Here is a 56,133-nt window from a genome sequence, read left to right as displayed (position 1 = left end):
TCACCAACGAATACCGCGCCAAGCTCGAAGCCGAAGGCCACCCGTGCAAGCTGATATTCGTCACGCCGGATTACTACGAGGAACGCCCGAAAGCCTGCATGAATGGCTGGGGCAGCATCTTTCTGACAGTAACGCCGGACGGTACTGCCCTGCCGTGCCACGGAGCCCGACAGATGCCGGTGCAATTTCCCAATGTGCGCGACCACAGCATGCAACACATCTGGTACGACTCGTTTGGCTTCAACCGCTTTCGCGGCTACGACTGGATGCCCGAGCCGTGCCGTTCATGTGACGAGAAGGAAAAGGACTTCGGTGGGTGCCGCTGCCAGGCGTTCATGCTGACCGGGGATGCCAGCAATGCTGACCCGGTGTGCAGCAAATCGGAGCACCACGGCATGATCCTCCAGGCCCGCGAAGAAGCGGAGCACGCCACCCAGACCATCGAGCAACTGGCCTTTCGCAATGAGCGCAACTCACGGCTGATCGCGAAAGGCTGAGGTCTTTTAGCGTTTGGCGATGATGTACACCGCGTGCACGATGCCGGGAATGTAACCGCACAAGGTCAGCAGGATGTTCAGCCAGAACGCGCCAGCGAAACCCACTTGCAGGAACACACCCAGTGGCGGAAGCAGAATAGCGATGATGATGCGAATGATATCCATGGGTTCAGCTCCAGAAAATCGGCTCGTGTGAGCCGTACAAGCTAATCGACCTTGGCCGTTGGTAAGGGTTCAGTGGGATCTGGCACGGGGCCATCCTCAGGCCAGGATTTCCAAACCATGCTTCTGCACGATGCTCAACAGCTTGAGCGCCATGCCGCTGGGCCGCTTTTCACCAGACTCCCATTGCTTCACCGTGGAGGCGCTGGTGTTCAAGTAACGGGCAAATACAGGTTGGCTGACGTGGCTGCGCTCGCGTAGTTGTTTGATTTGCTCGGCCGGGATTTGCGCCGGAATATCCGCAAGGCATGCCTCGTCGAACTCACGAAGGGTGGTTTTGTTAATAGCGCCAATTGCATAAAGCGCTTCGGCGGATTGATGAATGGACTCAAACGCCTCACTTTTATATTTCTTGGTCATGATGTATCTCCACAAACTCCCTGAGATCCAGCATCTGCTGAATCTGTGCTTCGCTGAAACCTTCATAGGTCTTAGCCAGCGACCGAAACCAAACCAGCTCGCTTTGACTGATATTGCTTTGGTTCTGCTTGGCGTATAGCAATTGATATACCCAGTAATGCCTGCCCTTGGCCAAGACAATTGAACGATGTCGGTTCTGATTCAGACGTTTCTTCCAAACACCACCGCCCAAATTGTCGGCTTGGCCGCCAAGCATCTCGCTGAATGCTTCCCTCAATTGCGAATCACATATCCAAGCCTTGCTGGCTGCGTTGGCAAAATTCCGCGTTTTGAACAGCCTGAGCCTCATAGGCATCCCTTCCCAAAAACATACCACTCAGTGGTATAGATTAGAAATAGGGCATAAATAACTTCACGCCCTATCGGCAGTCCTTGCCGACGCCCGCTAAAAGGCCATTTTTCCCAATGATGCTCAAGCACCCTTTTCAATCCAAAAATTACGCGGACAAAAAAACGCCCCCAGCCAAAAGAATCAGGCTGGAGGCGCCGCGTATACCGCGAGACGGTTCAGGAAATATGGGGCTTAAACGGCAATGCCCTTGCGGCATTGCAGCTGTGCAGTGCGCACCCGGGAGAAGGCACGGGCCAGACGCAGGAGCATTTCGTCGACGTTGCTTTTGCTCAATGTGAGCGCCGGGGTGAAGCGCAGGCAATCGGGTTGCGGCGCGCTCAGGATCAGGCCTTCACTGAGCGCGGCCTTTACCACCGCATCTGCCGAATCCTCCGACAGAGTCAGTCCCCACATCAGGCCCTGGCCGCGCAGTTCACCCTGGTCATAGCGATGCGCCAGGCGGGCAAGCCCTTCACCCAGGTAAGTGCCGACCTCGCAGACGTGTTCAAGAAATCCGTGGTTCAGCACCGTATCAAGCACCGCCACACCGGCGGAAGCCATCAGCGCGTTGCCGTGGTGGGTGCCTTCCAGCTCACCCAGCTCAAAACAACACGCTTTGCCCCGTGCCAGCAACGCCGCCAGCGGCACACCGCCCCCCAAGCCCTTGCCCAGGGTGATGATGTCGGCGCGAACGCCATAGCGCTGTTCGGCGAGCAACGTGCCACAACGGCCGGTGCCGGTTTGCACTTCATCGAGAATCAACAGGATTCCCAGCTCACGGCACAGGCGTTCGACACCCTTGAGGTAATGCTCGGTCGCGGGAATGACGCCGGCATCGTTCTGGATCGGTTCCAGCATGATTGCCACGGTTTGCGCATCCACCGCCGCGTGCAGCGCCGGCAGGTCGTTGAACGGCACGTGGCTGAATCCCGGCAACTGGGGCTCAAAACGGTTTTCACTGGCGGCTGCCGAGGCTGACATCGCGGCAAAGCTGCGGCCATGGCAACCGTTGCTCGCGGTGATGATGCGATAGGCGCCGCCACGGTGCAGTTGGCCCCATTTGCGCGCCAGCTTGATGGCCGCTTCGCAGGCTTCGGCGCCGCTGTTGAGCAGGTAGGCCTGGTCGCTGCCGGTGCGATGGCACAGGCGGTCGGCGAGGTTCAGTTGAACGCGGTTGTGCAGGCTGTTACCGGGATTGATCAGCGATTGGGCCTGATCGGCCAGCGCCTTGGTCACTGCCTGTGGGCTATGGCCCAGGCTGTTGGCGCCGCCACCCTGGCTGAAGTCGAGATAGGCGCGGTCTTCGCTGTCCCACAGCCAGGAGCCCTGGCCGCGTACAAACACCTGGGGCGGGCGGGCCACGCTGGGCATCAGGCAATCGCTGGAAAGATCGTCTCGCAGAGCCGGGGTCTTCGCCTCGAGGATCAGATCATCCAGGCTGGGGGCGGGGCGACGCAGGTTGAACAGGTTCATGGATGAACCCCTTTGGCAATCGCACCTTGGTCGGTATTACCGATAAACCCATGGCGGAGGTTTTTTGCCTTGCCTATGCAAACACCGTCAACATAAACACTACTCATCGTGCTTTCCGGCCCTGTAAGCCCTGTGAATAGGCGCTAGACTAGGCGCCTTGGGGGCACTCGGCCATTTCGATTTTCCAGCATTTTCGATAAGCATTACTTATGGATTTCAAGCAACTGCGTTATTTCGTCGCGGTGTACGAAGAAGGCCATGTGGGGCGGGCAGCGGAGCGCCTGTCGATCTCCCAGCCAGCGTTGTCGCAGCAGATTCGCCAGCTCGAGCAAAACCTTGATGTGAGCCTGTTCGAACGCAGCAGCAAGCGCCTGCTGCCGACCCTCGCCGCCCACACTTTGTATAACCACGCCCTGCCCTTGCTCGACGGTATGCAGCACGCGGTGGAAGCACTGCGCAACTTCAAGGGCCAGGCACTGCGCACCTTGGCGATCGGCGTGCTGCAAACCGTGCACACCAGCCTGGTGCCGCAGATGCTCGAACGAGTACGCAAGGCCCAGCCGCACCTGGTCGTACAGATCTACGAGCTGACCGGGATGGAAATCGAACGCCGGCTGCTCAACGGCTCGCTGGATATCGGCATCAGCTACCTGCCGCCACGCCAGCCGGGGCTGCACGGCGTGCTGCTGTATGAAGATGAACTGAAGGTGGTCATCCCGGCTGATCACCCGCTGCGGGAATTCAAGAAAGTCTCCCTGAAGCAAGCCGCCGAGTTACCCATGTTGCTGCTTGGGGAAGAGTTTCAGGTGCGCCAGATATGGCAAGGTCAATTGGCCAACCTGGGCCGACGCCCGCAAGTGCAGGCCGAGTTGAATACGATGGCGGGGATTCTCGACAGCCTGCCCCACACCAAGCTGGCGACGGTGCTTCCCGGACGCTCCCAGGATGAACACAACAGCAAGGCGTTGCTGTGGAAACCCTTGAGCGAACCACGGGTGCCGTTGAAAGTGGGGTTGGTGTGCCGGGATGTGCAGCGCCAGCAGGCGACGCTGGAATTGTTGCGCACGCTGCTGGAAGACGTGATGAACGCGCCCCCCTGACTTTTTCGCAGGCAAAAGAAAACCCCGCCGAAGCGGGGCTTTGCAGACTGTTTCCCTGACATCCATTTCACTCCGCCTTCCTGGCAGAATCCTACGTGTCCGTGTTGTTGCTTTGCGCTTCCTGCGCGACGTCCATGTGAAGTAGATTATCCGTGGATCCAATTTGGCGATAGAGGACGAATAGCAGCACGTCATGTAAGAGAATGCTTACACGCCCTCCAAGCCCTTAGAACAGTGCTTCATCCAGCAAGAACAGCGATTCGCTACCGGCTTTTACCGAGGCGCTGAGGGACGCGATCCGCGGCAGCAAGCGCGCAAAGTAGAAACGCGCGGTGCCCAGCTTGCTCGCGTAGAAGTCTTCCTGAGCCTCTTTACCCAGAGCCGCCTTGGCCATCAGGGCCCACATGTAGGCATAAGCCATGTAGCCGAACGCGTGCAGGTATTCCACGGATGCCGCGCCGATTTCATTCGGGTTGGATTTGGCGCGGTCCAGCAGCCAGGCGGTCAGTTCGTCCAGGTCATCCACGGCCGCGTTCAGCGGTTTGGTGAATTCGGCCAGTTCGGCGCCGGCAGTGGCGGTGAAATGGCGGATCTCATCAGCGAACAGCTTGTAGAACGCTCCACCGCTGCCGACGATCTTGCGTCCCACCAGGTCCAGGGCCTGAATGCCGTTGGTGCCTTCGTAGATCTGAGTGATGCGCACATCACGCACCAGTTGCTCCTGGCCCCATTCGCGAATGTAGCCGTGGCCGCCGAAAATCTGCTGGCCGTGCACGGTGGTTTCCAGGCCCAGGTCGGTCAGGAACGCCTTGGCAACCGGAGTCAGCAGAGCAACCAGATCGTCCGCGCGTTTGCGGGCGGTGGCGTCTTCGCTGAACTTGGCGGTGTCGAGCTGCATCGCCACATAGGTGGAGAACGCACGGCCACCTTCGTTCGAGGCTTTCATGGTCAGCAGCATGCGCCGCACGTCCGGGTGGACGATGATTGGGTCAGCGACCTTGTCCTTGGCTTTCGGACCGGTTGGCGAACGGCTTTGCAGGCGGTCGCGCGCATATTCGATAGCGTTCTGATAAGAGCGCTCACCGGAGGCCAGGCCCTGGATGCCCACACCCAGGCGCTCGTAGTTCATCATGGTGAACATCGCGGCCAGGCCACGGTTCGGCTCGCCCACCAGGTAGCCCACGGCTTCGTCGAAGTTCATCACGCAGGTCGCAGACGCCTGGATGCCCATCTTGTGTTCGATGGAGCCGCAGGTCACCGGATTGCGCGCCCCCAGGCTGCCGTCGGCATTGACCATGAACTTGGGCACCAGGAACAGCGAAATACCCTTGGGACCCGCCGGTGCGTCCGGCAGCTTGGCCAGCACCAGGTGGATGATGTTCTCGGTGAGGTCGTGCTCGCCACCGGTGATGAAGATCTTGGTGCCGCTGACCTTGTAGGAACCGTCTGCCTGAGGCTCGGCCTTGGTCCGAATTATCCCAAGGTCAGTGCCGGCATGAGGTTCGGTCAGGCACATGGAACCGGCCCACACGCCGGAGTACATATTCGGCAGGTAAGTGGCCTTGAGCTCTTCACTGGCGTGGGTGTTGATCGACACGCAGGCGCCGGAGGTCAGCATCGGGTAGAGGCCGAAGGCCAGGCCCGAGGAGTTGATCATCTCTTCTACCTGGGCCGACACTGCCTTGGGCATGCCCATGCCGCCGTACGCCGGGTCGCCGCCAACACCTACCCAACCGCCTTCAGCGTAGGTTTTGTAGGCGTCCTTGAAGCCAGCCGGGGTGAAGACCGCGCCATTCTCCCAGCGGCAGCCTTCTTCGTCGCCGCCGCGGCTGAGCGGGGCGACGGTCTTGGAGGTGACTTTGCCGGCTTCTTCGAGGATTGCCTCAACGGTCTCGGCGTCGACGGTTTCTGCCAGCGCGGGCAGTTGGGCCCAGAGTTTGGCGACCTCGAAAACTTCGTTGAGGACGAAGCGCATATCGCGCAGCGGCGCTTTGTAGTCAGCCATGGCAAACCTCGTGAGAACTTTAACGTTATTCGGGTGGGGTCGGTTTTACAGACCCCGAGTGTAACCGAACAACTTTTGTGACACATAGGGTCTGCTTGTGACCAACAAGTATTTTACGGTCACTAAAGCGCAAACAGCTCCGCCGGCAGACTCATCAGGCACTCACTGCCCGCCTCCACCGCCGCCCGGTGCGCGGCCGTGCGCGGTAGCAGGCGCTTGAAGTAGAACTCGCAGGTCGCCAGCTTGCCTCGGGCGTAATCGGCATCACCGCTACCGCTGTCCAACTGCTCCTGCGCCACCAGCGCCATGCGCAGCCATAAGTAGGCAAGGATGATGTAGCCGCTGTACATCAGGTAATCCAGGGCTGCAGCGCCGACTTCATCCGGGTTTTTCATGGCTGCCATGCCTACCTTGACCGTCAGCTCACCCCACTGCTGATTCAACTGGTTGAGCTGAGCCACATGGGCCTTGAGTTGCGGATGTTCGGCGTTGGCCGCGCAAAACTTGTGGACGATTTTGGTAAAGCCGCGCAGCAGCTTGCCCTGGCTGCCGAGCACCTTGCGCCCGAGCAAATCCAGGGCCTGGATGCCGTTGGTCCCTTCATAGATCGGCGCAATCCGGCAATCGCGAACCAGTTGCTCCATGCCCCATTCACGAATGAAGCCATGGCCACCGAACACCTGCATGCCGTGGTTGGTCACCTCCAGCCCGGTTTCGGTCATGAACGCCTTGCAGATCGGCGTAAGGAAGGCCAACAGGTCTTCGGCTTCCTGGCGTTGCCCCTCGTCGCCACTCAGGTGTGCGGTATCGAGCAATTGTGCCGAGAAGTAGGTCAATGCGCGGTTGCCTTCATTGAAGGCTTTCATGGTCAGCAACATGCGCCGCACATCCGGGTGGACGATGATCGGATCAGCGGCTTTTTCGGGTGCCTTGGCGCCGGTCAGCGAGCGCATCTGCAAGCGGTCGTTGGCGTACTTGATCGCACCCTGGAAGCTCGCTTCCCCCAGGCAAAGGCCCTGCATGCCGGTGCCCAGGCGCGCATGGTTCATCATGGTGAACATGCAGTTGAGGCCCTTGTTCGCCTCACCGATCAGGAAACCCCGGGCGCCATCGAAGTTCAGCACACAGGTGGCCGACGCCTTGATGCCCATCTTGTGCTCGATGGAGCCGCAACTCATCGTGTTGCGCTCGCCCGAGTCGGCATGGAACTTGGGCACGATAAACAGCGAGATTCCCTTGGTGCCGGCCGGCGCATCCGGCAGCTTGGCCAGCACCAGGTGGATGATGTTGTCACTCATGTCATGCTCGCCGGCCGAGATGAAAATCTTGCTGCCGGTGACTGCATAACTGCCGTCGGCCTGCGGTACGGCGCGGGTCTTGATCAGGCCAAGGTCGGTGCCGCAATGGGCTTCAGTCAGGCACATGGTGCCGGTCCACTGGCCCGCGGTGAGTTTGCTCAGGTAGGTGTTTTTCTGCTCTTCAGTGCCGTGGGCACGGATCGCCGACATCGCACCGTGGGTCAGGCCGGGGTACATGCCCCAGGACGTATTGCTGGAGGAGATCATCTCCGCGAGCACCAGGCCCAGGGACATTGGCAAGCCCTGCCCGCCGTAGGCCGGGTCAGCCGCCAAACCGTGCCAGCCGCCTTCCACGTACTGCGCGAAGGCTTCCTTGAAGCCCTTGGGCGTGGTCACCACACCGTTGTCGAAATGGCAGCCTTCTTCATCGCCGGAGCGGTTCAACGGCGCCAGGACGTTTTCGCAGAACTTCGCACCTTCCTCGAGGATCGCGCCGACCATGTCCGGGCTGGCATCGCTTGCACCCAGCGCGGCGTAGTGGCCGTGGAAGTCAAAGACGTGATCGATCAGAAAGCGCATGTCGCGCAGGGGAGCTTTATAGTCAGGCATGGCAATGTCTCCGGCAGCAGATGCCTTCAACCTACTGCCGCACGGCCCACCGGACAATCACTGTAGGGCCGCTGAATACACCACCATCACTCAACCGGCAGCGCTGTCCATGCGGACCGCGCCGCGGCGGGTCTGCCCCGCAGCGACCACGCAGTTACGCCCCGCGCCCTTGGCGTTGTACAGCGCCTGGTCGGCGGATTTGAGCACTTCTTCAGGGCTGCGCTGCTCGGCCTGGCGTTCGGCCACACCGATGCTGACGGTCACCGACACGCTGGAAGCGCCATTGCCCACACGACGCTGGCGCCCCTGCTGGTCGTCGTGGGGACGGTCCGGGTTACGCAGTTTGATGTCGTAGTTGGCGATGATTTCGCGGATCTCTTCCAGGTGCGGCAGGCATTCATCCAGGGTCTTGCCGGCGAATACCACGGCAAATTCCTCACCGCCATAGCGGTAGGCCCGGCCGCCGCCGTTGACCTTGGACAACTTGCTGGCCACCAGGCGCAGTACCTGGTCGCCCACGTCGTGGCCATGGGTATCGTTGAAACGCTTGAAGTGATCGACGTCGCCCATGGCCAGCACATAATTGCGCCCCAGGCGCTGCATGCGCTCATTGAGCGCGCGGCGGCCCGGCAACCCGGTCAGCTCGTCACGGAAGGCCATTTGATAAGCCTCGTGGGCCACCCCGGCAGCGATCATCAGCATCACCTGGCTGCACATGATGTTCAGGGTGAACGGCAGGATGAACGTCTGCGGCAACATCCAGAACAACCCCAGCAACCCTACCAGCTGCGCGGCGTGCAGCGGTCTTGGTTGATACCAGTACTGCGCGGCCAGGGTCACAAAACCAATCAGGAACATCGGATAGGACAGCTGGATCAGGCTCATCCAGCGGCCATGCAAGGCGGGCCAGCGAATTTCGGCCAACCAGCTTAATAAGGCATGGGGGAAACTTTGTTCAAGGGCAAGCGCCACGCTGCCTACCGCAAACAGCACCGCGCAGCGTGCGACGAAGTCGCGAAACAGGTGGGTTTTTTCTTGCCAGACCGCGTAGATGCCGAACAGCAACGGTAACAACAGGCAACACAGGTGGAAGACCACGGCCGCGTCGTCCCGCACGCGACCGTTATCGCGGTAGTAATCGGTCTGGGTATCCAGCAGGAAATAGACCACATACACCGTGATCATCAGGAACAGCTCTCGCTGGCGCCGGTAGACCGCGCAGTACGAGCCGCCCAGCAGCAGCACGAGGGTCGGCAGCACATTGAACAGTGAAGTGAAGAACACATTGAGATCCTTCACATACGCAGCCGAGAGCCCCGCCAGCAGTAAAAGCAGTGAAGGTAAAAAATGACTGAAACGTACAGCAGACGCGCGCGACAAGGGTAAAGCTCCGACCCACAAAAAAAGATGGCACAGTGCCTTCACTGATCACAGTTAAGCACATTCAATGTGATGCGTATCACATTGCCATCACTGTAACGGCCGCTCGGAGCAATCCCTGAGTGCGGTACTGTGGTTTTTTATCGCGCAAAAAAAACCGCCGCTCCCGAAGGAGTGGCGGCTTTTGAAACGAAATGGCCGAGGCTTAGTAGCCCAGGTCGAAGTTCTCTTCTTTCATGTCCATCAGGTTGTTGGCGCCCGACAGCATGGTTGCAACGTGGGTGCGGGTACGCGGCAGGATGCGCTGGAAGTAGAAGCGCGCAGTCTGCAGCTTGGCGGTGTAGAAGCCTTCTTCGCTGGTGCCGGCAGCCAGTTTCTCAGCGGCCAGGCGGGCCATGTCGGCCCAGAAGTAAGCCAGGCAGGCATAACCGGAGTACATCAGGTAGTCCACCGAAGCGGCACCGACTTCTTCGCGGTCTTTCATGGCCGCCATGCCGACCTTCATGGTCAACTCGCCCCACTCTTTGTTCAGTGCCGCCAGCGGTGCAACGAATTCCTGTACGGCTTCGTTGCCTTCGTTGGCCTGGCAGAACTTGTGGACGATCTTGGTGAAGCCCTTCAGCGCTTCGCCCTGGGTCATCAGCACTTTGCGGCCCAGCAGGTCGAGGGCCTGAATGCCGGTGGTGCCTTCGTACAGCATCGAAATGCGGCTGTCGCGAACGTTCTGCTCCATGCCCCACTCGGCGATGAAGCCGTGGCCGCCGTAGATTTGCACGCCGTGGTTGGCGGATTCAAAACCGACTTCGGTCATGAACGCCTTGGCGATCGGGGTCATGAAGGCCAGCAGTGCGTCAGCCTGTTTCTTGGCTTCGTCGTCAGTGCCGTACTTGACCACGTCAACCTGCTTGGCGGTGAAGTACACCATCGCGCGGTTGCCTTCGGCGAAGGCTTTCATGGTCAGCAGCATGCGGCGCACGTCAGGGTGCACGATGATCGGGTCAGCGGCCTTGTCCGGCGCTTTCGGGCCAGTCAGGGAGCGCATTTGCAGGCGGTCGCGAGCGTATTTGAGGCCGCCCTGGAAGCCGATTTCAGCGTGGGACAGGCCTTGCAGCGCGGTGCCCAGGCGAGCGGTGTTCATAAAGGTGAACATGCAGTTCAGGCCTTTGTTCGCCGGGCCGATCAGGAAACCGGTGGCCGCGTCGAAGTTCATCACGCAGGTGGCGTTGCCGTGGATACCCATCTTGTGTTCCAGGGAACCACAGGACACCGCGTTGCGTTCGCCAATCGAACCGTCGGCGTTTGGTACGAACTTGGGAACGATGAACAGCGAAATGCCTTTGGTGCCAGCCGGTGCGTCCGGCAGGCGAGCCAGCACGATGTGGACGATGTTGTCGGCCATGTCGTGTTCGCCGGCCGAGATGAAGATCTTGGTACCGGAAACCTTGTAGGAACCATCAGCCTGAGGCTCGGCCTTGGTGCGCAGCATGCCCAGGTCGGTGCCGCAGTGCGGTTCGGTCAGGCACATGGTGCCGGTCCACTCGCCCGACACCAGTTTGGTCAGGTAAGCCTCTTGCTGCTCGGGAGTGCCGTGCTCGGAAATGGTGTTCATCGCGCCATGGGACAGGCCCGGGTACATGCCCCACGACCAGTTGGCCTCGCCGACCATTTCGCTGACCGCCAGGCCCAGGGATTCCGGCAGGCCCTGGCCACCGTGCGCCACGTCGTGGGCAAGGCTTGGCCAGCCGCCTTCAACGAACTGTTTGTAGGCTTCTTTGAAACCGGTAGGGGTCTTAACGCCTGACTCGCTCCAGGTGCAACCTTCGATATCACCCACGCGGTTCAGCGGTGCCAGTACCTGCTCACAGAACTTGGCGCCTTCTTCGAGAATGGCGTCAACCATGTCCGGGGTAGCGTCCTGGCAAGCCGGCAGGCTCTGATAGTGCGCTTCATAGCCAAGCAGTTCGTCACGAACGAAGCGAATATCACGTAAGGGGGCCTTGTAGTCAGGCATAGCGATAAACCTCTGCTGATGTATCTGGGATGAACAACCGCATGGATGTGTTGTGGCGGTCAAACAGTTGTTTGAAACATACGTTTACGACCAATCCTTGTCAAGCGTCGCGCAAACGCCGTTTGTCATGACGCAGGTCAACGTCAGGCACGGCAAGGCCTGCAGCGAAATGCCGCATGACGATTCAGGAGGAAAAAGATTATTGAGCGGTGAAGATCAATGTGGGCGCTGGCTTGCCTGCGATGCGGGCGCCGCGGTGTATCAGGAGGATCGAGGTGACGCTATCGCAGGCAAGCCAGCTCCCACAGAGAAGCCAGCTCGCACGATAAGAGGGGGGGTTATGCGTAAGTATCGATCAAGGTGCCGAGCATTTCGTCGGAAGCCTTGGCGACTTTGGCGCCCAGTTCAACCTGGAACTTGCCTTGGGCCATCTCGACCATGTTGCTCGCCGAGTTGCTCGCCTGATTGGCGTCTACCGAACGCAAACGATCATTTTGCGCGTCCGAAGGCTGGGAAGTGGCGGCGCTGGCAATCTTGCCGGCGGCCTGGTCGACACGGTTCTGCCCGGTCTGAATCGCGCTCAGTCCCGAGTAAAACGCACTGCTACCAGAGATTTCCATGGCGTGGACCTGCCTATAAGAGAATCGTGAACTGTTATTGAAGCAGACCTACCGGCAAAACGCCCGTCAAAAACACTAATGGCATAATGCCTTCGCGATAGGCAAAACTAGTCAAGCAGGTCCAGTTGCAAGTACGCGGCGACCGCTTCGGCGCTGGGATGCTTGAGCTTGGGCACCCTTCCCAGGCATGGCGCGGGGAGTCGTTCAGCCAGGGTCGCGAGGTTTTCTTCCAGACGAGAGGTCTTGGGGTCGATGATATTGGCCACCCAGCCCGCCAGCGGCAACCCGTCCCGGGCGATGGCTTCTGCGGTCAGCAACGCGTGGCTGATACACCCCAGCCGCACACCCACCACCAGGATCACCGGCAGCTTCAGCGCCTGGGCCAGGTCCGACAAATTGTCCTGGTCCGCCAATGGCACACGCCAGCCGCCCGCACCTTCGATCAAGGTGAAGTCCGCCTGCTTGGCGAGAACGTGCTGCATGGGTTTCAACAACGACTGCACCGTCAGCGCCACGCCGGCTTCACGGGCCGCCAGATGCGGCGCGATGGCCGGCTCGAAGGCCACCGGGTTGACCTCGGCATAACTCAACGGCAACGAACACTCGGCCAGCAACGCCAGGGCGTCCGAATTGCGCAGGCCCTTGGGCGTCAGCTGGCACCCAGAGGCTACCGGCTTGCCCGCCGCCGTACTTTTGCCGGCTTGCCGCGCGGCATGCAGCAGGCCGGCAGCGACGGTGGTCTTGCCGACGTCGGTGTCGGTCCCCGTGATGAAGTAAGCGGCATTCATAGAGGTTTCTCCAGGACGGCGTACACCACTTGATAAGTTGCCGGCAGGCCCTGGGCCTGGCGGAACTGCTCGTAGGCTTGCACCAGTGCAACAATCCGCGCCCGGCCCGTCAACCCTCCTGGGCGCCCCGGGTTCAGATTGTGCGCACCCAACGCTTTCAGTTCGTGGGTCAGGCTGCGCACGTCGGGGTAATGCAACACGTGGGGACACTGCTCCAGGCTGCGCACCCGCAAACCACTGGCTGCGCACAGTTGCTCATAAGCACTGAACGGCCGGAAGCGGTTCACATGAACCATACCATCCGCTGCGCGCCAGCTTTCGCGCAACTCATCCAGCGTACCCACGCAGAGGCTGGCAAACGCCAGCACGCCGCCGGGCTGCAATACGCGCCGCGCTTCGCTGAGCACTGCGGCAAAATCCGAGCACCACTGCACCGCCAAACTGGAGTAAATCAGCCCGCAACTGGCGTCCTGCAACGGCAAGCGCTCGGCATCGCCAGCGATGAAATGTTGTGCACCGCCCAGCGGCCGGGCGTGTTTGAGCATGCCCTCGGCGATATCCAGGGCGAAACCCTGGCTACCCGCAAATGACTGGCCCAGCACACGACTGAAATAACCCGTGCCGCAGCCCAGGTCCAGCCAGCGTTGTGGAGAAAGACCTTCGGGCAAACGCCGCAGCAGCTCGCTGCCCACCGCACGCTGCAACTCGGCAACGCTGTCGTAACTGGCGGCTGCGCGGGAAAAGGAGGCCGCTACCTGGCGCTTGTCTGGCAAGCCGCCGGGCAGCACATGGGACAAATCAGTCATCACCGCACTCATGCAAAAAAGCCTGGATGGCCCCCGCCACACCGTGGGGGTCCTCCAGTAGAAAAGCGTGACCGGCCTGTTCAATCAGGCCGATTTCAACGTCAGGCAACAAGGCGAACAACTCACTGGCCACTTCAGCCGGAACCAGCCCGTCCAGCCCGGCAAACAGATGCAACTGCGGCCCTTGAAAGTCGACCAACGCCTGACGGGTGTCCAATCGGCCCAACAGCTCCAGACCACTGAGCAAGGTCTGCGCGGAGGTTTTAGGGGCACCCGCCAGCAATAGCCGAGCAAGTGATCGGGGATCGCTGGAACCCCGGGCGCAAAGCAGACTGAAGCGTTTTAACGTCGCAACCGGATCAAGGCGGCAACCGTTAAGAAACGCCATAAAATCCTCTTCGTGCATGCCATGGTCCCAGCGGGGCCAGGCCACGAAGCTTGCGTTGCTGGCAAAGGTGAGCAAACCGCAACAATGATCACCGCGCCGCGCGGCCAACTCGGCAGCAAGCATGCCGCCGAGGGACCAACCACCCAGCCAGACGTCTTGGGGCAAGGTCGAATCCAGCTCATCGAGCCACTCTTGAAGGTCGTCCGACTCCACGTCCGGCAACGGTTCGATCTGCACCCGCAAGTGTTCATCCAGCCCCTGCAACGCCGCCGCCAGCGGTTCCAGCGGCGAAACGCCGAGGCCCCAGCCAGGCAGCAGTATCAGTCGATCACGCATGGTCGGGCTCCTGGCCTAACAAGCGGAAACACTCTTCCAATGCGCTTAACAATAGCTGCACCTGGGCTTCACTGTGGGCTGCCGTGAGAGTCACCCGCAGACGGGCACTGCCGGCGGGCACGGTCGGTGGGCGGATCGCGGTCACCATCAGCCCGCGCTCGCGCAGCATCTGCGACAAACGCACGGCGCGGGCACTGTCGCCAATCATGATCGGCTGGATCGGCGTGAAACTGTCCATCAGTTCCAGGCCAATCTGCTCGGCGCCCTGACGGAACTGGCGGATCAGCCCATTGAGATGCTCCCGCCGCCAATGCTCGGTGCGCAGCAGTTCCAGGCTTTTCAGCGTGGCGCAGGCCAATGCCGGCGGTTGGCTGGTGGTGTAGATATACGGGCGGGCGAACTGGATCAGGCTTTCGATCAGCTCTTCGCTGCCCGCGACAAACGCGCCGGCAGTACCGAAGGCTTTGCCCAGAGTGCCCACCAACACCGGAACGTCTTCCTGGCTCAAACCGAAATGCTCGACGATCCCGCCACCGTTGGCGCCCAAAGGCCCGAAGCCATGGGCGTCATCCACCATCAACCATGCGCCCCTGGCCCGGGTTTCACGGGCCAGCGCCGGCAAGTCGGCCAGGTCACCGTCCATGCTGAACACGCCGTCGGTCACCACCAGCGTATTGCCGGTGGCTTTCTCCAGGCGCTTGGCCAGGCTTTCAGCATCGTTGTGCAGGTAACGATTGAAGCGCGCACCCGAGAGCAAACCAGCGTCCAGCAACGAGGCGTGGTTAAGGCGGTCTTCCAGCACCGTATCGCCCTGCCCCACCAGCGCGGTGACGGCGCCAAGGTTAGCCATGTAACCGGTGGTGAACAGCAGCGCCCGCGGGCGCCCGGTGAGGTCGGCCAGGGCCTCTTCCAGTTCATGGTGCGGCGTGCTGTGGCCGATCACCAGATGCGAAGCGCCGCCACCCACGCCCCAGCGAGCCGCGCCCGCGCGCCAGGCTTCAATCACTTGCGGGTGATTGGCCAGGCCCAGGTAATCGTTGTTGCAGAACGCCAGCAACGGCTGGCCATCGACCACCACGTCAGGGCCTTGCGGGCTCTGCAGCAGTGGACGTTGGCGATACAGGTGTTCGGCACGACGAGCCGCAAGACGCGCGGCGAGATCGAAAGACATGAGACCTCGGTAGATCAGGTTGAACGCAGTCAAAAATGTGGGAGCGGGCTTGCTCGCGAAAGCAGTGGATCAGTCAGCTTATGTATTGGCTGACACACCGCCTTCGCGAGCAAGCCCGCTCCCACATTTGGATGGCATTCCAAAGTGGACGTATCAAACAGCCGCGTTATAGAACTGCTCGCTGCTCTTCTGCTCCACCAGCGCCTGCTCGATCGCCGCCTGGTGCACTTCATCGGCGTGCTCTTCGCGGGCTTCCGGCAGGATGCCCAGGCGCGAGAACAGTTGCATGTCCTTGTCCGCCTGCGGGTTGGCAGTGGTCAGCAGCTTGTCGCCGTAGAAAATCGAGTTGGCGCCAGCAAAGAATGCCAGGGCCTGCATCTGCTCGTTCATCGCCTCACGCCCGGCCGACAGCCGCACATGGGACTGCGGCATCAGGATGCGCGCCACCGCCAGCATGCGGATGAAGTCGAACGGGTCGATGTCGTCGGCGTTTTCCAGCGGCGTGCCGGCAACTTTCACCAGCATGTTGATCGGCACCGATTCCGGATGCTCCGGCAGGTTGGCCAACTGGATCAGCAGGTTGGCGCGGTCGTCCAGGGACTCGCCCATGCCGAGGATGCCGCCGGAGCAGATCTTCATCCCCGAATCACGCACGTACGCCAGGGTTTGCAAGCGCTCACCGTAGGTGCGGGTGGTGATGATCGAACCGTAGAACTCCGGCGACGTGTCGAGGTTGTGGTTGTAGTAATCGAGGCCGGCCTGGGCCAGGGCTTCGGTCTGGTCCTGATCGAGACGGCCGAGGGTCATGCAGGTTTCCAGGCCCATGGCCTTCACGCCTTTGACCATCTCCAGCACGTAGGGCATGTCTTTGGCTGACGGATGCTTCCAGGCGGCGCCCATGCAGAAACGGGTCGAACCGATGGCCTTGGCGCGGGCGGCCTCTTCGAGGACCTTCTGCACTTCCATCAGCTTTTCTTTTTCCAGGCCCGTGTTGTAGTGGCCCGACTGCGGACAATATTTGCAATCTTCCGGGCAAGCGCCGGTCTTGATCGACAGCAGCGTGGAAACCTGGACGCGGTTGGCGTCGAAATGCGCGCGGTGCACGGTCTGCGCCTGGAACAACAGGTCGTTGAAAGGCTGCACAAACAGCGCTTTGACTTCGGCTAAAGACCAATCGTGACGCAGGTTGGCAGTGATGCTGGCGCTCATGGGCGATTCCTTGATTATGCTTTGGCAAGCCCTGTGGAGTAATACCCACAGGTACGACACGGATGCTCGGCATATTTAAGGAAGATTCATGCACTGTCAACTTGAGAACAAACACGAGGTTTACATCTGGTTAAAAAGCAACCAAACCTGTTTAATCTGCGATGAAAGCAGCGGAACGGCCGATCCTGTCTGCAGCGCCTGCGAAACCGAGCTGCCCTGGCTGATGGAGCATTGCGAGGTGTGCGCACTGCCATTGCCGGCGACTGGCCTGGAGTGCGGCCAGTGCTTGAAGCAACCTGCGGCGTTCAAGCAGGTTGTCGCGCCGTGGACCTACAGCTTCCCCATCGACAGCCTGATCAGCCGTTTCAAGCATCAGGCCCGCTGGCCGCTGGGGCATCTGCTTGCGCACCTGTTGGGACAATTCCTGCAACACCGCTATGAAGATGCCGCGCTGGCTCGCCCCGACTGCCTGCTGCCCGTGCCCCTGGCCCGCAAACGCCTGCGGGAACGGGGGTTCAACCAGGCGGCAATGCTCGCCCGCTGGCTGAGTGAGGACTTGAACATCCCCTGGGATGAGCACCTGCTGTCACGGCCGCGTGAAACCGTGGCGCAGCAAGACCTGGACGCCAGGACCCGCAAGCGCAACCTGCACCAGGCCTTCGCCCTGGCCGACGGAGCGCAAGTCAAAGGCCGGCACTTGGCGCTGATCGACGACGTACTGACTACCGGCGCTACCGCCAGCAGTCTCGCCCGCCTGTTGATGGATGCCGGCGCCCGACAGGTGGATGTGTATTGCCTGGCACGGACGCCCAAGCCCGGCACATGACTTGACTCGCGGGCGCCCTGCCCGCAACGTCAGCCCATTCCATCGAAGCGTGTAACCATGTCCCTGCCAACCCTCTTGAGCCAACACATCGTCCGTCGCCCGCAGCGCATTGCACTGCTGCAACATATTGCCGAACAAGGCTCCATCACCCGCGCCGCAAAGAGCGCGGGGCTGAGCTACAAGGCGGCCTGGGACGCCATCGACGAACTGAACAACCTGGCGCAAAAGCCCCTGGTGGAACGCAGCGTCGGCGGCAAGGGCGGTGGCGGCGCCAGGTTGACGGCCGAGGGTGAGCGGGTATTACGCCTTTACCAACGCCTGCAGGTACTGCAAGCCCAGGTGCTGGATTCCGCCGAAGACGCCAGCGACTTCAACCTGCTGGGCCGCCTGATGCTGCGCACCAGCGCACGTAACCAGTTGCACGGCCGGGTGATCGCCATCGACAGCCACGGCCGCAATGACCTGATTCGCCTGGAGCTGGCAGCCGGGCTGCGCCTGGATGCGCAGATCACCCACGACAGTACCTTGCGCCTGGAGCTGGAGATCGGCACCGAAGTCGTCGCCCTGATCAAGGCCGGCTGGCTTGAAGTACTGGCCGTCACGCAGGCAGCAACACCTGGACACAATTGCCTGGAAGGAAAAATCGACGCCATTCTCGATGCCGAAGACGGCCCCAGCGAGGTGCGGATCACCTTGCCCAACGGCCAGGTTCTCTGCGCCCTGGCCCGGCCCGACGCGCTTGCGCAGATCCATGCCGCCGAAGGCCTGCAGGTGAAGGTGCAGTTCTCCCCCAGCAACGTGCTGCTGGGCACTCCGGTGTAGCGCTTCAAACTGCAACAATTTCGTCACGACTGCTCCCTAAGGTGGCTGCAAAAACCCGCAGGGAGCCTGAAATGAGCCTATTAGAAGAAAACCAAGCCACCGACCTGGAACAGATGGTCGGCCTCAGCCGCCGGCGTTTTATCGGCGCCGGCGCCCTGTGCGGTGCCGCGATGTTCCTCGGCGGCAACCTGCTGACCCGCAGCGCCCTGGCGGTCAACGCCGCGTCGAACAGCCCGCTTCTGGGCTTCGCCAGCATCGCCTCGGCCACCAGCGACACCATCACCCTGCCGCCCGGCTACAGCGCCTCGGTACTGATCAGCTGGGGCCAGCCGCTGCACAAGAACGCGCCGGCCTTCGACCCCAGCGGCAACGGCACGGCCAAGGCCCAGGAACAGCAGTTCGGCGACAACAACGACGGCATGAGCCTGTTCGCCTTCCCCGGTGACGACAACCGCGCGCTGATGGCGATCAACAACGAATACACCAACTACCGCTACCTCTACGCCCACGGCGGCGCGCCGCAATCGGCCGAAGACGTGCGCAAGGCGTTGGCCAGCGAAGGCGTGTCGGTGATCGAAGTACGGCGCAAAGGCGACACCTGGCAGTTCGTCCAGGACTCGCGCTACAACCGGCGCATCCACGGCAACTCGCCGATCCGGCTCGGCGGCCCTGCGGCGGGCCATGCCTGGCTGAAAACCAGCGCCGACAAAACCGGCAAAAAAGTCCTCGGCACCTTCCAGAACTGCGCCAACGGCAAGACCCCATGGGGCACGTATCTCACCTGCGAAGAGAACTTCACCGACTGCTTCGGCAGCAGCAACCCGCAACAAACCTTCGACGCCGGGCAGAAACGCTATGGCGTGGTGGCCGCCAGCAAAGACATCAACTGGCACCCCCACGACCCGCGCTTCGACATGGCCAAGAATCCCAACGAACTCAACCGCCATGGCTGGGTAGTGGAAATCGACCCGTTCGACCCGCAATCCACACCGGTCAAGCGCACCGCCCTCGGCCGCTTCAAGCATGAAAATGCTGCGCTGGCGGAAACCCGCGACGGCCGCGCCGTGGTGTACATGGGCGACGACGAGCGCGGCGAGTTCATCTACAAGTTCATCAGCCGCGACAAGATCAATCACAAGAATCCCAAGGCCAACAAGGACCTGCTGGACCACGGCACCTTGTATGTGGCGATTTTCGACGCGGGCGACGGCAATGCCGACCATCCCAAGGGCCAGGGCCAATGGGTCGAACTGACCTACGGCAAGAACGGCATCGACGCCAACAGCGGTTTTGCCAGCCAGGCCGAAGTGCTGATCCACGCGCGCCTGGCCGCCAGCGTGGTGAAAGCCACCCGCATGGACCGCCCGGAATGGATCGTGGTCAGCCCCACCGACGGCCAGGTGTATTGCACCCTGACCAACAACGCCAAGCGCGGCGAAGACGGCCAGCCGGTGGGCGGCCCGAACCCGCGGGAGAAAAACGTCTACGGGCAGATCCTGCGCTGGAAGGCCAACGCCAACGACCATGGCGCGCCGGACTTCAGCTGGGATTTGTTCGTGGTGGCCGGCAACCCGACCGTGCATGCCGGCACGCCAAAAGGCGGCTCGTCCAACATCAACCCGCAGAACATGTTCAACAGTCCCGACGGCCTGGGCTTCGACAAGGTCGGGCGGTTGTGGATCCTCACCGATGGCGACTACAGCAACGGCGGCGACTTTGCCGGGATGGGTAATAACCAGATGCTGTGTGCCGACCCGTCGACCGGTGAAATTCGGCGGTTCATGGTGGGGCCGGTGGCCTGTGAAGTGACCGGGATCAGCTTCTCGCCGGACCAGAAAACCCTGTTTGTGGGGATTCAGCATCCGGGGGAAACCGGTGGGTCGACCTGGCCGGAGCATCTGCCAAATGGCAAGCCACGGTCCTCGGTGATGGCGATTCGTCGGGATGATGGCGGGATCGTCGGCGCCTGACAAGGCGCCATCGCGGGCAAGCCCGGCTCCCACAGTTGACCGATTACTCCTGTGGGAGCCGGGCTTGCCCGCGATGGCGGACTAACAGTCACCACCTATCTCGACCCCGGTGCGTTACCATACCCGGCCGGACGCGGCGCCCTGCTGCGCGCAGGAGTTCGCATGGCACACCCGTTTGAAACACTGACCCCTGACCTGGTGCTCGACGCAGTCGAAAGCATCGGTTTCCTCAGCGACGCCCGCATCCTCGCGCTCAACAGCTACGAAAACCGTGTCTACCAGGTCGGCATCGAAGACTCCGAGCCCTTGATCGCCAAGTTCTATCGGCCGCAACGCTGGACCAACGAAGCGATCCTCGAAGAACACAGCTTCACCTTCGAACTGGCCGAGTGCGAAGTGCCGGTGGTGGCGCCGATGATTCACAACGGTGAAAGCCTGTTCGAGCACGCGGGTTTCCGCTTCACCCTGTTCCCGCGCCGTGGCGGACGCGCACCGGAGCCGGGCAACCTCGACCAGTTGTATCGCCTCGGCCAATTGCTCGGCCGCCTGCATGCGGTCGGTTCCACCCGCCCCTTCGAACACCGCGAAGCCCTGGGCGTGAAGAATTTCGGTCACGATTCCCTGAACACCCTGCTGGAAGGCAACTTCATTCCTCGCAGCCTGCTGCCAGCCTACGAGTCCGTGGCCCGCGACCTGCTCAAGCGGGTGGAAGATGTCTACAAGGCCACGCCCCACAAGAACATCCGCATGCACGGCGATTGCCACCCCGGCAACATGATGTGCCGCGACGAGATGTTCCACATCGTCGACCTCGATGACTGCCGCATGGGCCCCGCCGTTCAGGACCTGTGGATGATGCTCGCCGGTGATCGTCAGGAATGCCTGGGGCAACTGTCGGAATTGATGGACGGCTACCAGGAATTCCACGACTTCGACCCGCGCGAACTGGCCCTGATCGAACCGCTGCGCGCCCTGCGCCTGATGCACTACAGCGCCTGGCTTGCACGGCGCTGGGACGACCCGGCGTTCCCCCACAGCTTCCCGTGGTTCGGCAGCGAACGTTACTGGGGCGACCAGGTGCTGGCGTTGCGCGAGCAGTTGTCGGCGCTCAATGAAGAACCGTTGAAGCTGTTCTGATCCCTGCCGTCTGGGCCCTGACCTTGGGCCCTACACTTTCAACACACATCCGCTGACAAATATCCTTACAATCGCGGCTTTGTTAGCTGCCTAAGCAAGGATTCTGCATGCAAGCCGCCAACCCCCGTCGCGGGTACATATTGGGCCTGAGCGCCTACGTCATCTGGGGCCTGTTCCCGATCTACTTCAAGGCCATCGCCAGCGTTCCCGCCGCAGAAATCATCGTCAACCGCGTGCTGTGGTCGGCGCTGTTCGGCAGTCTGCTGCTGATAGTCTGGAAACACCCGGGCTGGCTCCGAGAACTGCGGGACAACCCCAGGCGCCTGGCGATCCTGGCCCTGAGCGGCACCTTGATCGCAGCCAACTGGCTGACCTACGTGTGGTCGGTGAACAGTGGCCGCATGCTGGAGGCCAGCCTGGGTTACTACATCAACCCGCTGGTGAACGTGCTGCTGGGCATGGTGATCCTCGGCGAGCGCCTGCGCCGCCTGCAATGGGTGGCCGTGGGCCTGGCAGCGGTAGGTGTGGCGCAACAGGTATGGCAAGTCGGCAGCCTGCCGTGGGTATCCCTGGTCCTGGCGGCGACCTTTGGTTTCTACGGGTTGATCCGCAAGCAGGCGCCGGTCAAGGCATTGCCCGGGCTGGTGGTGGAAACCTGGATGCTGGTGCCGATTGCCATCGCATGGTTGCTGTTCAACCCCTCGGCCCACAGCGCACAGATGGAATTCTGGAGCACCTCCGAAGCGTGGTGGCTGGTGGCCGCAGGCCCGGTGACGCTGATCCCGCTGGTGTGTTTCAACGCCGCCGCACGGCATTTGCCCTACACCGCCCTGGGCTTCCTGCAATACGTGGCGCCCACCCTGGTGCTGCTGGAAGCCGTGCTGTTGTTCAACGAACACCTGGCACCCGCCACGCTGATCGCCTTCTGCTTTATCTGGGCCGGCCTGGTGGTTTACAGCATCGACGCCTGGATGACTGTGCGGAAAAACTGATCAAATAACGTACAAACCTCTGCAAGCCACGGCCGGTGTGGCTTGCAGGCATTCACCCCAAGGTTATCCACAGCCTGGTCCCCGGCGTTTGTGCACAAGCCCTTGAAACTGTTCGTTTTTTAGCCAGCCGGCGAAGAGCCACGGCCCGCCTGGGCCGGACGCGGGTCTCTACAGGTTATCCACAGGCCCATGCAAGATTTCCATGCATAACCTTGTGGGCAACTATTCCTCGCTGCGTAGTTCCAGTTCCACCATCAAGTCGTCGGCCAGGGTTTCCAGCGCCGCCTGCAAGGTTTCCAGCGGCAGCGTCAACGGCACCGCCAGCAAGGCTTCGGCGTGGAACAGCAGGTCGCTGCTCATGGGCGCCGGGCGCACGTCGGTGATCAAGCGCTCCAGGTTGACGCCCTGCTTGCTGAGCAGCGCGGTGATGTCGCGAACAATCCCCGGCCGGTCGTTACCGACCAGTTCCATCGCGATGGGTTGCGACTCGCTGGGGGCGAGCGAACTGCTTTCGCCCAGCAGCACGCGAATGCCGTGGGTGGACAAGTCTTCCAGCGCGACAATCAAGTCCAGCCGATTTTCCGCCGGCACGCTCACCCGCAAAATCCCGGCAAACTGCCCGGCCATGTGCGCCATGCGGCTTTCCAGCCAGTTGCCGCCATGGGCGGCGATGCATTGGGCGATGCGTTCGACCACACCGGGTTTGTCCGGGGCGATGACAGTCAGTACGAGATGGTCCATGGTGTCGTCCTCTTCTTATGAAAATCAGGTAGGAACCAGGCGTTCCCCTCGTACCTACCAAGGTGGACTCAGGTAGCCACGAAAACAAATCGTGTACCATTTTTATATTTATATGGAACAATCCAATAGTTTTTTGAGAACATCCCGTACCCCACTGTGACCGTACGACCAAAGTGGGTCGCTAAACGACGTATTTAGTCTAATTTTCACAACCGCAACTCATCATGTAGTATGCCCAATCGCGCACTACATAACGTTAGGTCGATGTCTGCCAAGGCAACCACGCACCGCGACGCAGCCCGCCCAGCCGCCTTCTACGGCATGTACTGGTGCAGCGTGTTCACGGTTTACATGGCCAGAGGCTTCATTGGTAAATTGAAAAGCTGAAAAGCGCATAAGCTCCGCAGAGTGAGGCAAGCAATGACTGAACACGTTCAAGTCGGTGGCCTGCAGGTCGCCAAAGTCCTGTTCGACTTCGTGAACAACGAAGCCATTCCTGGTACCGGCATTACCGCCGACCAGTTCTGGGCCGGTGCCGATAAGGTCATCCACGACCTGGCGCCGAAGAACAAAGCCCTACTCGCCAAACGCGACGATTTTCAAGTGCGGATCGACACCTGGCACCAGGCACACGCCGGCCAGGCCCACGACGCGGTGGCCTACAAAGCCTTCCTTCAAGATATCGGATACCTGCTGCCAGAAGCCGCGGATTTCCAGGCCTCGACCCAAAACGTCGACGAAGAAATTGCCCACATGGCCGGCCCGCAGCTGGTAGTGCCGGTGATGAACGCCCGTTTCGCCCTCAACGCTTCGAATGCGCGCTGGGGCTCACTGTATGACGCGCTCTATGGCACCGATGCCATCAGCGAAGCCGACGGCGCCGAGAAAGGCAAAGGCTACAACAAGGTGCGTGGCGACAAGGTCATCGCCTTCGCCCGCGCCTTCCTCGACGAAGCCGCACCACTGGCTGCCGGCAGCCATGTGGATTCCACCGGCTACAAGATCGTCGACGGCAAGCTCGTGGTCAGCCTCAAGGGCGGCAGCAACAGCGGCCTGCGCAGCGATGCCCAGTTGATCGGCTACCAGGGCGACGCAGCCAAGCCGACCGCCATCCTGCTGAAGCACAACGGCCTGCACTTCGAAATCCAGGTCGACGCCAGCACCCCGGTCGGCCAGACCGACGCCGCCGGCGTGAAAGACGTGCTGATGGAAGCCGCCCTGACCACCATCATGGACTGCGAAGACTCCGTCGCCGCCGTCGATGCCGATGACAAGGTGGTGATCTACCGCAACTGGCTCGGCCTGATGAAGGGCGACCTGTCGGAAGAAGTCGCCAAGGGTGGCAAGACCTTTACCCGCACCATGAACGCCGACCGCGTCTACACCGGTGCCGACGGCAAGGAAGTGACCCTGCACGGTCGTTCGCTGCTGTTCGTGCGTAACGTTGGCCACTTGATGACCATCGACGCGATCCTCGACAAGGATGGCAACGAAGTGCCGGAAGGCATTCTCGACGGCCTGCTCACCAGCCTGTCGGCGATCCACAGCCTTAACGGCAACACCAGCCGCAAGAACAGCCGCACCGGTTCGGTGTACATCGTTAAACCGAAAATGCACGGCCCCGAAGAAGCTGCGTTCACCAACGAGCTGTTCGGTCGCATCGAAGACGTGCTGAAGCTGCCGCGCAACACCCTCAAAGTCGGGATCATGGACGAGGAGCGCCGTACCACGGTCAACCTCAAGGCCTGCATCAAGGCCGCCAGCGAGCGCGTGGTGTTTATCAACACCGGCTTCCTCGACCGTACCGGCGACGAGATCCACACCTCCATGGAAGCCGGCGCGATGGTGCGCAAGGCCGCCATGAAGGCTGAGAAGTGGATCGGCGCCTACGAAAACTGGAACGTGGACATCGGCTTGAGCACCGGCCTGCAAGGCCGCGCACAAATCGGTAAAGGCATGTGGGCGATGCCCGACCTGATGGCCGCCATGCTGGAGCAGAAGATTGCTCACCCGCTGGCCGGCGCCAACACGGCGTGGGTTCCTTCGCCGACGGCGGCTGCGCTGCATGCGCTGCACTACCACAAGGTTGACGTGTTCGCCCGCCAGGCCGAACTGGCAAAGCGCGAACGTGCTTCGGTAGACGATATCCTGACCATTCCCCTGGCCCAGAATACCGATTGGTCCGAGGAAGAAATCCGCAACGAGCTGGACAACAACGCCCAAGGCATCCTCGGTTACGTGGTGCGCTGGATCGACCAGGGCGTGGGTTGCTCGAAAGTGCCGGACATCAACGACGTCGGCCTGATGGAAGACCGCGCCACCCTGCGTATCTCCAGCCAGCACATTGCCAACTGGTTGCGCCACGGCATCGTCAATGAAGCCCAGGTGATGGAAAGCCTCAAGCGCATGGCGCCGGTGGTGGACCGTCAGAACGCCGGGGATGCGCTGTACCGTCCGCTGGCTCCGGATTTCGACAGCAACATCGCGTTCCAGGCAGCGGTGGAGTTGGTGATTGAAGGGACCAAGCAACCGAACGGCTATACCGAGCCGGTGTTGCACCGTCGGCGTCGGGAGTTCAAGGCCAAGAATGGTCTGTGAGTAAGCGCTAGAAACGAAAAAGCCCTGACCTATCGATCAGGGCTTTTTTGTTTGGGATGTCAATCGGACTCAACGGTGTAGTTCCCATTAAGCGTGACCGTTCCTCCGTCCGATTCAAACGTTACGTTTGTAAGTTTCCCGATGTGCTTGAAGGTAGTACCGGACTCCGGACGATCGACCAGCACAGTGAGGTCACCCAGCACAGGCTGATGGTATGAATGGCCGTCGGCATCGCGGTAGGTGACATTAAGAAGTGGAGCTTTCCGATGATGCGGCCCGGCTTTCAAGTCGCTTCCGTAGTAGATACGAACACTCTCAACTGCACCGTCCAAAGCGCTCCAGGAGAGATAGCCAAAGACGTCTGTAGGCACAAATACATGACTCAAGGTGCCATCTCGCGAAACTTCAATACGAGCATCACCACTGCTTAAAGTCTTGGCCTTGTGCAGTTCTTTCTCATCGATATTGAATTTTTCAGTACTCATGATGAACTCCTGTTCACAAATTGATTAGGTGCAGGCCTGCGACCCACCCCCTCCTAATCAGTAAACATGCGAAGTTCGATACTTTCCTACTGTCAGAATTGACAGTTCTTCGCGAAATCAGACCAATGGCACCGTCTAGGACGCCATCCCCAACTCCCGCTTCACCATTTTCGCCAGCTTCACGCTATCAATCGGCTTGAGCAAAAAGTCCACCACGCTCAAATGCATCGCATCAATCACATCCGGCGCTTCGGCGTCACCCGACATGATGATGATCGGCAGCGCCGCCCGGGTGGATTCGCGCACCTGGCGAATCAATTGCAGCCCGTTGCTCGGCGTCATGCGCAGGTCGGTGATCAGCAAGCCGATGGAGCTGCTGGAACTCAACAAGTCCCATGCAGCCTCGCCGCTGTCGGCGGTCATGCAACGAATGCCGTCCAGGCCAAGAATTTCTGCCAACAGTTCGCGCGCGTCCTTGTCGTCATCCACGATCAAAACCCGTTGTGGCGGCAAATCCGGCTCCTGCATAACTGCACTCAGGGCCTCGCGCTCGGCATCACTCAAAATATCGTGGTCGGACATACGTTTCTCGGCAGTTCTATTCAATCTCCCAGCACAGAAGTCAGACATCGCCGGAAGGGCGAACAATGTGCACTTCGTCGGAAAGTTTGCCTAGTGGGCGTTCTACGGGGTTTGGACGATATTCATGTAAGGTTTTTCCCTAGTAAGTGAGGGCGAATCGCTACCTAGACTTACGTCCAATGGGCACCCGCAGCGCAGGAGTCGACCATGGGGCACGATAACGACAAAAAAACTGCGGTCATAGGTATGAGTAAAGCTGATGCTTTCACACAAGCGGGGAAAACCGCTGTGTTGCAGAACATCCACGGCACCCTGCAATTCCTGCAACGCTTCCCGCCGTTCAACCAAATGGAAAACGCCCACCTGGGATTTCTGGTAGAGCAGTGTCAATTGCGCTTCTACGGCCCCGGCGAGAGCATCCTCAAGCCCTCGGGCGGGCCGGTGGAACACTTCTATATCGTCAAGCAGGGGCGCGTAGTCGGCGAGCGGCCGGACTCGACAGAAACCACCTTTGAAATCACCACCGGTGAATGTTTTCCGCTGGCGGCGCTGCTGGGGGAGCGGGCCACCCGTACCGAGCACAAAGCCGCCGAAGACACCTTCTGCCTGCAACTGAACAAGCCGGCCTTTATCAAGCTGTTCGCCCTTTCCAGCGCGTTTCGCGACTTTGCCTTGCGCGGCGTGAGCAGCTTGCTGGACCAGGTCAACCAGCAAGTCCAGCAAAAGGCCGTGGAAACCCTCGGCACCCAATATTCGCTGAACACCCGCCTGGGCGAATTGGCCATGCGTCACCCGGTCACCTGCAGCCCGCTGACGCCGCTGCGTGAAGCGGTCACGCAAATGCACGAGCAGCAGGTGGGCAGCATTGTGATCGTCGATGAACACAAGGCGCCCCTGGGGATTTTCACCCTGCGGGACCTGCGCCAGGTGGTGGCCGACGGCACCAGTGATTTCAACCAGGGCATCGAGCGCCATATGACCCAGGCGCCGTTTTTCCTCACGCCGGACCACAGCGCGTTCGACGCGGCGATTGCGATGACCGAGCGGCATATCGCCCACGTGTGCCTGGTCAAGGATCAGCGCCTGTGTGGCGTGGTGTCCGAGCGTGACCTGTTTTCCCTGCAGCGGGTTGACCTGGTGCACCTGGCGCGCACCATCCGCAATGCACCCAGGGTCGAAAACCTGGTGGCGATTCGCGGCGAAATCGGCCAGTTGGTGGAGCGCATGCTCGCCCACGGCGCGTCGTCTACGCAGATCACCCACATCATCACCTTGCTCAACGATCACACGGTGTGCCGTGTCATCGAGTTGACCCTGGCCGATAAAGGCGATCCGGGCGTGCCATTCAGCTGGCTGTGTTTCGGCAGCGAGGGCCGCCGCGAGCAGACGCTGTATACCGACCAGGACAACGGCATCCTGTTTGAAGCCCGGGACGCCGCCGAAGCCGCCGAGATTCGCGGGCGCCTGCTGCCGCTGGCACAACAGATCAACCAGAGCCTGGCGCTGTGCGGCTTCAGCCTGTGCAAGGGCAATATCATGGCCGGTAACCCGGAGCTGTGCCTGTCCCGGGCGGAATGGGCGCGGCGCTTTGCCGGGTTTATCCGTGAGGCGACGCCGGAGAATCTGCTGGGTTCGAGCATCTATTTTGATTTGCGGGTGGTGTGGGGCGATGAGCAAGGGTGCGAGCAACTGCGCCAGGGCATTCTCGACCAGGTGGCAGACAACCGTTTGTTCCAGCGCATGCTGGCCGAGAACGCGTTGCGCCAGCGCCCGCCGGTAGGGCGCTTCCGGGATTTTGTGTTGACGCGCAAAGGCGCCGACAAGGCAACCCTCGACCTCAAGGTGCAAGGCCTCACGCCATTTGTCGACGGTGCCCGTCTGCTGGCATTGGCCAACGGCATCAGCGCCATCAACACCCTGGAGCGCTTGCGCCAACTGGTGGCCAGGGAAGTCATCGAACGCCTTGATGGCGCCGCCTATGAAGAGGCCTATCACTTCATCCAGCAAACCCGCATGCAACAACACCAACTGCAAACCCGCGAGAACCTGCCCTACTCCAACCGCGTCGATCCCGACAGCCTCAACCACCTCGACCGGCGCATCCTGCGCGAATCCCTGCGCCAGGCCCAACGCCTGCAAGGCAGCCTGACGTTGCGGTATCAGCTGTGAGCTGGTTTGGCTGGTTGCGCAAAGCCAAACCTGGCCTGGATGCGGCGCAACAACGGCGCGTCGAACAATTGCCCACACCTGGGGAGCTGGGGGACGGATCGCTGCGGGCCCAGCGCTGGGTGGTGGTGGACCTGGAAACCAGCGGCCTGAACCTCAATCGTGACCAGGTGCTTTCCATTGGCGCCGTGGTGATCGAGGACGGCGCAGTGGACTTCTCGCAATTGTTCGAACGCACCCTGCACCGGGCCGAGACCAAGCTCAACCCCAGCGTGCTGATCCATGGCCTGGGGCCCAGCGCCATTGCGGCGGGCAGTGACCCGGCAGAAGCGCTGATGGACTTCATGGAGTTTGTCGGCGACAGCCCGCTGCTGGCGTTTCATGCGCCCTTCGATCAACACATGCTGTGCCGGGCACTCAAGGACAGCCTGGGCTATCGCTTGAACCACCCGTTCCTGGACGTGGCCGATATCGCCCCGCTGCTGTGCCCCGACGCCAACATCCGCGAAGCCGGGCTGGATGACTGGATCACGCATTTCAAGCTGCAAGTGGGCGAGCGTCACCATGCCAGTGCGGATGCGTTGGCAACGGCGGAACTGATGCTGATCTTGTTCAGCCGCGCACGGCAGCAGCAGATCGACAGCCCGCACGCGTTACAACAGCGCCTCGGCCAATGGAAACGCCGCAAGCAAGCGCCCTCATTCTAAGTGTGGCGAGGGAGCTTGCTCCCGCTGGGGTGCGAAGCGCCCCCAAATCAGCCAACCCATTTCCAACTGAATAAATGCACTGCCTGGATTACGACTGCTGCGCAGCCGAGCGGGAGCAAGCTCCCTCGCCACAGTAAGCGGCATCATCATGATAGATAGCATTACGCCGCCGCCCGACCAACGCCAATTGCACCCGCCTTACACCTCTGCCACAATCGCGAATAATTCTCGTTAGTTTAAACTTTCCGATCGGTGTCGCCTTGTCGTCAATCCAAAGTCCCCACAGTGAGCTTGTTGGCGCGTTGTACCGCGACCATCGCCGCTGGCTGTTGGCGTGGCTGCGACGCAACGTGGCCTGCCCCAGCCGCGCCGAAGACCTCAGCCAGGACACCTTCATGCGCCTGCTGGGCCGTGAAGAACTGCGTGAACCCCGCGAGCCGCGGGCGTTCCTGGTGGCCATCGCCAAGGGCCTGCTGTTCGATTATTTCCGCCGCGCCGCGCTGGAACAGGCTTACCTTACCGAACTGATGCTGATCCCGGAAAGTGAGCACCCGTCCCCGGAAGAACAGCAACTGATCCTCGAAGACCTCAAGGCCATCGACCGCCTGCTGGGCAAACTCTCGAGCAAGGCCCGCGCGGCCTTCCTCTATAACCGCCTCGACGGCATGGGCCACGCCGAAATCGCCCAGCGCCTGGGGGTTTCCGTGCCCCGGGTGCGGCAATACCTGGCCCAGGGTATCCGCCAGTGCTACATCGCCCTGTATGGCGAGCCGCTGTGAGCCCGGTCAGTTCTAAGCCGGTGTCGGCGCGGGTGCTCGACGCGGCCATTGCCTGGCAACTGTCCCTCGACTCGGGCGACGGTAGTGCCGTGGAGCAGGAAGAATTCGCCAAATGGCTGGCCAGCAACGAAGAACACGCCCGCGCCTGGCGCCAGTTGGGCATGCTCGATCAGCGTTTCAGTGTGGCCTCGGGCCCGGCCCGTGCGGCATTGCTGCAGTCGCGCGAAGGCATTCGCCGCCGCGTGCGCAAGCTCGGCAGCGGCCTGGCCAGTGTGGTGCTGGTGTGCGGCCTGGCATTGTTCGTCGGCCAGCGCTACGTGCCGCTCAACTATTGGCTGGCAGACCAGCGCACCGCCACCGGTGAACAGCGCACCCTGAAGCTGGCGGATGGCACCGTGATCAACCTCAACACCCACAGCGCCATTGACGTGCGCTTTGACGAGAAACGTCGGCTGATCGTATTGCAGGAAGGCGAGATCCTTGTCGAAACCGGCCACAACGACGCCCGCCCGTTTTTTGTCGAAACCCGCGAAGGCAGCCTGCGCGCCCTGGGCACACGGTTTATCGTCAAGCGCGAGGAAGATGGCACCCGCCTCAGCGTGTTGCAGTCTGCCGTCGGCGCACAGCCTGAAGCGCTGCATCAAGAGCAGATCTTCAAGGAAGGCCAGCAAGTGCTGATGCGCCGCGACAGCCTCGGCCCGATGCTTGCCGTCAGCCCCGGCACCGACGCCTGGACGCGCGGCATGCTGGTGGTGGACAACGCGCGGCTCGGCGATGTGGTTGCCGAACTGAGCCGCTATCGCACCGGTTACCTGGGTGTGGATAAACAGGTGGCCGACCTGCGGATCACCGGCAGCTTTCCGTTGCACGACACCAACCTGGCACTGAACGCGCTGCTGCCGACCTTGCCGGTGCAGATTCAACAACACACGCCGTGGTGGGTGACGGTGGCGCCCAAGCCGTAGGCTCCTGTGGTGCATAGGCCATTGTCATCGCAGGCAAGCCAGCTCCCACAGGTGGAATGCGTTCCCCTGTGGGAGCTGGCTTGCCTGCGATGAGGCCCTCAAAAACAGCACTCACCCACTAATAGAAATTATTTTCATCGAGCCCTATCACTTTTTGCATCTCGCTCGGCACATAGGCAATTGAGAAATATTTCCATTCAGGAGCCGCCCTATGTCCCGCACACTAGACACCTTGTTGCGCCCCAGCCTGTTGGCCGTGGCCATTGCCCTCAGCGCTCCGCTGGCCAGCACCCAGTTGCTCGCCGCCGAACAAGCGTCCAGTGTGCGCGCCTACAATCTGCCGGCAGCGTCGCTGGCCACCACCCTGAACCAGATCGCCAGCCAGGCCGGTTTGGCGCTGACGCTGAACCCGGGGTTGGCAGCGGGCAAGACTTCCGCGCCGGTAAAAGGGCAATTCGATGCACAAGGCGCATTGCGTGAAGCGTTGCGCGGGACCGGGCTGCAACTGGAGCAAAGCAGTGCAGGCACGTTCAGCCTGGTAGCGATCCCGGATGGGGTCGTGGCATTGCCGGAGACCAGCATTACCGGCCAGGCCGACGCGGAAAGCGCATGGGGGCCGGTTGATGGTTACCTGGCGACCCGCACCGCTGCCGGCACCAAGACCGATACCGCACTGGTCGAAGCCCCGCGTTCGATCTCCGTCGCCACTCGCCAGCAAATGCAGGACCGCAACGTCCAGAACCTGGATGACGCCGTCAAATACATGCCCGGCATCGTGTCCGCCAGCTACGGCAGTGACACCCGCTACGACTGGATGCGTGTACGCGGCTTCGAACCCACCCAGTTCCTCGACGGCCTGCCGCTGCCACGCGGCGTGTATGCCAACCCGAAAGCCGAAACCTGGAACCTCGACCGCCTTGCGCTGCTGCGTGGGCCGGCCTCGTCGGTCTACGGCCAGACGCCACCGGGTGGCCTGCTGGATATGGTCAGCCGCCGCCCCAGCGCTGAATCGAGCAATGCCATCCAGGTGCAGTACGGCAGCGACAACTACCGCCAGATCAACTTCGCCAGCACCGGCAAGATCGATGATGAAGGCCAGTTTCTCTACGGCCTCAGCGGTGTGGTGCGCGACGCCGGCACCCAGGTCGATCACATCGACAACAAGCGCTACAACATCGCCCCCAGCCTGACCTGGAATATTGATACCGACACCAAGCTGACGTTCCTGTCGCAGTTCACCCGCGACGATACCGGCGCCACCAGTCAGTTCCTGCCCATTGTCGGCACCAAGATCAAATCGCCGCTGGGGGACATCTCTCATCACAAGAACCTTGGCGACCCGGACTACGAGTACTACGACCGCACCTACTACGCGCTGGGCTACGCCTTCGAGCATCGCTTCAACGATACCTGGCAGTTCAAGCAGAACCTGCGTTACACCAAGTCGGAGCTGGCTTTCCAGCAACTGACCGTGGGTTCCTACGGTTACTCGACCATTGATGCCGAGGGCAATACCAGCCGCGGGTCGACCAACGTCGACGAAAACATCGGCCAGTTCGCCGTCGACAACAATTTCCAGGCTGACTTCGCCACCGGTGATATCACCCACACGCTGTTGCTCGGCCTGGATCACCAGCGCACCGACACCTCGTACCTGTCGATCTTCGGTGACGGCGGCACAGTCAACCTCTACAACCCCGTCAACACCAAGCCGGTGGTGCGTCCGGCGCGCTCCACCGCTTATTACGACTACAACCAGAAAACCATCCAGACTGGCCTTTACGCCCAGGACCAGATGGCCCTGGACAAGTGGCGCCTGACTCTTGGCGGGCGTGAAGACTGGGTGCACCAAGGCACCACCTACTTCAACAAAAACGATGCAACCAATACCGACCGCAGCAAGAACTTCAGTGGCAACGCCGCGCTGAGCTATGTGTTCGATTCGGGCTTCGTTCCGTACCTCTCCTACGCCGAATCGTTCCAGCCAGCGAGTAACGCCAGCGTCTCGCCAACCGAGTCGTACAAACCCACCGAAGGCAAGCAATGGGAATTGGGGGTCAAGTACCAACCACCCGGCTCAAATACCCTGCTGAGCGCCGCGGTGTACGACCTGACCCAAAAGAACGTGCTGGTTACCAGCTTCGGCGCCGGTGGCCAGTCGATCACCAACCAGACCGGCGAAGTGAAGGTCAAGGGCCTGGAATTGGAAGCCGTCTCTGACGTGACCGAGAACCTTAAGGTCATCGCTGCATACACCCTGGCCAAATCCGAAGTGCAAAAAGGCCAATACAAAGGTAACCGCCTGCAACTGATGCCAAACCAGCAAGCCTCACTGTGGACCGACTACACCTGGCACGCCGGTGTGCTCGACGGTTTCGGCATTGGCGCGGGTGCCCGCTACACCGGCAATACCTATGGCGACCAGGGCAACACCTGGCTGGGCAAGGCCAATGCCTACACCGTGTTCGATGCCTCCGTGCATTACGACCTCGGCCGCCTGGACAACAGCCTCAAAGGGGCTTCGGTGAAACTGAATGCCACCAACCTGTTCGACAAGGACTACATTTCCACCTGCGATGCTTCCTACTGCTACTACGGCGACCAACGCAGCGTCGTCGCCAGTGCCACCTACCAGTGGTAATCGGCTGAGTTAACAACCGGGCCGCCCCCGTGGGCGGCTTCGGTGTGTCTGAAGGCTAGAAAATGAAAAGCAAAACCATCCGCCGCTGGTCCTTCATCCACACCTGGACCAGCCTCGTCTGCACCGTATTCCTGCTGCTGCTCGCCCTCACCGGCCTGCCGTTGATCTTTCACCACGAGATCGACCACCTGCTGGGCAACGAACCCGAGCTGGCACAGATGCCCGCCGATACCCCACAGCTGAACCTCGAACAGCTTGTTGCCAAAGCCCAGGCCCATCGCCCCGGCGAAGCCATGCAATACCTGGCCTGGGACGAAGACGACAAGAACGGCGTGATCGCGATCATGGCCGCCACCGCCGGCACCGAACCCAATTCCTCCCACACCTTCATGCTCGACGCCCGCACCGGCGAGGCCGTGGAAACGCCTTCGGCCAACGGCGGGCTGACGATGTTCCTGCTGCGCCTGCACGTCGATATGTTCGCCGGGCTGCCGGGCAAGTTGCTGCTGGCGTTCATGGGCATTCTGTTTGTGCTGGCGATCATCTCCGGCACGGTGTTGTACCTGCCGTTCATGCGCCGGCTGAAATTCGCCACCGTGCGCCAGGACAAATCCACGCGCCTGCGCTGGCTCGACCTGCACAACCTGATCGGCGTGGTCACCCTGACCTGGGCGCTGGTAGTGGGCGTGACCGGCGTGATCAGCGCCTGCGCCGACCTGATCATCGCCGCGTGGCGCACCGACAGCCTCAGCGCAATGATCGAGCCTTACAAAAACGCCCCGCCGCTGACCCTGCGCGCCCCCGCCACCGACCTGCTGACGATTGCCGCCAAGGCCGCGCCCGGGATGGAGCCGGACTTTATCGCGTTCCCCGGCACGCGTTTCTCCAGCGAGCATCACTACGCGGTGTTCATGAAAGGCAGCACCCACCTGACTTCACACCTGCTGACGCCGGTATTGATCGACGCCAGCAACCTGCACGTCACCGCCATCGCCGAACGGCCGTGGTACATGGACGCCATGGGCATGTCCCAGCCGCTGCACTTCGGTGACTACGGCGGCATGCCGATGAAGATCCTGTGGGCGGTGCTGGATGTGCTGACCATCATCGTCCTGGGCAGTGGCGTGTACCTGTGGCTGGTGCGGCGCAAGGCGGCCAAGTCATGAAGCCGAGGCAATCGAGTTTCTGGAAGGTATTCGGCATTCCGCTGGCCATCGGGTTGTTGAGTGCTGCCGGATTGTTTGCGGCATTGCTGGGGGACGGCTTGTGGGATTCGCTGAGCTGGGTGGGGCTGGGCATTCCGGCCGCCATAGGTAGCTGGGCGTTGCTCAAGCGTTGAGATAGATTAGCGCTGCCCTTTTCCGAGGAATGCCCATGTCCACCCCCAGCATGACGTTGTTCCACAACCCTGCCTCGCCGTTTGTGCGCAAAGTACGGGTGTTGTTGCACGAGACCGGTCAACTGGACCGCGTGACCTTGCACGCCTGCGTGCCGACGCCTGTCAAGCCTGACGCCGACGTGATCCAGGACAACGCGCTGGGCAAGATCCCCGCCCTGCGCCTGGCCGACGGCAATGCGCTGCACGACAGCCGGGTGATCCTCGATTACCTCGACTACCAACACACCGGGACTCCACTGATCCCCCGGAACGGCCCGGCCCGCTGGCGGCGCCTGACCCTGGCCTCGACCGCCGACGGCATCATGGATGCCGCCGTACTGGTGCGTTATGAAACCGCCATGCGCCCCGAGGAAAAACATTGGGACCTGTGGCTGGAAGGCCAGCGCGACAAGATCCGCCGCGCCCTCGACATGCTCGAACAGGACGCCATCGCCGAACTGGCCGGGCCGTTTGACGTGGCCGCGATCAGCGTGGCGTGTGCACTGGCTTATCTGGACTTCCGCCACCCGGACATGCAGTGGCGGTCGAGCCATCCGAAGCTGGCGGCGTGGTATGCCGAGGTGAGTCAGCGGCCGTCGATGCTCCAGACCCAGCCACCGGCCTAACCTGCTGCAAGGACCCCTCTGTGGCGAGGGAGCTTGCTCCCGCTGGAGTGCGAAGCGCTCCCAGGATTTTTGGGGCCGCTGCGCAGCCCAGCGGGAGCAAGCTCCCTCGCCACAAAAAGCTCCCGGGCCAAAGGGAACAGCGCGTTGATCCTCACCACTAACTGCGCGCCCTCTTGCTGATCTTCCCGCAACCCCAACGACCTACTCATCACCCACCTCCTTGCGTTTGCCCACGCCATACCAATCCAGCTTGCGGGTCAGCACCATCACCGTGCCCAGCAACCCGAACAGCAGCAACGAGCCCATCAACAACGCGTAATCCTCGGCACTCAGCAACCCGTACAGCAAGCCATACAACGCCGCCAACCCTGCTGAAAACCCCAGGCCATGGGCGACACTGCGCAGCACATGGCAGACGTAAAACCCGATCAACAACACACAGGCCGCCGCCGATATCAGGTAAGCCGGGCCAAACCCGATGTGCTCGGACAACGACAACAGCAGCAGGTAGAAAAACGCCAGGGCAAACCCCACCAGCGCGTACTGGATCGGGTGCACCGCCAGGCTCTTGAGCACCTCGAACAGAAAGAAACCGGCAAACGTCAGGGCGATAAACAACAGCGCATATTTGATCGCCCGGTCACTCTTGAGGTACTGGTCCACCGGGTCGATAAAGCTCACGCCGAAGCTGCGGCTGTTGAAGTCGTCACAGCCGCGCTCGGCCAGGCAACCGCGCAGTGCTTCTTCCAGGTTGGTGGAGAAGAACGTGGTCTGCCAATTGGCGCTGAAGCCTTGGGCGGTGACCTCGCGCTGGGTCGGCAGGAAGTTGCCGATAAAGCTGGGGTGCGGCCAGTTGGACGCGAGCTTGACCTGGCTGGTCTTGCCCACCGGCACCACTTGCAACTGCTCGGTTCCTTGCAGGCGCAGGTCAAAGGCGAAGTCAAAAGGTGACGGATTGTGGCTGTCCTGCTCGGGCAGCATCACGTGCACACCCTCCCCCAGCCAAGCCACTTGAGTGCCCGGGGAAAACGCCAGTTGCTGGCTGCCCAGCTCCAGCTTCAACGCATTTTCGATGCCGCGAATGTCGCTGATACCCACTGCCAGATACGCCGGGTCAAAGCGGTAATCGGCAAAGTTTTCCGTGATGCCCCACTGCTCCGGCAACACAAACCGCCCACTGATACGGCTGTCGGCGCGGAACAACCGTGCCTGGTAAATGCCCCGGGCCCGCACTTCGGTTTGCACCTGCCCGTCGAGGGCAAATTGCTCCGGCAGGAAATACAGATGACCACGCACCTCGCGGGTTTCTTCGTAGCGTTCGTTGAGCTTTTCATTGAGCTTCCACTCCCGGACGGTCTTGCGATAAGGCACCACCAGCACCGGGCCATTGAGGCGCTGGCTGTAGCTGGAACTGCGGGCGATATCCTGCAAGACGTCGTCGCGCAGTTGCTGACGGTCGGTAATCACCCCGTGGATCATCAGCAACGGAATCAACAACAGCACGATCAGCAGCGCGATGGCGCCCAATTTGAAAAGCAGATTGCGGTTCATGAAGCTCTCCCTGTTTTGATGGGGGAGAGTCTGGCGGGCGCTTAAGGGGGATTTATGAAGGGAATGTGGAGACTGTGTGGAGATGCAGTTTTACCTGCACGCCGCCGGGCACGTTGCCGATCTGCAGTGAGCCGCCGTGCAGCTTCATCACCTCTTCGACAAAATTGAGCCCAAGGCCGGTGCTCTTGCGCCCGCTGGCCGGGCGCGGCAGGGAATAGAAGCGCTCGCTCAGGCGCGGCAACGCGTACTCGGGAATGGCGTCGGCCTGGTTGAACAGGGTGAATTCGATCCCGTCATCCAAGGCCTTGGCGCTGAACCGCAATGTGCCACCGGGCGGTGTGAAATCCAGTGCGTTTTCCAGCAGGTTACCCAGTGCCTGGCGCAGCAGGAACGGCTCGCCGTACACCTGCAGATCCGCGTCAATCGCCTGCTCGACCTGCAACCCGGCGCCTTCAATGCGCGCACATTGAGCTCTGAGCACTTCGTCCACCAGCGCCGCCAAGGACAGGCTGGCCTGGTCCTCAAGGCCCTGGCGCTGCTCCACCTGCGCCAGGTTCAGCAGGCGTTCGATCAACTGCTGCAAGCGCGCACTTTCACTGTCGATATTGCTCACGAAACGCTGCTGCTGGTCACGGGACATGTCGCCCTGCAACAGCTCCGCCGCACCACGAATCGCCGCCAGCGGGCTTTTCAATTCGTGGGTCAGGGTGTGCACATAACGTTCCACGTACGCCTTGCCTTCCAGCTGGGTGCGCATGTGTTCCACGGCGGTGGACAACTGCTCCAGTTCACCACCGCGATAGTGCGGCAACTCGGCACGCCGGCCTTCACTCACCGCCTGGGCGTACGCCGTCAGCCGGCGCAGTGCGACACTCAACCACCACGACAACAGCGCACCAAACAGCAAGCCCAGGGCGACCAGCCCGGCGCCGTACCACAGCAACCGGTCTTCGGTGCGATCCACATACGGCTGCAACGAGCTGTTGGGCTTGGCCACGGTGACCACACCGATGATCTGCCCGTTATCGCGGATCGGCGCGCCGACGTGCATCACCGACGAGGCAGGGTCGTCCAGTTCGCTGCGGGTCGAGCGCGCACCGTATTCGCCGCGCAGGGTCAGGTACACATCGTTCCACTTCGAATAGTCCTCGCCCACCGCCTCGCCGGTGGAGTCCAGCAACACGATGCCCTTGGCGTCGGTGACGTAGATGCGGTGGTTGACCTGGTTTTTCGGCAGGCCCCAGATATTCGCGCCGGGCTGACGCTCACCGTAGGCCTTGAGCAGTTCGGGCCAGTGGCTCTGGCCGAGGGTGCCGTTCTTCACATCGTCGCGCAGGATTTCCGCCAGCAGGTTGGCGGTGTCCACCAGGGTTTCTTCGGTGGACTGGCGCACGCCGGGGCGGATTTCCTTCATCACGGTGCTGAGTACGAAGTAGCCGGTCAGGCCGATAAACAATGCGTACACCAGGAAGAACCGAATCCCCAGGCGCATCAGCTGTTGCCCGGGCTGTAGCTGTAGCCCAGGCCACGGTGGGTCTGGATGGGCTCCGCCTCGGGCGCCACCGCGCGCAATTTGCTGCGCACGCTTTTGATATGGCTGTCGATATTGCGCTCGTAGCCTGCGTCCGCCGCCACGCCCACCGCATCCAGCAGTTGCTCGCGGCTGAACACGCGCTCGGGTTGCTCCAACAGGCTGTGCAGCAGACGGAATTCATGGCGAGTGAGGCTCAGGGGCTGGCCGCGATAACTGATCTGCATGCGCTCCAGGTCCACCTGGAACACCGCCGGAGCAGCACCGGGGCCCACGCGTTTGAGAATGGCCCGTACCCGCGCTGCCACTTCCCGCGGGCTGAACGGCTTGACTACATAGTCGTCAGCGCCGATCTCAAGACCCACCACGCGGTCGATCTCGCCGTCCCGGGCGCTGAGGAACATCACCGGCACTTCGCTGAAGCGCCGCAGTTGTTTGCAGGTTTCAAAGCCGGTGATGTCCGGCAGGCCGATGTCGAGGATGACCAGGTCCGCCGGGGTTTGCCGCTGATGGGCCAGCGCCGCCTGGCCGAGGCTCAACCAGGTGGTGGTGAAGCCCTCGCCTTGCAGGGCGAAAATCAGCGTGTCAGCGATAGCCGCTTCGTCTTCGACAATCAGGATATGCGCCATGGTGTTCCGTCAGCAGTCCGGTTTGTCCGCAGTGTAACGGCGGGCCGGGTTTACCGCAGCGCCGAATTCACGCAGGGCCTTGGCGCCGATCAGCAGCGGGTAGTTGAAGCTGCTGCGGTCGGTGAGGTTGACCTCGACAGTGCGCTTGACGTTGCCCAGGCACATTTCCAGGTCGATCACCGGGCGCTTGGCCACGGTGGCTTCGTCCTTGTCGTCATCTTCGTCGGCGCGGCTCTTGATTTTGCTGATGCGCGAAACCTTGTGCTCGTACACCTTGTTGGTGGCGTCCTTGCCGCCGAGGCGGAAGCGTACCCAGTCGTCGCCATCACGGGTGAACGTCTCGATGTCCCGGGCCGACAGCGAGGCAGTCAGCGCGCCGGTGTCCATCTTGGCCTTGAAGGTCTCACCGATTTCCGGCAGTTGGATGTATTCGTAGCGACCGTAAAGGGTCGGCTCAGCGGCCATGACAGGCAAGGCCACCAGCGTTAGCAGGGCAAGGATGGATTTCACGTAGGAGGTTTCCTTGAAATAAGTGGGCCAATTCTAGACTGCAAATTCGCTGCTTAGTTAGATCACAGAGCATACCCAGCCCGCTGTGAAACATTCGTAAGCTTATTTGCGATTTGGTCTCCAGGCCCAAGCTGCTTATCATGGCGGGCCAAAAATGATTCCAAGAGTTACTTATGCGCCGCCTGCTCACCGGCTGTTTCGTCACATTGCTGCTGTTGCTCAACACCCTGGTGCTGTTCGGGCCGCTGATGGTGTTTGCCCTGCTCAAGCTGGTGGCCCCCGGTCGCTTTCGTGACTATGCGTCCTGGGCCGTCATGTGGATCGCCGAAACCTGGGCCGAGATCGACAAGCTGATCTTCGCCCTGTGCATCCCTACCCAATGGGACATTCGCGGCGGCGGCGACCTGCGGGGTGACACTTCTTACCTGGTGATCAGCAACCATCAATCCTGGGTCGACATCCCCGCACTGATCCAGGCCCTCAACCGGCGCACGCCGTTCTTCAAGTTCTTCCTGAAAAAGGAACTGATCTGGGTACCCTTCCTGGGCCTGGCCTGGTGGGCACTCGATTACCCGTTCATGAAGCGCTACAGCAAGGCATTCCTGGCCAAACACCCGGAACTGGCAGGCCAGGACCTGAAAATCACCAAAGAGGCCTGCGAGTTGTTCAAGCGCCAGCCGGTCACCGTGGTGAATTACCTGGAAGGCACGCGGTTCACCCCGGCCAAGCGCAAACAGCAGGCTTCACCCTTCGAGCGCCTGCTCAAGCCCAAGGCGGGTGGCGTGGCGTTCGTGCTCGCGGCGTTGGGTGAACAGCTGGATGCGGTGCTCGACGTCACCGTGGTTTATCCACAGGAAAACATTCCGGGCTTCTGGGACTTGATCAGTGGTGCGGTGCCGAAGGTGATCGTGGATATCCGTACCCGAGAGCTGGATCCGGCGTTGTGGCAGGGGGATTACGAGAACGATCCGGCGTTTCGCCAGACCGTCCAGAACTGGGTCAACCAGCTCTGGAGGGAGAAGGATGCGCGCATCGCCCAACTGCGCGCGGAGCGGCCTTAGCCGCCAGTGCCCCAGGCCGAAGCCAGTTTGCCCAGCACCGATTCGCTGGCGCCCTGGCCGCCCAGGTATTTCAGGATAACCGGCGCAAACTGGCCAACCATCCCACTGTCCATGCCCAGCGCGCTGAACGCGGTGTTCAGGTCGTTGGTGTTCTTCACGTTACCCAACACGCCGTCCAGGCCCGAGGTCTTGCTGCCGCCGCTCTGGCCGAGCATGCCGCTCAGGGCGCCGAGGCTGCCCAGGGAGTTGCTGCCGGAGAGCTTGTCCAGGCCCGGTACGCTTTTGGTCAGTTGCGAGTAATCACCGCCGCCCAATTTATTCTTGGCCAGGCCCAGCATTGCGCCGGTACCACCAACGGCCTGCTCAGGGGTCACGTTCAATTGCGAGGTCAGTGCCTGCAGCAGACCAGCGGTCTGTGAAGTGGGTGCAGCCGCTGCTGCCTTGTCGCCACCTTGTGCACCGGACACGGCATTGGCCACGTCGCCGAGGCTGAAACCTGCCGCAAATACCGGGCTGGCCGCCACGGTCAACAGGCAGGACAGGGCAAAACCGCGTGAAATCTTCATCAAGACAACCTCTGAAAGTAAGCGCAAAAAGCAGGAGTTTGACTGGGTACGCCGAAGGATTGTTCCCTCCCTGCAGATTAGTTCAGAAAACCTCTGCATCCGATGCGCCTTGCGCTGCGTATATCCACCACGAGCCGCACGGAGGTAGATGGAATGAATGCCCAAGCTGGACTAACCTCAGCCTGCCCTCTTTACCGTGCGCCGTCCCATCGCCCTGTTGCAAGCGCCTGGAGAAGCCCTATTTCGACCCACGATGCAGATCAGCTACGGCAATTGCTGGCCCAGTGTTCACTGGGTAATCGCCAGGCGTTCGAAACGCTCTATCGCAGCGTTTCCCCGCGTTTGCATGGTGTTGCCTTGCGTTTCATGGGTCGCAAGGATCTGGCCGAGGAGGTGTTGCAGGAAAGCTTCGTGCGCATCTGGTACAACGCGTCACGCTATGAGGCCCATCTGTCGGCGCCCATGACCTGGATGGTCAATATCACCCGCAACCTGGCGATAGACCAGTTGCGCAAACACCGCGAACAACCCTTGAACGAAGGCCAGGAGGACGCCACGGCCGACGAAAGCCCCAGCGCCCATGAACAGCTCGACAGCGAGCGTGAAGCCCTCGCCCTGAACCGCTGCCTCGACAGCCTCGAAGGCATGCAGCGTCAATCGATCACCGTGGCTTACTTCCAGGGCTTGTCGTGCTCGGAATTGGCCGAACATCTGGCCGCGCCCCTGGGCTCGGTCAAATCCTGGATTCGCCGCGGCATGGAGCGCTTGCGCAGGTGCCTTGAATCATGAACTACCAGACCACCGCCCTGCGCCGCGCCCTGGGGGCTGACTACGCCATCGGGCTGATGCCTGCCACCGCCCGCCGGCGCTTTGAAGCGCTGCTGCGGGATGACGCGGCGCTGCGCGTCGAACTCGGGCACTGGCAGGATGCCCTCGCCAGCCTCACCGGGCCGCTGCCTGAACGGCCGGTGCCGGACCACGTATGGGAAGGGATCAAGGCGCGCATTGAGCCGCAAGTGCTGCATATGCCGGCGAAGAAACCGTTCTGGATGAACCTGCGCTTGCTGGTAGCGGCGTGCGGGGTGGTGATCGCGGTATTGGTGGGTGTGTTGTACCAGCGCGATCTTGGGGTGGAGTACAACGCCACGCTGGTGGCGGCTGATCAGCAGCCGGCGCTGAAGATCCAGGCCTACGCGGATCACCTGCAAGTGGAACCGCTGACCCTGGCGGCCGTGGAGCCGGCCCGCGCGTTGGAACTGTGGGCAATCCCGGCAGGCGGCAAACCCATCTCCCTGGGGTTGTTGCCGGTGTCGGGTAACGGCCGAATCCAGTTGAGCAAAGAACACCAGGCGCTGCTGACGGCGCCGCTGACCCTGGCAGTGAGCCTTGAGCCTGAGGGGGGCTCGCCGACCGGACAACCCACCGGGCCAGTGCTGTATCAGGGCCAATTGGCATCACTCTGATCCGAGGCTCAATACGACGGATGAGGAACCGATCGCCGTTAACTGGGTCCATGAAAGACTACAAAACATGTCAGGAAGAGCCTAATGACTGCGATCAACCCCCAAGTGATTGAGCACAAGCCTTCATTCTGGAACCGCCCACGCCTGTTCGTCGGCGCCTGTTTGGTGATAGTGGCAGGCGTCGGCGGCGCCCTCTACACCCAGGACAGCGTCAAGGCTGCCGCGCTGCTGGTGAACACCACCCAGCAACCGGCCACGCAGATCGTGGCCCACAAGGATTACCTCGAAGTGCAGCCGATTGCCGCCACGGCACCGGCTCCGGACCAAAGCCTGGAGCTGTGGGCGGTTCCGGCTGACGGCACGCCAGTGTCGCTGGGCCTGCTGCCGGAAGACGGCAAAGGCATTATCGGCATCAACCCTCGCCAGCAGGAGTCGATCAGCAAGCCGGTGACACTGATGGTCAGTTCGGAAACCAAGGGTGGCTCGGTGAGCAAGCAGCCGACGGGGCCAACGGTGTATCAGGGGGCTTTGGCGATTCGCTGATTCTCCCACCCAACCGCAGATGCAAAAAAGGCGACCCTGAGGTCGCCTTTTTAATTGCCCGCGATTTAAGCCGCGCTGAACAACTTGTGCGGATCAATCACAAACTTCTTCGGCACGCCCGCATCGAACTCACCGTAACCGCGTGGCGCGTCATCCAGGCTGATGACTTCCACACCGACGATGTCGGCAATGTTGATACGGTCCCACATGATCGCCTGCATCAGTTGGCGGTTGTACTTCATCACAGGGGTTTGCCCGGTGTGGAAGCTGTGGGACTTGGCCCAGCCCAGGCCGAAACGAATGCTCAGGCTGCCCATTTTTGCAGCGGCATCCACGGCACCCGGGTCTTCTGTCACGTACAGGCCCGGAATACCGATTTTGCCAGCCACCCGCACCACGCCCATCAACGAGTTGAGCACGGTGGCCGGAGCCTCTGCCTTGGCCCCTTCATGACCATGGCCACGCGCTTCGAAACCCACGGCATCGACGGCGCAATCCACTTCCGGCTCGCCCAGCAACGCAGCGATCTGTTCGTGCAGCGGGGTGTCTTTCGACAGGTCGGCAATTTCAAAACCCTGGGCCTTGGCGTGGGCCAGGCGGATCGGGTTGACGTCACCGATGATCACCACCGCAGCGCCCAGCAGGCGAGCGGAAGCGGCAGCCGCCAGGCCTACCGGACCGGCACCGGCGATGTAGACCGTGCTGCCCGGGCCAACGCCCGCAGTGACTGCGCCGTGGTAGCCGGTGGGCAGGATGTCGGAGAGGCAAGTCAGGTCGCGGATTTTCTCCATGGCCTTGTCGCGGTCCGGCAGTTTCAACAGGTTGAAGTCGGCGTAAGGCACCAGCACATATTCGGCCTGGCCGCCAGTCCAGTCGCCCATGTCGACATAGCCGTAGGCGCCACCGGCACGGGCCGGGTTGACGGTCAGGCACACGCCGGTGTGTTGCTCTTTGCAGGAACGGCAACGACCGCACGCCACGTTGAACGGCACGGACACCAGGTCGCCGATTTTCAGGTTCTCGACGTCGCTGCCCTTCTCGATCACTTCGCCGGTGATTTCGTGGCCCAGGACCAGGCCGGTCTGGGCAGTGGTGCGGCCGCGCACCATGTGTTGGTCGGAGCCGCAGATGTTGGTGGAGACCACGCGCAGGATGACGCCGTGCTCAATCTTCCTGCCACGGGGGTCCTGCATTTTGGGATAGTCGATTTTCTGTACTTCGACCTTGCCGTTGCCGAGATACACGACACCACGATTACCAGACATGCTTTCACCTCGCTGTTGTTTTTATGGAACCGCGTTGCCCAGGCAGGCAGCGCGTTTAAGTGCTCGGGTACAGATGCTGTTTTTGCGTTGTTAGTAAGGGCCTCTTCGCGAGCAAGCCCGCTCCCACAGTTGACCGAGTCCTACCTTTGAAATGCGGTCGAATGTGGGAGCGGGCTTGCTCGCGAAGGCGTCCATCAGAGCACCACTGTCCGATTGGCGTTCAAGAACACCCGCCGCTCAATGTGATACCCCACGGCCCGGGCCAGGGTCAGGCCTTCGATATCCCGTCCCTTGGCAATCAAATCTTCCGGATAGTGACTGTGGTCCACCACCTCCACGCCCTGGGCGATGATCGGGCCTTCGTCCAAATCGTTATTGATGTAATGCGCAGTGGCGCCCACCAGTTTCACCCCCTTGTTGTAGGCTTGGTGATACGGCTTGGCGCCCTTGAAACCGGGCAGCAGGGAGTGGTGGATGTTGATGGCTTTACCGTCAAGCTTGCGGCACAGCTCCGGCGACAGCACTTGCATGTAGCGCGCAAGAATCACCAGCTCGGCGCCGGACTCTTCGATCACCTGCCACACCTGGCGCTCCTGCGACGGCTTGTCGTTGGGGTCCAGGGGAAAGTGGTAATACGGAATCTGGTGCCAGTCGGCCAGGGGCTTGAGGTCCGGGTGGTTGGAGACTACGGCGACCACGTCCATCGACAGTTGGCCGATGCGCTGGCGGTAGAGCAAATCGTTGAGGCAGTGATCGGCCTTGGAGACCATGATCACCACTTTCGGCCGGTAGTTCGGCGCGGTCAGTTCGAAGATCATGCCGAACGCTTCGCCACGGGTGGCCAGGCCATCGCGGAAGGCTTGTTCGTCAAAACCGTCAGGCTGGCGGAACTCCACGCGGATGAAGAACCGGCCCGAGAGCCGGTCATCGAAGGAGTGGTGCTCAGTGACGTAGCAGCCCTGCTCGAACAGGTAGCGAGTGACCGCGTCCACCGTGCCGAGCACGCTGGGGCAGTCGGCGGTCAAAATCCATGTATCGGGTACGCGGCTCATTATTCGTGACTCCTTGATCGTTCCCACGCTCTGCGTGGGAACGCCGCAATGGACGCTCTGCGTCCGCTCTTGGGACGCAGAGCGCCCCGGGATGCATTCCCACGCGGAGCGTGGGAACGATCAGGCCTGGACGCTTAAACCATACTCAGCCGCCGCATCCTGCAACCACAGCCACCAGTAATCCGAGAAGCTGCGACGAATCACCAGCTCCCAGGTGTCTTCAGCAGTATGGCGAATCACCAATTGCGACTTGGCAAACACCGTGCCCACCGCCTTGCCCACCGGGAAGCTGTTGGGGTGCACGTCGTAGCTGGTGGATTTCATCAGCACATCGCGCACGTTCGGGCCGCTGAGTTCGAGAATCTGCTGGCCGCCGCTGACGTTGACGACCTGGATATGCAAATCACCCAGCGCCTCACGCAAACTTTGCTCGGCGGCGAATTCCTCACCGCCTGGCACTACCAGCAACCACTCATCCGGACCGAGCCATTGCAGGCTGGTCTCACCCTTGACGATGACTTGCAGGGCACCGGGCAATTCGATACCCAAGGCTTTGTGCACACCGGCGGCGAAGGCTGCGTCATGGCCATCGCCACGAATGGTCAGGTGGCCCAGCAGTTTCTTTTCACGCACGGTCACGCCGGCATTCTTGCGGCCCTTGCCTACCAGGCTGGCGAGGTCGGCATGGTGCAGCGACGACTCGGCCTTGGCTCCGGAGGTGGGGCGTTGTTGGTAAACATTGGCTGCTGTCATAAAGCACCTGTGTTGAATTTGATCGTTCCCACGCTCTGCGTGGGAATGCCGCCATGGACGCTCTGCGTCCGCTCTTGGGGCGCAGAGCGCCCCGGGATGCATTCCCACGCGGAGCGTGGGAACGATCAGGTGTCAGATGTTCTGACGATCGCCTTTAGGATCAAAGAACACCGAAGAAACAATCTCCGCCTCGATCACGCTGCCATCCGCCAGCGGTGCAAACACCCGCTCGCCGATGCGCTTCAAGCCGCCCTTCACCACGCCCATGGCAAACGAATAACCGAGGGAGTTGTGGGCATAACTGGAGGTGACGTGGCCGACCATCTTCATCGGGATCGTCTGCTTGGCGTCGAACACCAACTGCGCGCCTTCCGGCAGCCACACGTTCGGGTCGATCGGCTTGAGTCCGACAAGCTGCTTGCGGTCTTCACGCACGCAATCCTCGCGATTCATCCCGCGCCAGCCGAGCCACGAGAACGGTTTGGTGCGGCCTACACACCAGCCCATGTTCAGGTCGTCCGGGGTCATCGAGCCGTCGGTATCCTGGCCAACGATGATGAAACCCTTCTCGGCCCGCAGCACGTGCATGGTTTCGGTGCCGTACGGGGTCAGGTTGTACTGCTTGCCGGCCTCGACGATTTTCTCGAGCACGCCCATGGCGTAGTCGGCCTGCACGTTGACTTCGTACGACAGCTCACCGGTAAACGAAATCCGAAACACCCGCGCCGGCACGCCGCCAACCAGGCCTTCTTTCCAGGTCATGAACGGGAAGCCGTCCTTGTCCAGGTCGATGTCGGTGACTTCGCTCAGCAGTTTGCGGCTGTTGGGGCCGGACAAGGTCATGGTTGCCCAGTGGTCGGTGACCGAGGTGAAGTACACCTTGAGGTCCGGCCATTCGGTCTGCTGGTAGATTTCCAGCCACTGGAGTACGCGTGCTGCGCCGCCGGTGGTGGTGGTCATCAGGAAGTGGTTGTCGGCGAGGCAGGCAGTCACGCCGTCGTCGAAGACCATGCCGTCTTCCTTGCACATCAGGCCGTAGCGGGCCTTGCCCACGTCGAGCTTGGTCCAGGCGTTGCTGTAGATGCGGTTGAGGAACTCGCGGGCATCCGGGCCCTGGATGTCGATCTTGCCGAGGGTGGACGCGTCCAGCAGGCCGACGCTGTCACGCACGGCCAGGCATTCGCGCTTCACCGCGGCGTGCAGGTCTTCACCGTTGCGCGGGAAATACCATGGGCGTTTCCACTGGCCGACGTCCTCAAACTCGGCGCCGTTTTTCACGTGCCAGGCTTGCAGCGCGGTGTAGCGCACCGGCTCGAAGATGTGCCCACAGTGGCGGCCTGCTACCGCGCCGAAGGTCACCGGCGTGTAGTTGGGGCGGAACATGGTGGTGCCCATCTGCGGGATAGTCACGTTCAGCGAACGGGCCGCGATGGCCAGGCCGTTGACGTTGCCGAGCTTGCCCTGGTCAGTGCCGAAGCCCAGTGCGGTGTAGCGCTTGACGTGCTCCACCGACTCGAAACCCTCGCGGGTGGCGAGTTCGATGGCGGCCGCGGTGACGTCATTCTGCAGGTCGACAAATTGCTTCGGCGCCCGTGCGGTAGCTTTCTCGTGAGGTACCTGGAACAGCGCCAGGGTCGGTTCTTCCAGACGGCTCAAGGCTTTGGGCAGCGTACCTTCCACCGGCGCAAACCCGGCTTCGCTGGCAGCGCGCACGCCACCTTCAAAACCGTCGGCCAGGGAATCGCCGAGGCCGTAGACGCCATTGATGCCACCGACGCACACGCGTTTCTGCGGTGCTTCGCCCGGTACAAAACCGAGGATGTCTTCACGCCAGGTCGGCTTGCCGCCCAGGTGCGAGGCCAGGTGGACCACCGGGCTGTAGCCGCCGGAGCTGGCGACCAGGTCGCACTCCAGCCACTCGCCGGGGCTGGTGACTTTATGAGCTTTGACATCGATGGCCGCAACACGGGCGCCAGTGACGTGCTTGCTGCCACGGGCCTCGATCACGGCGCTGCCGGTGAGGATGCGAATGCCTTTGGCACGCGCCTCTTCAACCAGCGCGCCCCGTGGATTGTGGCGGGCATCGGCTACGGCGACAACGCTGAGGCCGGCGTCGAACCAGTCCAGCGCCACGCGGTAGGCGTGATCGTTGTTGGTGGACAGCACCAGCTTCTTGCCCGGTGCCACGCCGTAGCGACGCACGTAAGTGGAGACCGCTCCCGCCAGCATGTTGCCCGGTACGTCGTTGTTGCCGTACACCAGCGGACGCTCGCACGCACCAGTGGCCAACACCACGCGCTTGGCGCGAACCCGGTGGATACGCTGACGCACCTGGCCAATCGGTGCACGGTCACCGAGGTGGTCGGTGAGGCGTTCGTGAATGGTCAGGAAGTTATGGTCGTGGTAACCGTTGACGGTGGCGCGAGGCAGCAGCACCACGTCCGGCAGGGCCTTGAGTTCAGCAATCACACTGGCAACCCACTCGGCCGCAGGCTTGCCATCGAGGCTTTCGCGGGAGTCCAGCAGGGAGCCGCCGAATTCTTCCTGCTCGTCCGCGATGATCACCCGGGCGCCACTGCGGGCGGCGGCCAACGCAGCCGCCAGGCCGGCAGGGCCCGCGCCCACAATCAGCACGTCGCAATGACGGTTCATGTAGTCGTAGGTGTCCGGATCGTTCTCGGTCGGCGAGCGGCCAAGACCGGCTGCCTTACGGATGTACTTCTCGTAAGTCATCCAGAACGATTGCGGGTACATGAAGGTTTTGTAGTAGAAACCCGGCGGCATCAGCTTGCCGCCAACCTTGCCGAGAATGCCCATCATGTCGTTGTTCACGCTCGGCCAGCCGTTGGTGCTGGTGGCGACCAAACCCTGGTACAGCGCCTGTTGCGTGGCGCGCACGTTGGGGATTTGCGTGGCTTCGGTGGCGCCGATCTGCAGCACCGCGTTCGGCTCTTCGGCACCGGCGGCGAAGATGCCGCGCGGGCGGGAATACTTGAAGCTGCGACCGATGATGTCGACGCCGTTGGCCAGCAGCGCAGCGGCCAATGTGTCGCCTTCAAAGCCTTTGTAGCTCTGGCCGTTGAAGGTGAAGCTCAGGGCTTTGTTGCGGTCGATCCGGCCACCGTTGGACAGGCGATTGATCTGGCTCATACCTTCTCTCCAGAAGCCTTGGCGGTGAATTGCGGCTTGGTGCCTATCTTGTAGGTTTCAAGAATTTCGTAGGTCACGGTGTCGCGGGTCGCGTTGAAATACTGGCGGCAACCGGCAGCGTGAATCCACAGTTCGTGGTGCAGGCCGCGCGGGTTGTCGCGAAAGAACATGTAGTCGCCCCACTCCTCGTCGGTGCAGGTGTTCGGGTCCAGTGGGCGCGGGATGTGCGCTTGGCCGGAGGCGTGGAATTCCTCTTCGGAGCGCAGTTCGCCACAGTGAGGACAGAAGATATGCAACATAGGGAATTTCTCCTGTTAGTGGGCGACGGCCGCAGCGCCGTGTTCGTCGATCAGCGCACCGTTGTGGAAACGGTCGATGGAGAAAGGTGCAGCCAACGGGTGCATTTCACCCTTGGCGAGGCTCGCGGCAAATACGTTGCCTGAGCCTGGAGTCGCTTTAAAACCACCGGTGCCCCAACCGCAGTTGAAGAACATGTTCGGGACCGGGGTCTTGGAGATGATCGGGCAGGCATCCGGCGTGGTGTCGACGATGCCGCCCCACTGGCGGTTCATGCGCACGCGGGACAGCACCGGGAACATCTCGACGATGGCCTGGATGGTGTGCTCGATCACCGGGTACGAGCCGCGCTGGCCATAGCCGTTGTAGCCGTCGATACCGGCGCCGATCACCATGTCGCCCTTGTCGGACTGGCTGATGTAACCGTGCACGGCGTTGGACATGATCACGCTGTCGATGATGGGTTTGATCGGCTCCGACACCAGTGCTTGCAGCGGGTGGGATTCGATCGGCAGGCGGAAGCCCGCCAGGGATGCCATGTGGCCGGAGTTACCGGCGGTCACCACGCCGACGCGCTTGGCACCGATGAAGCCTTTGTTGGTTTCCACGCCGATGCACACACCGTTTTCCTTGCGGAAACCGATGACTTCGGTCTGCTGGATCAGGTCCACGCCCAGTGCGTCAGCGGCGCGGGCAAAGCCCCAGGCCACGGCATCGTGACGGGCAACGCCGCCGCGCCGTTGCACGGTGGCGCCCATGACCGGGTAGCGAGTGTTCTTGGAACAGTCGAGGTACGGGATCTCGTCGGCCACTTGTTTGGCGTTGAGCAGTTCGCCGTCCACACCGTTGAGGCGGTTGGCGCTGACGCGACGCTCGGAGTCACGGATATCCTGCAGGGTGTGGCACAGGTTGTAGACGCCACGCTGGGAGAACATCACGTTGTAGTTCAAATCCTGGGACAAACCTTCCCAGAGTTTCATCGCGTGTTCGTACAGGTGCGCCGACTCGTCCCACAGGTAGTTGGACCGCACGATGGTGGTGTTGCGCGCGGTGTTACCGCCGCCCAGCCAGCCTTTCTCGACCACGGCCACGTTAGTGATGCCGTGCTCCTTGGCCAGGTAGTAAGCCGTCGCCAGACCATGCCCGCCGCCGCCGACGATGACCACGTCGTAGACCTTTTTAGGGGTGGGCGTGCGCCACATTTTCTGCCAGTTTTCGTGGTGGCTGAGTGAGTGCTTGAAGAGGCCGAAGCCCGAGTAGCGTTGCATAGTCATTACTCCAAAACCGCGCTCAGCGATAAACCGGGAAATCAGCGCACAGGGCGGCCACATGCTTGGCGACGTTGGCCTCCACATCGGCGTCGCCGAGGTTGTCGAGGATGTCGCAGATCCAGCCGGCCAACTCCAGGCATTGGGTCACTTTGAAGCCGCGAGTGGTCACCGCCGGCGTGCCGATACGCAGGCCCGAGGTCACGAACGGCGACTGCGGGTCGTTGGGCACGGCGTTCTTGTTGACGGTGATGTGGGCGCGACCGAGGGCGGCGTCCGCCTCTTTGCCGGTGAGGCCCTGACGGATCAGGCTGACCAGGAACAGGTGGTTATCGGTACCGCCGGACACTACATCGTAGCCGCGTTTGATAAACACGCCGGCCATGGCCTGGGCGTTGTCGATCACTTGCTGTTGATAGGCCTTGAAACCTGGTTCCTGGGCTTCCTTGAAGCACACCGCCTTGCCGGCGATCACGTGCATCAGCGGGCCGCCCTGGGCGCCCGGGAATACCGCAGAGTTGAGTTTCTTTTCAATTTCTTCGTTGGACTTGGCCAGGATCAACCCGCCACGTGGACCGCGCAGGGTCTTGTGGGTGGTGGTGGTGACCACATCGGCGTAGGGCAGCGGGTTCGGGTACAGACCGGCGGCCACCAGGCCGGCGACGTGGGCCATGTCGACGAACAGCAGCGCACCGACCTTGTCGGCGATCTGGCGAAAGCGCGGGAAATCCAGGGTCTTGGAGTAGGCGGAGAAACCCGCCACGATCATCTTCGGCTTGTGCTCCACGGCCAGGCGCTCGACTTCGTCGTAGTCGATCAGCCCGGTGTTGGTGTCGATGCCGTATTGCACCGCGTTGTACAGCTTGCCCGAGGACGACACTTTGGCGCCGTGGGTCAGGTGGCCGCCGTGGGCCAGGCTCATGCCGAGGATGGTGTCACCGGCGTTCAACAGCGCCAGGTACACCGCACTGTTGGCGGACGAACCGGAGTGCGGCTGCACGTTGGCGTAGTCGGCGCCGAACAGTTGCTTGGCGCGCTCGATGGCCAGCACTTCAACCTTGTCCACATGTTCGCAGCCGCCGTAGTAACGCTTGCCCGGGTAACCTTCGGCGTACTTGTTGGTGAGGCCGCTGCCCTGGGCTTCCATGACACGCTTGCTGGTGTAGTTCTCTGACGCGATCAGCTCGATATGATCTTCCTGGCGCTGCTCCTCGGCATTCATGGCCGCCAGCAGTGCATCGTCATAACCCTGGATCTGGTCTTGCTTGCTGAACATCGCGTCTCTCCCAGCGGCGGCGGTGCGCCAATCGTATTGTTGGGGCCGCCGCACGACGGAGGGGCCCTTTGATGCGATGGTAGGGCTGGCGCAGAGAGGTCAAATGCCTATGGACGCCACGCAAAGGTGCGTTTACGACATGGCCCCCGGCATTTGTAGGAGCGAGCTTGCTCGCGAAAAACCTGAGGGCGCCGCGCGCATCCAGACAGCCCTCGTAATCGTTGACGTTTTTCGCGAGCAAGCTCGCTCCTACAAGGGGTTAGGCGATGATCTTTCGAATGAGTAGCAGCAGCAGGAAATGCGCCGGATAAAGCGCATACGCCCAGCGCCGCATGGCCGGTGGCGATACCTGCCCGGCATGTCGCAACAAGACCAATCCGGCCAGCGGCGCAATCAGGCATGTCGCCAATCCCAGCATCGCCACCAGCGTGCCGCTATTGAGCAGGATCTGCCATTGATTGGCAGCCAGGCACACCACACCCGGCAGCACGCTGAAGTACCACGGCCGGCGAAACACCAGCAGCATCGCCAACGGCAGCAGTACGCCAAAGAAACCGAACATCAGCTGCGCCGAGAAAAACCCCGCCAAAACCAGCGCGATCAACGCCAATCCTCGATCAATAACCGTCTTCTGCTGCCATCCCCGGGCAACCAGCAAACCCAGCGCCAGGGTCGGCAGCACGTTCAGCGTATCGGCGTCGTCAATGAACATCCGGTACGGCACCTCACTGATCACACTGAACAGCAGCAACCAGCTCAGATAGCGCCATTGCCCCGTCACCGGCGCGCCCTTGACCCGATGCAAATTCGCCGCAACCGCCAGGCAAAACCACGGGAACGCCAGGCGCCCCGGCACATACAGCCCGTCCAGGCTCAAACCGACATACCGCAGGTGGTCCAGCACCATACTCAGCAGCGCCAGCCACTTGAGCAGGTCCAGGGCGCCATCGCGGACGCGGCTTACAGGAACGCGTTCAGAACCGTGCATAATTCCCCAATGACTTTGCATTAACAGTGCGTGCGCCCGCCCGACAATCTTGGGTAAAGTGCGCACCAACATCGACCACAGGACTGGGCCATGACCGACAAGAGCCAACAATTCGCCAGCGACAACTATTCCGGCATCTGCCCGGAAGCCTGGGCCGCCATGGAACTCGCCAACCAGGGCCATCAACGCGCCTATGGCGATGATGAATGGACCCACCGCGCCGCCGACGGTTTCCGCAAACTGTTCGAAACCGACTGCGAAGTGTTCTTCGCCTTCAACGGTACCGCAGCCAACTCCCTGGCGCTGTCCTCCTTGTGCCAGAGCTACCATAGCGTGATCTGCTCGGAAACCGCCCACGTCGAAACCGACGAATGCGGCGCGCCGGAGTTTTTCTCCAACGGTTCCAAGTTGCTCACCGCCCGCACCGAAAACGGCAAGCTGACCCCGGAGTCGATCCGCGAGATCGCCCTCAAGCGCCAGGACATTCACTACCCGAAACCCCGCGTCGTGACCCTGACCCAGGCCACCGAAGTCGGCAGCGTCTACACCCCGGAAGAAATCCGCGCCATCAGCGTCACCTGCAAGGAACTGGGGCTGAACCTGCACATGGACGGCGCAAGGTTCTCCAACGCCTGCGCATTCCTCGGCTGCTCGCCGGCCGACCTGACCTGGAAAGCCGGGGTCGACGTGCTGTGCTTTGGTGGCACCAAGAACGGCATGGCCGTGGGTGAAGCGATCCTGTTCTTCAACCACAAGCTGGCCGAAGACTTCGACTACCGCTGCAAACAGGCCGGGCAGCTTGCCTCAAAGATGCGCTTCCTCTCCGCCCCGTGGGTGGGCCTGCTGGAAAACGACGCCTGGCTCAAACACGCCCGCCACGCCAACCACTGTGCACAATTGCTCAGCAACCTGGTGGCGGATATTCCGGGTGTGGAGTTGATGTTCCCGGTACAGGCCAACGGCGTGTTCCTGCAACTCTCAGAACCGGCAATTGCCGCGCTGACGGCCAAGGGCTGGCGCTTCTACACCTTCATCGGCAAGGGTGGCGCGCGGTTCATGTGTGCGTGGGATACCGAGGAAGAGCGCGTAAGAGAATTAGCCGCAGATATTCGGGAAGTAATGAGCGCCTGAAGTAGGCATCAGCCCCTAAGATAATGGCGAAAGGCCGAGACTGTTTTTTGATATTTCTGACAGCAACCAACTTCGTTTTCATTGACTAGCCTCTTGGAACCCGGAAGGAAAAGGCCGCCTTTCGGGACTAACCGCCAGCCGAATAATCGGCCGGAAACGGAAATCCAGCAGAGGGCAATACCATGGAAGCGCAACGCTACGGAAACAACTTGCTAGGCGAAGGCACTATCAGCACCACCGTCATCGACTGGGACGAATTCAGAAAATCCGCGAAAATCGGTGACACCATCAGCGAACCGACGAGGACATTGCGGATCACTGACAAGGTCTATGAACTGACAGCATCCGGCCAGCACTTCGTCGTGCATATCTATGCCCAATAACCTCTAACTGATCGTTCCCACGCTCTGCGTGGGAACGCCTCCCCGGACGCTCCGCGTCCAGGCCACACCACGGTTCAAGGACGAATTGATGGGCAGAAGCCGCTACACCATTACCGAACCTGAAAAACCACACTTCCTGACATGCACTGTCATGGAATGGACACCGCTATTTACCCGCGACTACCTTGTCGGCCACCTATTGAGTTGCTGGCGATATCAACAAACCCACGAACATTTCAATCTCTACGGCTACGTCGTTCTCGAAAACCATCTGCACTTCGTCGCTCAAGCACCTGACCTGGGTAAATGTGTCAGCCAGTTCAAATCCTTCACCGCTCGAACCATCATTGACGACCTGCAGAAACGAGGAGCGGAGCGAGTGTTGCAGCGTTTGCGTTTCAGCAAACGGGCGCATAAAACGGACCGGATTTATCAGCTATGGCAAGAGGGGTCACACGCCGAGTTGGTGTACAGCGAAGCGGTGATGCGCCAAAAGCTTGATTACATTCACCACAACCCTGTGAAGCGTGGTTATGTGGATTTGGCCGAGCACTGGCGGTATTCCAGCGCCCGCAACTATGCAGGACAGGATGGCCTGATTGAAATTCAGCGCTGGGCCTGATCGTTCCCACGCTCT

At 61.3% G+C, this 56,133-nt stretch carries 53 protein-coding genes and 1 pseudogene (1 of these 54 only partly in view); 23 read left to right on the top strand and 31 right to left on the bottom strand.

All coding sequences use genetic code 11. The annotated features are described in order from the left end of the window. Positions 1-497, top strand: the 3' end of a protein-coding gene (pqqE, locus tag ACIOMR_RS07920; protein ID WP_008434380.1) for a pyrroloquinoline quinone biosynthesis protein PqqE. 643 nt of this gene lie to the left of the window's left edge; only the last 497 of its 1,140 coding nucleotides appear in the window; its start codon lies off the left edge, out of view; it ends in the stop codon at positions 495-497. A 6-nt stretch (positions 498-503) separates the two neighbouring features. Here the strand turns inward: pqqE and ACIOMR_RS07915 are convergent, their stop codons facing one another. The 4 genes from ACIOMR_RS07915 to ACIOMR_RS07900 all read right to left on the bottom strand — a co-directional run bounded on the left by ACIOMR_RS07915 (position 504) and on the right by ACIOMR_RS07900 (position 2,943). Further along, positions 504-662, bottom strand: a complete 159-nt coding sequence (locus ACIOMR_RS07915) for a YqaE/Pmp3 family membrane protein (protein WP_003211049.1) — start codon at positions 660-662, stop codon at positions 504-506. A 96-nt stretch (positions 663-758) separates the two neighbouring features. Further along, on the bottom strand, positions 759-1,079 hold the full coding sequence (locus ACIOMR_RS07910; RefSeq protein WP_063026725.1) for a DNA-binding transcriptional regulator: 321 nt from the start codon (positions 1,077-1,079) through the stop codon (positions 759-761). Then, complete coding sequence (locus tag ACIOMR_RS07905) at positions 1,063-1,428, bottom strand: type II toxin-antitoxin system RelE/ParE family toxin (RefSeq protein ID WP_177041282.1); 366 nt, start codon at positions 1,426-1,428, stop codon at positions 1,063-1,065. Before ACIOMR_RS07905 ends, ACIOMR_RS07910 begins: the two co-directional genes overlap by 17 nt. A 234-nt stretch (positions 1,429-1,662) precedes the next feature. After that, positions 1,663-2,943, bottom strand: coding sequence for an aspartate aminotransferase family protein (locus ACIOMR_RS07900; RefSeq protein ID WP_401193269.1), 1,281 nt, complete (start codon positions 2,941-2,943; stop codon positions 1,663-1,665). A 209-nt stretch (positions 2,944-3,152) separates the two neighbouring features. On the opposite strand from ACIOMR_RS07900, the gene ACIOMR_RS07895 reads away from it, so the two are divergent. Beyond that, a complete protein-coding gene (locus ACIOMR_RS07895; protein WP_401193266.1) occupies positions 3,153-4,043 on the top strand; it encodes a LysR family transcriptional regulator in 891 nt (296 codons plus the stop codon). Positions 4,044-4,269: 226 nt separating this feature from the next. Here the strand turns inward: ACIOMR_RS07895 and ACIOMR_RS07890 are convergent, their stop codons facing one another. From ACIOMR_RS07890 to bioB, 10 genes are all read right to left on the bottom strand, one after another. Beyond that, positions 4,270-6,048: an acyl-CoA dehydrogenase C-terminal domain-containing protein gene (locus tag ACIOMR_RS07890; protein WP_102370043.1), complete on the bottom strand. Its 1,779-nt coding sequence runs from the start codon at positions 6,046-6,048 to the stop codon at positions 4,270-4,272. A gap of 122 nt (positions 6,049-6,170) precedes the next feature. Continuing rightward, a complete protein-coding gene (locus tag ACIOMR_RS07885) occupies positions 6,171-7,955 on the bottom strand; it encodes an acyl-CoA dehydrogenase C-terminal domain-containing protein (RefSeq protein ID WP_087694737.1) in 1,785 nt (594 codons plus the stop codon). 90 nt (positions 7,956-8,045) lie between these two features. Beyond that, a complete protein-coding gene (locus ACIOMR_RS07880; protein ID WP_023659318.1) occupies positions 8,046-9,335 on the bottom strand; it encodes a diguanylate cyclase in 1,290 nt (429 codons plus the stop codon). 205 nt (positions 9,336-9,540) lie between these two features. Then, entirely contained in the window at positions 9,541-11,346 is a 1,806-nt protein-coding gene (locus ACIOMR_RS07875) for a phenylacyl-CoA dehydrogenase (protein ID WP_177050192.1), read from the bottom strand. Positions 11,347-11,684: 338 nt separating this feature from the next. Beyond that, a complete protein-coding gene (locus tag ACIOMR_RS07870; protein ID WP_008434375.1) occupies positions 11,685-11,966 on the bottom strand; it encodes a hypothetical protein in 282 nt (93 codons plus the stop codon). Between the two features lie 107 nt (positions 11,967-12,073). After that, a complete protein-coding gene (bioD, locus tag ACIOMR_RS07865; protein ID WP_008434374.1) occupies positions 12,074-12,754 on the bottom strand; it encodes a dethiobiotin synthase in 681 nt (226 codons plus the stop codon). Next, positions 12,751-13,560, bottom strand: coding sequence for a malonyl-ACP O-methyltransferase BioC (gene bioC / locus ACIOMR_RS07860; protein ID WP_134327422.1), 810 nt, complete (start codon positions 13,558-13,560; stop codon positions 12,751-12,753). Before bioC ends, bioD begins: the two co-directional genes overlap by 4 nt. Continuing rightward, positions 13,553-14,284: an alpha/beta fold hydrolase gene (locus ACIOMR_RS07855; RefSeq protein ID WP_177041272.1), complete on the bottom strand. Its 732-nt coding sequence runs from the start codon at positions 14,282-14,284 to the stop codon at positions 13,553-13,555. Before ACIOMR_RS07855 ends, bioC begins: the two co-directional genes overlap by 8 nt. Further along, positions 14,277-15,455: an 8-amino-7-oxononanoate synthase gene (bioF, locus tag ACIOMR_RS07850; protein WP_177041270.1), complete on the bottom strand. Its 1,179-nt coding sequence runs from the start codon at positions 15,453-15,455 to the stop codon at positions 14,277-14,279. Before bioF ends, ACIOMR_RS07855 begins: the two co-directional genes overlap by 8 nt. A gap of 153 nt (positions 15,456-15,608) precedes the next feature. Next, a complete protein-coding gene (gene bioB, locus ACIOMR_RS07845) occupies positions 15,609-16,664 on the bottom strand; it encodes a biotin synthase BioB (protein WP_003211072.1) in 1,056 nt (351 codons plus the stop codon). Positions 16,665-16,752: 88 nt separating this feature from the next. Here bioB and ACIOMR_RS07840 point away from each other — a divergent pair, with 88 nt between their 5' ends. The 5 genes from ACIOMR_RS07840 (at position 16,753) to rarD (ending at position 22,411) form a co-directional block, all read left to right on the top strand. Further along, the gene (locus ACIOMR_RS07840) at positions 16,753-17,490 is read left to right on the top strand and encodes a ComF family protein (RefSeq protein ID WP_401193257.1); all 738 of its coding nucleotides are present in this window, start codon (positions 16,753-16,755) and stop codon (positions 17,488-17,490) included. Positions 17,491-17,547: 57 nt separating this feature from the next. After that, positions 17,548-18,312, top strand: coding sequence for a TOBE domain-containing protein (locus ACIOMR_RS07835; protein ID WP_177008818.1), 765 nt, complete (start codon positions 17,548-17,550; stop codon positions 18,310-18,312). A 71-nt stretch (positions 18,313-18,383) separates the two neighbouring features. Continuing rightward, complete coding sequence (locus tag ACIOMR_RS07830) at positions 18,384-20,282, top strand: PhoX family protein (RefSeq protein ID WP_401193254.1); 1,899 nt, start codon at positions 18,384-18,386, stop codon at positions 20,280-20,282. A 162-nt stretch (positions 20,283-20,444) separates the two neighbouring features. After that, the gene (locus tag ACIOMR_RS07825; protein ID WP_087694744.1) at positions 20,445-21,419 is read left to right on the top strand and encodes a serine/threonine protein kinase; all 975 of its coding nucleotides are present in this window, start codon (positions 20,445-20,447) and stop codon (positions 21,417-21,419) included. Between the two features lie 107 nt (positions 21,420-21,526). After that, positions 21,527-22,411: an EamA family transporter RarD gene (rarD, locus tag ACIOMR_RS07820; protein ID WP_003211079.1), complete on the top strand. Its 885-nt coding sequence runs from the start codon at positions 21,527-21,529 to the stop codon at positions 22,409-22,411. Between the two features lie 222 nt (positions 22,412-22,633). Here rarD and ACIOMR_RS07815 read toward each other — a convergent pair whose 3' ends face one another. Further along, positions 22,634-23,152, bottom strand: a complete 519-nt coding sequence (locus tag ACIOMR_RS07815) for a glycine cleavage system protein R (RefSeq protein WP_401193250.1) — start codon at positions 23,150-23,152, stop codon at positions 22,634-22,636. A gap of 420 nt (positions 23,153-23,572) precedes the next feature. Between ACIOMR_RS07815 and ACIOMR_RS07810 the strand changes: the two genes are divergently transcribed. Next, positions 23,573-25,750: a malate synthase G gene (locus ACIOMR_RS07810; protein WP_177050202.1), complete on the top strand. Its 2,178-nt coding sequence runs from the start codon at positions 23,573-23,575 to the stop codon at positions 25,748-25,750. 59 nt (positions 25,751-25,809) lie between these two features. Here ACIOMR_RS07810 and ACIOMR_RS07805 read toward each other — a convergent pair whose 3' ends face one another. Together ACIOMR_RS07805 and ACIOMR_RS07800 are read right to left on the bottom strand one after the other, a co-directional pair. Beyond that, the gene (locus tag ACIOMR_RS07805; protein WP_087694746.1) at positions 25,810-26,235 is read right to left on the bottom strand and encodes a hypothetical protein; all 426 of its coding nucleotides are present in this window, start codon (positions 26,233-26,235) and stop codon (positions 25,810-25,812) included. Positions 26,236-26,370: 135 nt separating this feature from the next. Continuing rightward, a complete protein-coding gene (locus ACIOMR_RS07800) occupies positions 26,371-26,817 on the bottom strand; it encodes a response regulator (protein WP_003211086.1) in 447 nt (148 codons plus the stop codon). A gap of 246 nt (positions 26,818-27,063) precedes the next feature. Between ACIOMR_RS07800 and ACIOMR_RS07795 the strand changes: the two genes are divergently transcribed. The 8 genes from ACIOMR_RS07795 (at position 27,064) to ACIOMR_RS07760 (ending at position 36,079) form a co-directional block, all read left to right on the top strand. Next, a complete protein-coding gene (locus ACIOMR_RS07795) occupies positions 27,064-28,986 on the top strand; it encodes a putative nucleotidyltransferase substrate binding domain-containing protein (RefSeq protein ID WP_003211088.1) in 1,923 nt (640 codons plus the stop codon). Beyond that, positions 28,983-29,690 carry a PolC-type DNA polymerase III gene (locus tag ACIOMR_RS07790; protein WP_401193245.1) on the top strand — a complete coding sequence of 236 codons (708 nt, stop codon included), beginning with the start codon at positions 28,983-28,985 and terminating at the stop codon, positions 29,688-29,690. Before ACIOMR_RS07795 ends, ACIOMR_RS07790 begins: the two co-directional genes overlap by 4 nt. A 260-nt stretch (positions 29,691-29,950) precedes the next feature. Next, the gene (locus ACIOMR_RS07785) at positions 29,951-30,469 is read left to right on the top strand and encodes an RNA polymerase sigma factor (RefSeq protein ID WP_134327431.1); all 519 of its coding nucleotides are present in this window, start codon (positions 29,951-29,953) and stop codon (positions 30,467-30,469) included. After that, positions 30,466-31,434, top strand: coding sequence for a FecR family protein (locus ACIOMR_RS07780; RefSeq protein ID WP_177008822.1), 969 nt, complete (start codon positions 30,466-30,468; stop codon positions 31,432-31,434). The genes ACIOMR_RS07785 and ACIOMR_RS07780 overlap by 4 nt, the downstream gene beginning before the upstream one ends. Positions 31,435-31,645: 211 nt before the next feature. Then, positions 31,646-34,075: a TonB-dependent siderophore receptor gene (locus ACIOMR_RS07775; RefSeq protein ID WP_134327433.1), complete on the top strand. Its 2,430-nt coding sequence runs from the start codon at positions 31,646-31,648 to the stop codon at positions 34,073-34,075. 62 nt (positions 34,076-34,137) lie between these two features. Beyond that, complete coding sequence (locus ACIOMR_RS07770; protein ID WP_003209218.1) at positions 34,138-35,241, top strand: PepSY domain-containing protein; 1,104 nt, start codon at positions 34,138-34,140, stop codon at positions 35,239-35,241. Beyond that, on the top strand, positions 35,238-35,414 hold the full coding sequence (locus ACIOMR_RS07765) for a hypothetical protein (protein ID WP_003209216.1): 177 nt from the start codon (positions 35,238-35,240) through the stop codon (positions 35,412-35,414). Before ACIOMR_RS07770 ends, ACIOMR_RS07765 begins: the two co-directional genes overlap by 4 nt. A gap of 35 nt (positions 35,415-35,449) precedes the next feature. Then, the gene (locus ACIOMR_RS07760; protein ID WP_008434349.1) at positions 35,450-36,079 is read left to right on the top strand and encodes a glutathione S-transferase; all 630 of its coding nucleotides are present in this window, start codon (positions 35,450-35,452) and stop codon (positions 36,077-36,079) included. 201 nt (positions 36,080-36,280) lie between these two features. Here ACIOMR_RS07760 and creD read toward each other — a convergent pair whose 3' ends face one another. The 4 genes from creD to ACIOMR_RS07740 are packed head-to-tail and all read right to left on the bottom strand — an operon-like array spanning position 36,281 to position 40,300. Continuing rightward, positions 36,281-37,630 (bottom strand): cell envelope integrity protein CreD, encoded by a 1,350-nt coding sequence (gene creD / locus ACIOMR_RS07755; protein WP_401193239.1) that lies wholly within the window; start codon positions 37,628-37,630, stop codon positions 36,281-36,283. A gap of 52 nt (positions 37,631-37,682) precedes the next feature. Beyond that, positions 37,683-39,122 carry a two-component system sensor histidine kinase CreC gene (creC, locus tag ACIOMR_RS07750; protein ID WP_401193236.1) on the bottom strand — a complete coding sequence of 480 codons (1,440 nt, stop codon included), beginning with the start codon at positions 39,120-39,122 and terminating at the stop codon, positions 37,683-37,685. After that, positions 39,122-39,790 (bottom strand): two-component system response regulator CreB, encoded by a 669-nt coding sequence (gene creB / locus ACIOMR_RS07745; protein WP_003209207.1) that lies wholly within the window; start codon positions 39,788-39,790, stop codon positions 39,122-39,124. The genes creC and creB overlap by 1 nt, the downstream gene beginning before the upstream one ends. A 9-nt stretch (positions 39,791-39,799) precedes the next feature. Then, positions 39,800-40,300 carry an ATP-dependent zinc protease gene (locus ACIOMR_RS07740; protein ID WP_003209205.1) on the bottom strand — a complete coding sequence of 167 codons (501 nt, stop codon included), beginning with the start codon at positions 40,298-40,300 and terminating at the stop codon, positions 39,800-39,802. Between the two features lie 173 nt (positions 40,301-40,473). Here ACIOMR_RS07740 and ACIOMR_RS07735 point away from each other — a divergent pair, with 173 nt between their 5' ends. Continuing rightward, complete coding sequence (locus ACIOMR_RS07735; protein ID WP_087694754.1) at positions 40,474-41,361, top strand: acyltransferase; 888 nt, start codon at positions 40,474-40,476, stop codon at positions 41,359-41,361. Here ACIOMR_RS07735 and ACIOMR_RS07730 read toward each other — a convergent pair. Beyond that, positions 41,358-41,927, bottom strand: coding sequence for a DUF2780 domain-containing protein (locus ACIOMR_RS07730; protein WP_003209203.1), 570 nt, complete (start codon positions 41,925-41,927; stop codon positions 41,358-41,360). The two genes, ACIOMR_RS07735 and ACIOMR_RS07730, sit on opposite strands and share 4 nt — an antisense overlap. 153 nt (positions 41,928-42,080) lie before the next feature. On the opposite strand from ACIOMR_RS07730, the gene ACIOMR_RS07725 reads away from it, so the two are divergent. The 3 genes from ACIOMR_RS07725 (at position 42,081) to ACIOMR_RS07715 (ending at position 43,933) form a co-directional block, all read left to right on the top strand. Continuing rightward, positions 42,081-42,716: a sigma-70 family RNA polymerase sigma factor gene (locus tag ACIOMR_RS07725; protein ID WP_173882993.1), complete on the top strand. Its 636-nt coding sequence runs from the start codon at positions 42,081-42,083 to the stop codon at positions 42,714-42,716. After that, positions 42,713-43,390 (top strand): anti-sigma factor domain-containing protein, encoded by a 678-nt coding sequence (locus ACIOMR_RS07720; protein WP_401193230.1) that lies wholly within the window; start codon positions 42,713-42,715, stop codon positions 43,388-43,390. Before ACIOMR_RS07725 ends, ACIOMR_RS07720 begins: the two co-directional genes overlap by 4 nt. Before the next feature lie 84 nt (positions 43,391-43,474). Then, entirely contained in the window at positions 43,475-43,933 is a 459-nt protein-coding gene (locus ACIOMR_RS07715) for an anti-sigma factor domain-containing protein (RefSeq protein WP_003209196.1), read from the top strand. A 65-nt stretch (positions 43,934-43,998) separates the two neighbouring features. On the opposite strand, the gene fdhA is transcribed toward ACIOMR_RS07715, so the two are convergent. The 9 genes and pseudogenes from fdhA to ACIOMR_RS07670 form a co-directional block, all read right to left on the bottom strand. Beyond that, positions 43,999-45,198 carry a formaldehyde dehydrogenase, glutathione-independent gene (gene fdhA / locus ACIOMR_RS07710; protein WP_003209194.1) on the bottom strand — a complete coding sequence of 400 codons (1,200 nt, stop codon included), beginning with the start codon at positions 45,196-45,198 and terminating at the stop codon, positions 43,999-44,001. 194 nt (positions 45,199-45,392) lie between these two features. After that, positions 45,393-46,250, bottom strand: a complete 858-nt coding sequence (purU, locus tag ACIOMR_RS07705; RefSeq protein ID WP_003209192.1) for a formyltetrahydrofolate deformylase — start codon at positions 46,248-46,250, stop codon at positions 45,393-45,395. A gap of 120 nt (positions 46,251-46,370) precedes the next feature. After that, positions 46,371-47,003 carry a sarcosine oxidase subunit gamma gene (locus ACIOMR_RS07700; protein WP_008434339.1) on the bottom strand — a complete coding sequence of 211 codons (633 nt, stop codon included), beginning with the start codon at positions 47,001-47,003 and terminating at the stop codon, positions 46,371-46,373. Between the two features lie 132 nt (positions 47,004-47,135). Further along, a complete protein-coding gene (locus ACIOMR_RS07695) occupies positions 47,136-50,153 on the bottom strand; it encodes a sarcosine oxidase subunit alpha (protein WP_102604380.1) in 3,018 nt (1,005 codons plus the stop codon). Next, positions 50,150-50,452, bottom strand: coding sequence for a sarcosine oxidase subunit delta (locus tag ACIOMR_RS07690; RefSeq protein ID WP_003209187.1), 303 nt, complete (start codon positions 50,450-50,452; stop codon positions 50,150-50,152). Before ACIOMR_RS07690 ends, ACIOMR_RS07695 begins: the two co-directional genes overlap by 4 nt. Before the next feature lie 15 nt (positions 50,453-50,467). Then, entirely contained in the window at positions 50,468-51,718 is a 1,251-nt protein-coding gene (locus ACIOMR_RS07685; protein ID WP_401193224.1) for a sarcosine oxidase subunit beta, read from the bottom strand. Between the two features lie 22 nt (positions 51,719-51,740). Then, positions 51,741-52,994: a serine hydroxymethyltransferase gene (glyA, locus tag ACIOMR_RS07680; protein WP_087694757.1), complete on the bottom strand. Its 1,254-nt coding sequence runs from the start codon at positions 52,992-52,994 to the stop codon at positions 51,741-51,743. A gap of 154 nt (positions 52,995-53,148) precedes the next feature. Then, a pseudogene (locus ACIOMR_RS07675) lies at positions 53,149-53,235 on the bottom strand (outer membrane lipoprotein carrier protein LolA); the annotation flags it as partial. Between the two features lie 18 nt (positions 53,236-53,253). Beyond that, entirely contained in the window at positions 53,254-53,982 is a 729-nt protein-coding gene (locus tag ACIOMR_RS07670; RefSeq protein WP_401193221.1) for a TraX family protein, read from the bottom strand. Between the two features lie 90 nt (positions 53,983-54,072). Here ACIOMR_RS07670 and ACIOMR_RS07665 point away from each other — a divergent pair, with 90 nt between their 5' ends. The 3 genes from ACIOMR_RS07665 to ACIOMR_RS07655 all read left to right on the top strand — a co-directional run bounded on the left by ACIOMR_RS07665 (position 54,073) and on the right by ACIOMR_RS07655 (position 56,118). After that, entirely contained in the window at positions 54,073-55,113 is a 1,041-nt protein-coding gene (locus tag ACIOMR_RS07665) for a low specificity L-threonine aldolase (protein WP_087694760.1), read from the top strand. A gap of 182 nt (positions 55,114-55,295) precedes the next feature. Next, positions 55,296-55,496: a hypothetical protein gene (locus tag ACIOMR_RS07660; protein WP_003209176.1), complete on the top strand. Its 201-nt coding sequence runs from the start codon at positions 55,296-55,298 to the stop codon at positions 55,494-55,496. Between the two features lie 88 nt (positions 55,497-55,584). After that, on the top strand, positions 55,585-56,118 hold the full coding sequence (locus tag ACIOMR_RS07655; RefSeq protein WP_008434329.1) for an REP-associated tyrosine transposase: 534 nt from the start codon (positions 55,585-55,587) through the stop codon (positions 56,116-56,118). Positions 56,119-56,133: the final 15 nt, after the last annotated feature.

Source organism: Pseudomonas sp. NPDC087814 (assembly GCF_044742865.1).
Taxonomy (GTDB): domain Bacteria; phylum Pseudomonadota; class Gammaproteobacteria; order Pseudomonadales; family Pseudomonadaceae; genus Aquipseudomonas.
This window is presented reverse-complemented; position numbering and strand designations above follow the sequence as displayed.

What these genes read in the sequence shown, in the direction of transcription:
- ACIOMR_RS07895 (WP_401193266.1), top strand. Translation starts at nt 3,153, where the DNA reads ATGGATTTCAAGCAACTGCGTTATTTCGTCGCGGTGTACGAAGAAGGC.
- ACIOMR_RS07855 (WP_177041272.1), bottom strand. Translation starts at nt 14,284, where the DNA reads ATGCGTGATCGACTGATACTGCTGCCTGGCTGGGGCCTCGGCGTTTCG.
- rarD (WP_003211079.1), top strand. Translation starts at nt 21,527, where the DNA reads ATGCAAGCCGCCAACCCCCGTCGCGGGTACATATTGGGCCTGAGCGCC.
- ACIOMR_RS07805 (WP_087694746.1), bottom strand. Translation starts at nt 26,235, where the DNA reads ATGAGTACTGAAAAATTCAATATCGATGAGAAAGAACTGCACAAGGCC.
- ACIOMR_RS07700 (WP_008434339.1), bottom strand. Translation starts at nt 47,003, where the DNA reads ATGACAGCAGCCAATGTTTACCAACAACGCCCCACCTCCGGAGCCAAG.
- ACIOMR_RS07695 (WP_102604380.1), bottom strand. Translation starts at nt 50,153, where the DNA reads ATGAGCCAGATCAATCGCCTGTCCAACGGTGGCCGGATCGACCGCAAC.
- ACIOMR_RS07770 (WP_003209218.1), top strand. Translation starts at nt 34,138, where the DNA reads ATGAAAAGCAAAACCATCCGCCGCTGGTCCTTCATCCACACCTGGACC.
- ACIOMR_RS07655 (WP_008434329.1), top strand. Translation starts at nt 55,585, where the DNA reads ATGGGCAGAAGCCGCTACACCATTACCGAACCTGAAAAACCACACTTC.
- ACIOMR_RS07835 (WP_177008818.1), top strand. Translation starts at nt 17,548, where the DNA reads ATGTCCCTGCCAACCCTCTTGAGCCAACACATCGTCCGTCGCCCGCAG.
- ACIOMR_RS07775 (WP_134327433.1), top strand. Translation starts at nt 31,646, where the DNA reads ATGTCCCGCACACTAGACACCTTGTTGCGCCCCAGCCTGTTGGCCGTG.
- glyA (WP_087694757.1), bottom strand. Translation starts at nt 52,994, where the DNA reads ATGTTCAGCAAGCAAGACCAGATCCAGGGTTATGACGATGCACTGCTG.
- ACIOMR_RS07840 (WP_401193257.1), top strand. Translation starts at nt 16,753, where the DNA reads ATGCACTGTCAACTTGAGAACAAACACGAGGTTTACATCTGGTTAAAA.
- fdhA (WP_003209194.1), bottom strand. Translation starts at nt 45,198, where the DNA reads ATGTCTGGTAATCGTGGTGTCGTGTATCTCGGCAACGGCAAGGTCGAA.
- purU (WP_003209192.1), bottom strand. Translation starts at nt 46,250, where the DNA reads ATGAGCCGCGTACCCGATACATGGATTTTGACCGCCGACTGCCCCAGC.
- ACIOMR_RS07660 (WP_003209176.1), top strand. Translation starts at nt 55,296, where the DNA reads ATGGAAGCGCAACGCTACGGAAACAACTTGCTAGGCGAAGGCACTATC.
- ACIOMR_RS07720 (WP_401193230.1), top strand. Translation starts at nt 42,713, where the DNA reads ATGAACTACCAGACCACCGCCCTGCGCCGCGCCCTGGGGGCTGACTAC.
- ACIOMR_RS07735 (WP_087694754.1), top strand. Translation starts at nt 40,474, where the DNA reads ATGCGCCGCCTGCTCACCGGCTGTTTCGTCACATTGCTGCTGTTGCTC.
- ACIOMR_RS07830 (WP_401193254.1), top strand. Translation starts at nt 18,384, where the DNA reads ATGAGCCTATTAGAAGAAAACCAAGCCACCGACCTGGAACAGATGGTC.
- ACIOMR_RS07760 (WP_008434349.1), top strand. Translation starts at nt 35,450, where the DNA reads ATGTCCACCCCCAGCATGACGTTGTTCCACAACCCTGCCTCGCCGTTT.
- ACIOMR_RS07800 (WP_003211086.1), bottom strand. Translation starts at nt 26,817, where the DNA reads ATGTCCGACCACGATATTTTGAGTGATGCCGAGCGCGAGGCCCTGAGT.
- bioD (WP_008434374.1), bottom strand. Translation starts at nt 12,754, where the DNA reads ATGAATGCCGCTTACTTCATCACGGGGACCGACACCGACGTCGGCAAG.
- ACIOMR_RS07900 (WP_401193269.1), bottom strand. Translation starts at nt 2,943, where the DNA reads ATGAACCTGTTCAACCTGCGTCGCCCCGCCCCCAGCCTGGATGATCTG.
- bioB (WP_003211072.1), bottom strand. Translation starts at nt 16,664, where the DNA reads ATGAGCGCCAGCATCACTGCCAACCTGCGTCACGATTGGTCTTTAGCC.
- creB (WP_003209207.1), bottom strand. Translation starts at nt 39,790, where the DNA reads ATGGCGCATATCCTGATTGTCGAAGACGAAGCGGCTATCGCTGACACG.
- ACIOMR_RS07870 (WP_008434375.1), bottom strand. Translation starts at nt 11,966, where the DNA reads ATGGAAATCTCTGGTAGCAGTGCGTTTTACTCGGGACTGAGCGCGATT.
- ACIOMR_RS07905 (WP_177041282.1), bottom strand. Translation starts at nt 1,428, where the DNA reads ATGAGGCTCAGGCTGTTCAAAACGCGGAATTTTGCCAACGCAGCCAGC.
- ACIOMR_RS07890 (WP_102370043.1), bottom strand. Translation starts at nt 6,048, where the DNA reads ATGGCTGACTACAAAGCGCCGCTGCGCGATATGCGCTTCGTCCTCAAC.
- ACIOMR_RS07730 (WP_003209203.1), bottom strand. Translation starts at nt 41,927, where the DNA reads ATGAAGATTTCACGCGGTTTTGCCCTGTCCTGCCTGTTGACCGTGGCG.
- ACIOMR_RS07665 (WP_087694760.1), top strand. Translation starts at nt 54,073, where the DNA reads ATGACCGACAAGAGCCAACAATTCGCCAGCGACAACTATTCCGGCATC.
- ACIOMR_RS07810 (WP_177050202.1), top strand. Translation starts at nt 23,573, where the DNA reads ATGACTGAACACGTTCAAGTCGGTGGCCTGCAGGTCGCCAAAGTCCTG.
- bioF (WP_177041270.1), bottom strand. Translation starts at nt 15,455, where the DNA reads ATGTCTTTCGATCTCGCCGCGCGTCTTGCGGCTCGTCGTGCCGAACAC.
- bioC (WP_134327422.1), bottom strand. Translation starts at nt 13,560, where the DNA reads ATGACTGATTTGTCCCATGTGCTGCCCGGCGGCTTGCCAGACAAGCGC.
- creD (WP_401193239.1), bottom strand. Translation starts at nt 37,630, where the DNA reads ATGAACCGCAATCTGCTTTTCAAATTGGGCGCCATCGCGCTGCTGATC.
- ACIOMR_RS07885 (WP_087694737.1), bottom strand. Translation starts at nt 7,955, where the DNA reads ATGCCTGACTATAAAGCTCCCCTGCGCGACATGCGCTTTCTGATCGAT.
- ACIOMR_RS07795 (WP_003211088.1), top strand. Translation starts at nt 27,064, where the DNA reads ATGAGTAAAGCTGATGCTTTCACACAAGCGGGGAAAACCGCTGTGTTG.
- ACIOMR_RS07910 (WP_063026725.1), bottom strand. Translation starts at nt 1,079, where the DNA reads ATGACCAAGAAATATAAAAGTGAGGCGTTTGAGTCCATTCATCAATCC.
- ACIOMR_RS07670 (WP_401193221.1), bottom strand. Translation starts at nt 53,982, where the DNA reads ATGCACGGTTCTGAACGCGTTCCTGTAAGCCGCGTCCGCGATGGCGCC.
- creC (WP_401193236.1), bottom strand. Translation starts at nt 39,122, where the DNA reads ATGCGCCTGGGGATTCGGTTCTTCCTGGTGTACGCATTGTTTATCGGC.
- ACIOMR_RS07875 (WP_177050192.1), bottom strand. Translation starts at nt 11,346, where the DNA reads ATGCCTGACTACAAGGCCCCCTTACGTGATATTCGCTTCGTTCGTGAC.
- ACIOMR_RS07685 (WP_401193224.1), bottom strand. Translation starts at nt 51,718, where the DNA reads ATGCAACGCTACTCGGGCTTCGGCCTCTTCAAGCACTCACTCAGCCAC.
- ACIOMR_RS07915 (WP_003211049.1), bottom strand. Translation starts at nt 662, where the DNA reads ATGGATATCATTCGCATCATCATCGCTATTCTGCTTCCGCCACTGGGT.
- ACIOMR_RS07690 (WP_003209187.1), bottom strand. Translation starts at nt 50,452, where the DNA reads ATGTTGCATATCTTCTGTCCTCACTGTGGCGAACTGCGCTCCGAAGAG.
- ACIOMR_RS07725 (WP_173882993.1), top strand. Translation starts at nt 42,081, where the DNA reads ATGAATGCCCAAGCTGGACTAACCTCAGCCTGCCCTCTTTACCGTGCG.
- ACIOMR_RS07815 (WP_401193250.1), bottom strand. Translation starts at nt 23,152, where the DNA reads ATGGACCATCTCGTACTGACTGTCATCGCCCCGGACAAACCCGGTGTG.
- ACIOMR_RS07715 (WP_003209196.1), top strand. Translation starts at nt 43,475, where the DNA reads ATGACTGCGATCAACCCCCAAGTGATTGAGCACAAGCCTTCATTCTGG.
- ACIOMR_RS07765 (WP_003209216.1), top strand. Translation starts at nt 35,238, where the DNA reads ATGAAGCCGAGGCAATCGAGTTTCTGGAAGGTATTCGGCATTCCGCTG.
- ACIOMR_RS07825 (WP_087694744.1), top strand. Translation starts at nt 20,445, where the DNA reads ATGGCACACCCGTTTGAAACACTGACCCCTGACCTGGTGCTCGACGCA.